The organism is Microcystis sp. LEGE 00066, from assembly GCF_015207925.1.
Lineage (GTDB): Bacteria > Cyanobacteriota > Cyanobacteriia > Cyanobacteriales > Microcystaceae > Microcystis > Microcystis ichthyoblabe_A.
In genome coordinates this window covers 1-50982 of record NZ_JADEVX010000009.1, presented here as the reverse complement: position 1 = coordinate 50982, position 50982 = coordinate 1, and the positions used below count along the sequence as shown (strand labels likewise).

The 50982-nt window shown below is 41.0% G+C and carries 24 protein-coding genes and 2 pseudogenes; 17 read left to right on the top strand and 9 right to left on the bottom strand.

The genetic code is table 11. The features are described from left to right. Positions 1-205 precede the first annotated feature (205 nt). From rpsO to IQ224_RS02615, 6 genes are all read left to right on the top strand, one after another. Positions 206-475, top strand: coding sequence for a 30S ribosomal protein S15 (gene rpsO, locus IQ224_RS02640; protein ID WP_002741886.1), 270 nt, complete (start codon positions 206-208; stop codon positions 473-475). A 24-nt stretch (positions 476-499) separates the two neighbouring features. Next, positions 500-964, top strand: a complete 465-nt coding sequence (locus IQ224_RS02635; protein ID WP_194032495.1) for a PAM68 family protein — start codon at positions 500-502, stop codon at positions 962-964. A gap of 58 nt (positions 965-1022) precedes the next feature. Continuing rightward, the gene (gene aroF / locus IQ224_RS02630) at positions 1023-2078 is read left to right on the top strand and encodes a 3-deoxy-7-phosphoheptulonate synthase (protein ID WP_194032494.1); all 1056 of its coding nucleotides are present in this window, start codon (positions 1023-1025) and stop codon (positions 2076-2078) included. Between the two features lie 65 nt (positions 2079-2143). Beyond that, entirely contained in the window at positions 2144-2797 is a 654-nt protein-coding gene (locus IQ224_RS02625; RefSeq protein ID WP_002741882.1) for a Uma2 family endonuclease, read from the top strand. Between the two features lie 7 nt (positions 2798-2804). Continuing rightward, on the top strand, positions 2805-3488 hold the full coding sequence (locus IQ224_RS02620) for a Uma2 family endonuclease (protein ID WP_194032493.1): 684 nt from the start codon (positions 2805-2807) through the stop codon (positions 3486-3488). A 322-nt stretch (positions 3489-3810) separates the two neighbouring features. Further along, positions 3811-5169 (top strand): SUMF1/EgtB/PvdO family nonheme iron enzyme, encoded by a 1359-nt coding sequence (locus IQ224_RS02615; RefSeq protein WP_194032492.1) that lies wholly within the window; start codon positions 3811-3813, stop codon positions 5167-5169. 66 nt (positions 5170-5235) lie between these two features. Here the strand turns inward: IQ224_RS02615 and aspS are convergent, their stop codons facing one another. Then, complete coding sequence (gene aspS, locus IQ224_RS02610; protein ID WP_194032491.1) at positions 5236-7023, bottom strand: aspartate--tRNA ligase; 1788 nt, start codon at positions 7021-7023, stop codon at positions 5236-5238. Positions 7024-7243: 220 nt separating this feature from the next. On the opposite strand from aspS, the gene IQ224_RS02605 reads away from it, so the two are divergent. Continuing rightward, positions 7244-8026 (top strand): aldolase/citrate lyase family protein, encoded by a 783-nt coding sequence (locus IQ224_RS02605; protein ID WP_002741862.1) that lies wholly within the window; start codon positions 7244-7246, stop codon positions 8024-8026. Positions 8027-8502: 476 nt separating this feature from the next. Here IQ224_RS02605 and IQ224_RS02600 read toward each other — a convergent pair whose 3' ends face one another. Beyond that, positions 8503-9237 (bottom strand): SDR family oxidoreductase, encoded by a 735-nt coding sequence (locus IQ224_RS02600; protein ID WP_002741853.1) that lies wholly within the window; start codon positions 9235-9237, stop codon positions 8503-8505. A gap of 38 nt (positions 9238-9275) precedes the next feature. Then, on the bottom strand, positions 9276-10064 hold the full coding sequence (locus IQ224_RS02595) for a class I SAM-dependent methyltransferase (RefSeq protein ID WP_036399846.1): 789 nt from the start codon (positions 10062-10064) through the stop codon (positions 9276-9278). A gap of 562 nt (positions 10065-10626) precedes the next feature. Between IQ224_RS02595 and IQ224_RS02590 the strand changes: the two genes are divergently transcribed. Both IQ224_RS02590 and IQ224_RS02585 read left to right on the top strand, forming a co-directional pair. Then, a complete protein-coding gene (locus IQ224_RS02590; RefSeq protein ID WP_036399836.1) occupies positions 10627-10953 on the top strand; it encodes a CVNH domain-containing protein in 327 nt (108 codons plus the stop codon). 185 nt (positions 10954-11138) lie between these two features. After that, positions 11139-11297, top strand: a complete 159-nt coding sequence (locus tag IQ224_RS02585; RefSeq protein ID WP_002750786.1) for a microviridin/marinostatin family tricyclic proteinase inhibitor — start codon at positions 11139-11141, stop codon at positions 11295-11297. A gap of 154 nt (positions 11298-11451) precedes the next feature. On the opposite strand, the gene IQ224_RS02580 is transcribed toward IQ224_RS02585, so the two are convergent. The 5 genes from IQ224_RS02580 to IQ224_RS02550 all read right to left on the bottom strand — a co-directional run bounded on the left by IQ224_RS02580 (position 11452) and on the right by IQ224_RS02550 (position 37944). After that, on the bottom strand, positions 11452-11931 hold the full coding sequence (locus IQ224_RS02580; RefSeq protein ID WP_002791698.1) for a hypothetical protein: 480 nt from the start codon (positions 11929-11931) through the stop codon (positions 11452-11454). Positions 11932-12208: 277 nt separating this feature from the next. Then, positions 12209-16465, bottom strand: a complete 4257-nt coding sequence (locus tag IQ224_RS24840; protein WP_194032490.1) for a non-ribosomal peptide synthetase — start codon at positions 16463-16465, stop codon at positions 12209-12211. A gap of 165 nt (positions 16466-16630) precedes the next feature. Beyond that, a complete protein-coding gene (locus IQ224_RS02570; RefSeq protein ID WP_194032489.1) occupies positions 16631-30808 on the bottom strand; it encodes a non-ribosomal peptide synthase/polyketide synthase in 14178 nt (4725 codons plus the stop codon). Beyond that, the gene (locus tag IQ224_RS23760; protein ID WP_228036065.1) at positions 30805-37212 is read right to left on the bottom strand and encodes a non-ribosomal peptide synthetase; all 6408 of its coding nucleotides are present in this window, start codon (positions 37210-37212) and stop codon (positions 30805-30807) included. Before IQ224_RS23760 ends, IQ224_RS02570 begins: the two co-directional genes overlap by 4 nt. Before the next feature lie 78 nt (positions 37213-37290). Further along, positions 37291-37944: a sulfotransferase family 2 domain-containing protein gene (locus IQ224_RS02550; RefSeq protein WP_194032488.1), complete on the bottom strand. Its 654-nt coding sequence runs from the start codon at positions 37942-37944 to the stop codon at positions 37291-37293. 520 nt (positions 37945-38464) lie between these two features. Between IQ224_RS02550 and IQ224_RS02545 the strand changes: the two are divergent. The 7 genes and pseudogenes from IQ224_RS02545 to IQ224_RS02515 form a co-directional block, all read left to right on the top strand. After that, positions 38465-39438, top strand: a pseudogene (locus IQ224_RS02545) (RNA-guided endonuclease InsQ/TnpB family protein); the annotation flags it as partial. Between the two features lie 148 nt (positions 39439-39586). Further along, positions 39587-39847 (top strand): annotated as a pseudogene (locus IQ224_RS02540) (zinc ribbon domain-containing protein); the annotation flags it as partial. Positions 39848-39926: 79 nt separating this feature from the next. Then, positions 39927-41996 (top strand): ABC transporter ATP-binding protein/permease, encoded by a 2070-nt coding sequence (locus tag IQ224_RS02535; RefSeq protein ID WP_036399829.1) that lies wholly within the window; start codon positions 39927-39929, stop codon positions 41994-41996. Between the two features lie 61 nt (positions 41997-42057). Then, positions 42058-43227: a DUF6014 family protein gene (locus IQ224_RS02530; protein ID WP_194032487.1), complete on the top strand. Its 1170-nt coding sequence runs from the start codon at positions 42058-42060 to the stop codon at positions 43225-43227. Positions 43228-43537: 310 nt separating this feature from the next. Continuing rightward, complete coding sequence (locus IQ224_RS02525; protein WP_002741829.1) at positions 43538-45547, top strand: phospholipase effector Tle1 domain-containing protein; 2010 nt, start codon at positions 43538-43540, stop codon at positions 45545-45547. A gap of 51 nt (positions 45548-45598) precedes the next feature. After that, complete coding sequence (locus tag IQ224_RS02520; protein WP_002741828.1) at positions 45599-46030, top strand: hypothetical protein; 432 nt, start codon at positions 45599-45601, stop codon at positions 46028-46030. Positions 46031-46141: 111 nt separating this feature from the next. Next, positions 46142-47803 carry a GUN4 domain-containing protein gene (locus IQ224_RS02515; RefSeq protein ID WP_051048452.1) on the top strand — a complete coding sequence of 554 codons (1662 nt, stop codon included), beginning with the start codon at positions 46142-46144 and terminating at the stop codon, positions 47801-47803. A 137-nt stretch (positions 47804-47940) separates the two neighbouring features. On the opposite strand, the gene gnd is transcribed toward IQ224_RS02515, so the two are convergent. Continuing rightward, positions 47941-49368 carry a decarboxylating NADP(+)-dependent phosphogluconate dehydrogenase gene (gene gnd, locus IQ224_RS02510; RefSeq protein ID WP_002741826.1) on the bottom strand — a complete coding sequence of 476 codons (1428 nt, stop codon included), beginning with the start codon at positions 49366-49368 and terminating at the stop codon, positions 47941-47943. A gap of 526 nt (positions 49369-49894) precedes the next feature. Here gnd and IQ224_RS02505 point away from each other — a divergent pair. Then, positions 49895-50677, top strand: coding sequence for an MBL fold metallo-hydrolase (locus tag IQ224_RS02505; RefSeq protein WP_194032486.1), 783 nt, complete (start codon positions 49895-49897; stop codon positions 50675-50677). The last annotated feature ends 305 nt before the right edge of the window (positions 50678-50982 follow it).

The window sequence follows — 50982 nt, the reverse complement described above, 5'->3', positions numbered from 1 at the left end:
GGGTGTGGGGTGTTGGAATTATGGATTATGAAGTGGGGTAGATGGGGAAGTGGGGAAGCTGTCTCATCTCACCCTATCACCCCAAAACCCTATCACCCCAAAACCCTATCACCCCAAAACCCTATCACCCGAACAATGTTTACGGATCGACCAGAAACGTGATACTATAATAGATTGCAGTATTTAAGCAGAGATCACGAGTCCTATGGCCTTAACCCAGACCAAAAAACAAGAACTAATCAGCCAATATCAGTCCCACGAAACCGATACAGGATCATCGGAGTTACAGGTAGCTTTCTTAACCGAGAGAATCAACCAACTGACCGAACACCTGAAAGCTAACCCAAAAGACCACGCTTCCCGCCGGGGATTACTCCAGATGATCGGTCGTCGTCGGGGACTGTTAACCTATATTCAGAAGAAAGATCAACAACGTTATCAAACCCTGATCGGTCGTCTCGGAATTCGCCGTTAAGCTTACCCCCCTTGCATCCCTACCATGGACTCTGAATCGAAATCGACGGAGAAAAAAGAGCGTCTTCCCTTTGAGCCGCGCCAAAATAAGCGAAAAACCCCGAAAATTGCCCCTAGTCCCGTGCCACCGCCGATAAAGAATCGCTCCGAGGAAACCAGCTTAAAGGCAATTCCGCAAGCGGTCAGTCAACGGATGGCCAAACGGATGGCGGTATTTTGTGGCATTCCGACAGTATTGGGGATAACTTCCTTTTTTGGCTTCTACTGGATTATTAGCCACAATCTTCTCGAAATCCCTTCCTACGTCGCCATGCTCGTCAGTTTAAGCCTGTTTGGTCTAGGTTTTATCGGTCTGAGTTATGGCATCTTCTCCGCTTCTTGGGATGAGGATCGGGTGGGGGATTGGCTAGGATGGCAAGAATTTCAAGCTAATTTTGGTAAAACGATCGCCGCTTGGCGGTCCGGCAAAAAAGAAGTGGAAGAAAAATAGATAACCTCTAGAAATCGTCAACAATAGAGATTAAAGGAAACAATAAAAGGTTAATGCCATGATTGTTGTCATGAAAGTTGGTTCCCCGGAAATTGAAATCGAGCGCATCGGTGCCGAATTCGAGGCATGGGGATTAAGTCCCGAGAAAATCGTCGGTAAGCATAAAGTTGTCATCGGTTTAGTCGGAGAAACCAGGGAATTAGACCCCCTACAAATCCAAGAATTAAGCCCTTGGATCGAAACCGTCCTACGAGTCGAACAACCCTTCAAACGCGCCTGTTTAGAATACCGTCACGGGGAATACAGCGAGGTTTTAGTCCCCACTCCTAACGGTGTTATCCCCATCGGCAGAAATCATCCCGTTAGCATTGTCGCCGGCCCCTGTTCGGTGGAAAATGAGGCCATGATCGTGGAAACTGCCAAACGAGTGGCGGCAGCCGGAGCGCAATTCCTCCGGGGGGGTGCCTACAAACCCCGCACTTCTCCCTATGCTTTCCAAGGTCACGGGGAAAGCGCTTTAGAATTACTAGCGGCGGCTAGAGATGCCAGTGGTTTGGGTATTATCACGGAAGTAATGGACGCGGCGGATCTCGATAAGATTGTCGAAATAGCCGATGTGGTGCAAGTGGGAGCCCGCAATATGCAGAATTTTTCCCTCTTGAAAAAAGTTGGGGCGCAACCGAAACCGGTCCTACTCAAGCGCGGCATGGCGGCCACTATTGAAGATTGGTTGATGGCGGCAGAATATATCCTCGCGGCAGGAAATAGCAATGTTATTCTCTGCGAACGCGGTATCCGCACCTTTGACAGTAAATATACTCGCAATACCCTAGATTTATCCTGTATTCCCGTTTTAAGAACTTTAACTCACCTGCCGATCATGATCGATCCTAGCCACGGTACGGGTAAATGGGAATATGTACCGACCATGGCCATGGCTTCCCTGGCAGCTGGGGCCGATTCCTTGATGATCGAGGTGCATCCTAACCCAGCCAAGGCCCTATCCGATGGGCCGCAATCCTTGACTCCCGACCGGTTCGACCAGTTAACGCGGGAGTTAGCGGTCATTGGTAATACGATTGGGCGTTGGCCCCAGGTTCCGGCACTGGTTTAATTAAGATGATCAGGGGGTGAATCAACCCCCTTTTTTGGGCATAAATTTCGCTTTTCGGGGCAGTTATGGTGACGATTCCTCTAGAGTTAAATACTGAGCAAATTAGGGGCGAAAAACGGGTAGTTTTTAATCATCTCAGTTGGTTATCCTATCAGCAAATTTTACAGGCAATAGGCGAAAATAATCGCGCCCATTTATTTTATGATCGTGGCACGTTAGAGATTACTATGCCCCTAGAAGAACACGAGTTTTACCGAGAATTAATCGGACGTTTTATCTATTTTTTGGTGTCCGAATTGGGTTTAAAAATTAAAAGTATGGGTTCCACAACTCTAGCTAGGGAAGATTTAGAACGAGGGGCAGAACCGGATAATGCTTACTATATTCAAAATCAAGCTAAAGTGCTAGGAAAAAGGATTAATTTAACTGAAGATCCGCCCCCGGATTTAGTGGTGGAATTGGATATAACCCACACGGATATTAATAAATTAGCACTTTATGCCCGTTTGGGAGTGCCAGAATTATGGCGTTTTAATGGACAAATCTGGCGCATTTATCGGTTAGAAAATGGGGTTTATCAGGAAGAAGAATTTAGTGCGACTTTTCCCCTAGTTCCGAAAACTAAACTCTATGAATTTTTAGCCACTGCTAAAGAGGATGAAGTGAGGGCAGAAAAGAATTTAAGAGCATGGGTTGTTAGTCAACTAGCTGAGAGTTGAGGTAATTATGGTGACAGTTCCTCTAGAGTTAAATACTGAGCAAATTAGGGGCGAAAAACGGGTAGTTTTTAATCATCTCAGTTGGTTATCCTATCAGCAAATTTTACAAGCCCTAGGGGAAAATAATCGCGCCCATTTATTTTATGATCGTGGTACTTTAGAGATTACTATGCCCCTAGAAGAACACGAGTTTTACCGAGAATTAATCGGATTATTTATTCGGATTTTGGTGGTAGAATTGGGTTTAAAAATTAAAAGTCTGGGTTCCACAACTCTAGCTAGGGAAGATTTAGAACGAGGAGCAGAACCGGATAATGCTTACTATATTCAAAATCAAGCTAAAGTGCTAGGAAAAAGGATTAATTTAACTGAAGATCCGCCCCCAGATTTAGTGGTGGAAGTGGATATTACCCACACGGATATTAATAAATTAGCACTTTATGCCCGTTTGGGAGTGCCGGAATTATGGCGTTTTAATGGACAAATCTGGCGCATTTATCGGTTAGAAAAGGGGGTTTATCAGGAAGAAGAATTTAGTGCGACTTTTCCCCTAGTTCCGAAAATTAAACTCTATGAATTTTTAGCCACTGCTAAAGAGGATGAAGTGAGGGCAGAAAAGAATTTAAGAGCATGGGTTGTTAGTCAACTAGCTAAAAATAATGGCTCTTCGTTACTTGGTATGGTTCGATAGGGGGGCATAAATCGACTAAATCCTTATCTGGCAAGGGATTTAATTGATTAGTTCGCTCTAGACGAAAATAATTGACAAAAATCGCTAAATGCCTTTCTATATAAGGGTTCCATCCCTTATAACCCCCGTTCATTGCATAACACAAACCGAAGAGCCAAAATAATTAACTAGGGTTTGCTGAAAAAGTTTTTTGGTGGGGTTAGGATCCGGTCGTCAGGAGACAGGAGAATTAAGAATGAGTAATAATCAATTAAATGGTTTATTTAGAGATTTTCTGCCAGTTAATCTGGCTCTCCCCTACTTGTGGTCATAAGAAAAAGTTATGAAAAAGTCAGAGATTCAAATTTTCCTAGCTCACGCTAGTGAGGACAAACCAGCAGTTTTGGCACTGCATGAGCGCCTTAAGCAAGCGGGATATAAACCTTGGTTGGATAAAAAAGACCTGATTCCGGGGCAAATTTGGCGAGATGAAATTCCGAAAGCGATTAAAGCTAGTCAGATTTTTCTGGCCTGTCTGTCAGCGAAATCAGCTAATAAGCAGGGATACATCCAACGGGAGTTGAGGATTGCACTTGATACCTTGGGACAGATGCTACTGGGGACAATTTTTTTTATTCCCATGAGGTTAGAAGAATGCGAAATTCCTGATCTGCGACTTGCAGAAGTTGGCTTGAATCTGCGAGACCTCCACTGGCTTGATTATTGGGAAGAAGACGGATTTGAGCAACTAGAAAGAGCAATTACCTATCAATTCAAGCTTGAACCGGAAGAGCCAAAACAACTGTTATCAGTATTTAACTTTGAGGTGGTGGGAGTAAATGCGAAGGGTGAGCAAATTAGAAAAGAGTCGAAACAGTCCCAATATTTCAGGCAAGATCTGGGCAAAGGCATCACCTTAGAAATGGTCGCCATTCCGGGGGGAACTTTCCTGATGGGAACAGAAGATGAGGAAATCGAAAGACTGGTTAAAAAATTTAATTGGGAAGGATTTAGAAGGGAAAGACCACAACATGAAGTAACTGTCCCACCCTTCTTTATGGGTAAATACCCCATCACCCAGGCCCAGTGGAAAGCGATCGCCTCTCGCACGGATTTAAAAGTTAAACAAGACCTTGATTTCAAGCCAGCCTATTTTAAAGACCGTCCCGATAGCGATCGCCGTCCCGTGGAACAAGTCAACTGGTACGATGCGATCGAGTTCTGTGCGAGATTATCAAAACTAACGGTTCGGGAATACCGACTACCGAGTGAAGCGGAATGGGAATACGCTTGTCGTGCTGGAACCACCACCCCGTTTTACTTTGGGGAAACCATTACGGGGGAATTGGCTAACTACAATGCCAGTAATACCTACGCCGATGAACCGAACGGAGAATATCGAAACGAAACAACTCGCGTGGGACAATTTCCCCCAAACGCCTTTGGACTGTACGATATGCACGGCAATGTCCGGGAGTGGTGCGCCGATACTTGGCACGATAACTATGACGGTGCGCCGACGGATGGCAGTGTCTGGATAGAAAATGGTAATGATAATCGTTCTCCTCTGCGGGGCGGTTCCTGGGGCTACAATCCTACTTACTGCCGTTCCGCGATTCGCTACGACTACTACTTCCGCCGCGTCAACCGCATCAACAATTACGGTTTTCGGGTGGTGTGCGGTGCTGGGAGGACTTTGTAGCAGAAAAGAATTTAACTTAGTGTCAACAGACTTTTAAAAATTAGGTGGGCAATGCCCACCCTAATCTTAGGATGGCGGTTTGTAGGTAGAAGCAACGGATAATTCCTTTAATTGCTTGGCTGCCACTGTTGAAGGTGCAGAAGTGAGTAAACAACTAGCTTGCTGGGTTTTCGGGAAAGCAATCACATCGCGAATCGATTCTTCTCCTGCTAACAACATCACCAAGCGATCTAAACCGTAGGCGATGCCACCGTGGGGAGGGGTTCCGTATTCAAAAGCTTCTAACAAAAAGCCGAATTTATTATAGGCTTCCTCTGGGGATAGACCGATGGTAGCGAAGACTTTTTCCTGTACTTCCCGTTGATAGATCCGCAAACTGCCGCCACCGATTTCAATACCATTAAGAATCATATCGTAGGCTAGGGCGCGAGCGTGGGCTAGATCGTCTAAATCTTCGGGATTAGGGGCAGTAAAAGGGTGATGCAATGCTTCTAGGCGTTTTTCCTCGGCGTTGTATTCAAACATCGGGAAATCCGTCACCCAGAGGAGGTTGATTTTCTCCGGATCAATTAATCCCAATTGTTCCCCTAAAACTAAGCGTAGGCGGGATAGGGATTTATTGACTGTATCGGTATCTCCTGCCCCAAATAAAAGCAGATGCCCCGGTTTTGCGCCAGTCTTCTCGATTAAAGCCTGTTTTTGTGCCTCTGTCAGGTTATCTTTAATCGCACCGATGGTATCAAAATCGTAGTCCTCGCGCACGCGGATGTAGGCGATTCCCTTCGCCCCCGCGTCGGTGGCTTCTTTGAATAAATCCCCACCCGGCTTGATTCTGACGTTAGAAATCGCCTCGTTACCGTTGGGAATCGGTAAAACTTTCACCGTCCCCCCACTAGCGATCGCACCTGAAAACACCTTAAATCCCGAATCGGCAAAAATCTCCGCCACATTGACCAATTCCAATCCAAAACGAGTATCGGGGCGATCGACCCCATAGCGATCCATAGCCTCAGCATAGGTTAAACGGGGCAGGGGCAGGCTTATATCGATATTTTTGACTTTTTTGAAGATATGAGCGATTAAAGCCTCATTGAGGGCTAAAATCTCGCTTAAGGAGAGAAAACTCATCTCCATGTCTAACTGAGTAAATTCCGGTTGACGATCAGCGCGCAGATCTTCATCCCGGAAACAGCGAGCGATTTGATAGTAGCGATCCATTCCCGACACCATTAATAATTGCTTAAATAGTTGCGGTGATTGGGGTAAAGCGTACCATTGGCCGGGGTTGACACGGGAAGGAACCAGATAATCCCGCGCTCCTTCGGGGGTCGATCGAGTTAAAATTGGCGTTTCCACTTCGATAAAATGCTGTTCATCTTCGAGAAAACGGCGCATTTCCTTGACAACTTGGTGACGTAGTTGTAAATTCTGACTCATACGCTCCCGGCGTAGGTCTAGATAGCGGTATCGCAAGCGCACATCTTCCCGTACCGATTCGCTTTCGGAACTAGAGACGACAAAAGGCAGTTGTTTAGTAACCCCGTTGAGAATCTCGATGCTAGTGGCGTAAATTTCGATTTCTCCGGTGGCAATGCGCGGGTTAAGGGATTCGGGAGGCCGTTGACTGACTGTTCCCGTCACCTTGAGGACATACTCGTTTCTCACGGTTTCAGCGATCGGGTAGGAAGCGGGGGTTCGTTGGGGATCGCTGACGATCTGGACAATACCACTGCGATCCCGCAGATCAATAAAAATAACGCCACCGTGATCGCGACGGCGATCGACCCAACCGAAGAGGGTGACACTTTTTTCAATTTCGATCGCGCTAAGGTCGCCACAGTAGTGAGTTCGCATAGTCTAACTAGAGAATTACTTATATTACGAATGTAGTATAGAAAGGATGGGGCCAGAAAAAAATCAGACGGCCTTGCTCATTATGCCAGTATTTTGTCGCTCTTGTCCCCTTGTTTAGGGTATTTTTATGGTCTCTTAGTCCTCAGCTATCGGCTTTTCGCGGATCGGCTATAATTAACAAGGATCCTCTAGCAGTTACCGATTGTGAACGATTAAAATCATGAATTCCTTAGAAAAAAAAATGGTGGAACTGTTAAGAGAACTCAGGGAAGATCACCATGTTTCAGGGGTAAAAGCGGAATTCGAGACGGAAGGAACCCGACTGACGGAAGCGATGCGGTTGAAAGAAATTAGTCTGCAAGCGGGGGTGGATTTTAATCTGAAAATCGCTGGTTGCGAAGCGATCAGAGATATATTTGATGCGGTTAATTTAGGAGTCGATCGCTTAATTGCTCCCATGGTAGAAACAGCCTACGCTTTACAAAAATATCTGCGGGGAGCTAGGAGGGTTTTAGCTGATCAAGGGGTGGAAGATGTGGAGTTATTAGTTAATATTGAAACGATTACTGCCTGTGAGAATTTTCAGGAAATGTTGGCGATTCCAGAGATAAAATCTCTTCATGGTATCGTCATCGGACGGATGGATTTAGCCTGTTCTTTGGGATTAACTCGCCGGGATGTGAATAGCGAGCAAGTTTTCGATCTGGCTTTACCTTTGGCAAAAAAAGCTAAGGCTGCCGGTTTGACTGTTGCCATTGGGGGTGGAGTGTCACTAGATTCTTTACCGTTTTTCAAAATGTTCTGCCAAGGACATTTTGACCGATTCGAGACGCGCAAAGTTATCTTTGATTGTCCCCAAGCTTTGGATAATTTCAGTTTAGCTTTGCCAAAAGCGATCGAGTTTGAATTACTCTGGCTAGAGAATAAAAAAAATTATTATGGTGCTATTGTTCGTGAAGATGACCGGCGTTTAGAAATCCTCCATAATTTACTTTTTGGTTAAAGATATTGATCCTTCGATCGACCGCTCAAAACCTAGGCAGCAAAGTTATACGGATGTGGATTCATTGGCTCTTCTCGACTTTGTGTAATAATTTTTGCTTATGGAATTGTGAAATGCTTATCGGGCAAGACTTTTATGGCTGTTTTGCCGAAGAAACTATCAGTATAGACCTCGTTTCCACACAGAAACTAGAAGAGCCAACATTTTAACCCTTTGTAGCACAGGGCTTTCAAAACTCGATTAACAATCTATAATATTCCTGGTTGACACCCTTACTGACAAAGAAAAAACTGAAATCAAGTCAGGATCAGGCTTGGATTGCTTAGTGACAAAATTGTTAAGAAAGATCCCTATAAGGGATAGGGTACTTATTAATTTTCCTGCATTTTTCTGCTCACTTTGTTATTTTCGCTTTTCTGCTCTGACACCAGATTTTTTGTTCTCGAGGATTTCTCGGTCTTTTTTCACCATTTCTTTTAAAGAGTAACTCCACCGTCCACAGGTAAAACCACACCTGTCATATAGGGGTTGATAATCAAACTCAATACTGCTAGGGCGACTTCTTCGGGTTGCCCTAAATGTTCGACAGGTAGGGCAGAAACCGCCCATTTGCTCAAGTCCGAGCGTTCTGAATCACCTTGACTGCTCCAGATACTTGTATCTTCTATTAATCCGGGGGCAACAACGTTAACGCGAATAGGAGCGATTTCTAGGGCGAGGGCGCGTCCAAATACGGCTACGGCACTATTAGCGGCGGCTATGACGGAAATTCCGCCCATTTTGGAATATTTGAAGATAGTAACGCTGGATGTCAGGGTAATAGAACCGTCCTTGGCCAAAGTTTTCAGGGAGCCACGCACTGCTAAAAAGGTTGCCCAGAATTTCTCCATACCTCCCCGGGCCGTTTCTGTGGTCATTTCAGTTAATAAAGCTCGCGGCATATTTCTGTCTCCGAGAGAGGTTACTACTAAATGGTCAAAGTTGCCAATTTCTGCAAAAAAGGCATTAACAGAATCTTCTTCTAAAAAATTAACAGTTTTGGCTTCAATCTCCCCGGAAATTAGGGCAACAGCGGCAGCTAATTTCTCTTGAGAAGCATGGGAAAGCACCACTTTTGCCCCCAGGGAGAGCAATTTTTCGGCAATCGCTAGGTCAATCCCGGAGCTTGCACCAATAATAACGACTTTTTTACCCGATAAGGAATCAAACATTTTTTTGTCTCCAAAAATTAAAGAAAACCTGACAACTATTACAGTATATTAACTGGCTTTTGGCCAGCAACTAACCAATAAGTTATGGCTGAGGAACTTAGCAAATTATCCAGAGGCTTAATGTTTAAATTATAGGTTTCTTCGTCTAATTTTCCTGATTGCAATTCCTCGGTTAACCAAGACTTAAGATGGCGAAAATGTCTGAACCAGCACTCCTCCGTCACCTCGACAAATTTAACATCTTTAAACCCTGCCTGTTGATAAAGATTTTGATACTCTGCCCTATCTTTGACCGTGTTTGCTTGGGGAACTGTCCAATCCCCTAAAAGTTCCGTTGTGGCAAAACTCAGATCTGAGAGAATTAAGGTTCCCCCCGGCTTTAATACTCGCCAAGCTTCTTGCAAGAATTGCTGTCTAGTATTAAAATAAAAAGCCGCTTCTACACAAATAATTTGCTCAAAAGAATGATCAGCAAAATCCATCTCTACCGCGTCCATTAACAGAAATTTACCCTCGGGAAAATTCAAGAGACTTCTGGCAATTTGTGTCGGAGAAATGTTAATCCCCACAATTGCTGTCAATGGATAATATTTGAGAAGATAATGGGTAGTTGCTCCCAAACCACAGCCAACGTCAAGAATTGTTCCCTGTTTGTTGGGAATAAATTCTAAAAGTTTCTCCATCAGAGTAGAGGATGCTTCCTGTTGATCTTGGGTATGGGAGAGCCAATAACCGACATTAAAAAACTCTCTTTCACCATAAAACTCTCGAATCGAAGGACTACAAATTAAATCATCGAATTTACTAATCCATTCATTTTTATCCATTGTTAAACTCACTTAACTCTTTCGGCAAAAACTACATTAGTTTAACACGATTGGGCTTAGTAGAACCCACTTTCCGCACTTCTTAACATTCAATTGATAATTTTTACTAATATATTGCTTACAATCCTGGTTCTTCGGTTTGTCTTATGCAATAGACGGGAGTTATAAGGGATGGAACCCTTATAGAGAAAGACATTGGGCGATTTTTGTCAATTGTTTTTTATCTAAAGCGAACTAATCAATTAAATCCCTTACCAGATAAAGATTTTGTTGATTTATGCCCCCCTATCGAACCATAACAAGTAACGAAGAGCCACAATCCTTTGCCAGTAAAGATTATAGCTACAATCATGGATTTTTATCCAGGTGAAGAATTGCAAATTTTTTTCTCAGAAAAAATCAATTCTTGAAAATGTTCTTAATAGTAGTTTCTACAATCAAGGTTTTTCGTCAAAAAATCTTGGGGAATGTAAAAATATATAAAAGTATATGAAGCGGTGCGGAATGTCGGCTGTTAAGGCACTATGCTGAATCATACTGTTTTTTAAAACGCAGAGTTGTCATGCCTAATTTTTCGCACACTTGTAGCAGTATCAACTACGACCCTGACAGCACAATCCTGAGTGCTGAGTGCCAAGCTCGCGATGGAGAATGGCTCCCTACCGAACTGAGGCTTAGTGACCATATCGGTAATATAGATGGGGAATTGCAGTTCGGGGATCAAAACTTCCAAGAAACCTGCCAAGATTGTCACCTTGAGTTCGGGGATGGAGAGCAATCCGTATGGTTGGTGTGTACTTGTCAAACAATGGATGGGGAATGGAAATCTACCCAAATACTGTTAGACAGTCAGATCGATAATAACGACAGCCAACTGGAAATTGGATAGGGTAGGGGAGAACGCAAGAAATCCACGATTCCGCTATCTGTTGGGGAGGAAACCTACACTTACCCGCAAGAGAAGTGTAGGTAGTTCACCAAGTATTTGACTTGAGTAAGACGGCAATATATGTTACTATCACAGGGTAATCGCAGCTATCTTGAAAAAGCTGCCACTCAAAACTAGGAATGACCATGAATTATCCTAATAGCGAACAAAGTAAAGCAATCCCCTTCTTTGCTCGTTTTTTATCTGCGGACCAAGACGAGGCTCCGACTCCCGATTCCCCCCCTGATTCTGAACCCGCTCCCGTTTGGACTTGGAAATGGCCTTCTGACTGGGAAGATAGTTAATTAATTTCAAGATTGCTTTCAGTAATTCACACAGAAAACAACCACCGCCATAAGTCAAGCAGGAGTAAGATTTATGGCGGTTTTTTGTTGTATTTAGGGTTTGCTAAACAAGTCAATTGGCCGGTGAGGGCAGCAGTGCTTAGTTAAGTTACAACTACTCTTCAGCAATTTCTACTTCTTTGGGAGCAACAGGTTCTTCGGCAGCAATTTCTACTTCAATAGCCTTTTTCAGGTTAAGTTTTAGAACTTGAGAAATTGGCAAACCTTCCACCTCATTGATGAGATATTCTTGAGTTTCTGTTTCACGACGTTTGAGATAGACCGTTTTAAGCAGTGCCTCAATGCCATAACCCGTAACAATGTCACCAATAATGGTAGAGATGCCTAAGACCCCAAGTCCACCAATTAGTCCCAGCGGACCGCCTAACCCAAAAAGTGCGTAAATCGCAGGATAGGCAGTACCACCGGATGCGGCAACAGCAATAATGAAAATAGTGCCGGGGAGTCCCAGAGATGCAAGTTTTTGAACAACTTCATCCAGAGAAATTCCCCAGGAGACAAGTTTTTTGTTGATTTCTGTGGGATTAATTCCGAGAAAATCATTGGGAATGGCCGTTTCAGTAGTTTCCGTCATTGATGAGACTCCTAAAATCACTAAGTTGGATTGGTTGGTCGGGATTTCAGTCATATAAAATCCATCGTAAGGCAAAAGAATACAAAGCGGCTGTCTAGCAATCAGATGCCTTGCAGCATTCTACATTAGTCTTACCGTTCACACAACTTGTAGAAAATCGTCAATTCTTAGATTAAATTCTGTTTAAAAGATACAGGAGATTGGGGAGAAACAATTGATAACTGAGTTTTTCAATTTGAATTGGCAGTTAACCATAGTCTTAAAAACGGGTTTGGTATCAAATCTCAAGGCAAACTTTTAACTCTTCGGCTAAAATCTGGACATGGGGTTCCACCATAATCGAGACATGATTTCCTAGTACGAAATGAATCTCAACCGGCTCTGTAGAAAATTCACTCCAGCCTAAAGAGGAATCCTCGCAATCTCCAGCTATTAAATCTTTATTTGGATCATCAGCTAATTCCTCCCCGGCCCGTATAACCGTAATTTTACCAGGATAAGTCTGTTTAGGGAGATAATCAATCAGACATAAACAGCTAGTTTTATAGGCTTGGACAATTTTTTCAAGCTGCCTAGTTTCCGCATTGGGAGGAAGCATATTAGCCAGTTTAAAAAAGTTTAAGGCGTATTTTAATTGTTCCTCCACTGTTAAGAGTTGAAGAGTTTCATAGGAAATATCGATGGTTTTATCTAAATAAACTTCGATACCTTTGCTGACTTCAGCTAACCACCGCGCATGATCCCAATCAATATAATCTAGCAAAATTTGCTTATCTTTATAAGTTGGTGCTGAAGAATCAATTATTGCTAGTAATGCCACTTGTTGACCCTGATTAACCAACTGTTGAGCCATTTCAAAAGCCACATTACCACCGTAGGAATGTCCCCCCAAAAAGTAGGGTCCTTGGGGTTGTAAATCCTGCATGGCTTGAAGATAAATACTGGCTATATCCTCAATGCGACTGATTTCTCCAAACTGTTGATAGAGATCATTTTCAAAACTGTAGAAAGGTTGATTTTTTCCTAAACAACGTCCTAAATGGTAAAAATAAAATGGTCTTCCTCCAGCGCCTGGAACACAGAAGAAAGGCGGCTTTGAACCCTGGGGTTGAATGGGAACTAAACAAGACTGGTTAGAGGAATCTGCCTCGGTTTGGATAATGGTCGCTAACTGTTCAATAGTTGGGTTTTGAAATATTGTAGTTACGGCAATTTCTTTGCCTAACTGTTCTTTAATTTGGGTGATTAAATAAGGAGCTAAAAGGGAATGGCCACCGAGATCAAAAAAGTTATCCTGCACGCTAATTTTGTCAATCTTTAGCACTTTTGACCAGATTTGCACGAGGTTTAATTCTAACTGATTACGCGCTTCAATAAATCTGTCTGAATCACTGGTGTTACTGGGAGCTTTTAACGCACGGCGATCAATTTTTCCGTTAGCTGTTAAAGGGAAAAACTCCAGCAGCACAAACGCACCCGGAACCATATAACCAGGCAATTTATCGCTAAGAAATTGACGCAAATCGCCACTTGTTAGCTTTACTCCTAGCTTAGGCACAATATAAGCAACTAACTGTTTTTCTCCGGGATTGTCTTCACGAACAATCACACATGAAGACTGTACCGCCTGATTTTGACTAAGTACAGCCTCAATTTCTCCCAATTCAATGCGGAAGCCGCGAATTTTTACTTGATTATCAATCCGTCCTACATATTCAATATTACCATCGGGTAAATAACGCGCTAAGTCTCCCGTTTTATATAATTTTGACGGCTCATTGCCCCTCTTATTAAGGGGGGTTGGGGGGATCACTTCATCCTTCTCAAAAGGATTAGAGATAAATTTTTCTTGGGTTAATTCGGGACGGTTGAGATAACCTTTGGCTAATCCTGCACCAGCAATATGTAATTCTCCGACTACACCAATCGGGACAGGTTGCAGATTTTTATCCAGCAAATAGATTTGGGTATTAGCAATCGCTTTACCAATGGGAATAGTTGTCACTGTAGAAGCTACGTTTTCCACTAAATACCAAGAAGAAAACGTTGTATTTTCCGTTGGCCCATAGACATGAAGCAACCGTTGTGGCGCACCTTTTTCTAGTACCTCTTGTACCCATTTTGGTTCAACTGCTTCACCCCCAAATAGTAAGCAGCGTAAGTTACTAAAAGCTTGGGGAACTAAATTAGCTAACTGATTAAAAAGTGCTGTGGTTAAAAATAAGACACTAATCTGATTTTCCTTTAAGCTTAGTGCCAATTCTTGGGGTGAGAGCAGAACTGATTTAGCGATAATAATAATCTTAGCACCGTTAAGTAAAGCCCCCCAAATTTCAAAAGTAGCGGCATCAAAAGCAATATTAGACGCTTGCACAACGCGGTCATCAGGAGTAAACTGGATGTAATTGGTATTTAATACCAGTCGATTAACTGCTTGATGAGTGACGATAACACCTTTGGGTATTCCTGTAGAACCAGAAGTATAAATAACGTAGGCTAAATTATCCGCAGAAACTGCGCTGTTAAGATTCTCCTGACTTGCCTGATTAATTTGTTGCCAATCTTTATCTAAACAGATAACAATAGCCTGATGATTTGGCAGGAAAGTCTGTAAAGATTCGCAGGTTAATATTATTTTAACCTGAGTATCTTGGAGCATAAAGCTAATGCGTTCTTGGGGATAATCTGGGTCAATCGGAACATAAGCACCACCAGCTTTTAAGATTCCTAGTAACCCCACAATCATGTCTAAAGAACGTTCTAGACAAATCCCCACTAATTCCTCTGGTTTTACTCCTAATTTTTGCAGGTAATGGGCTAATTGATTAGCTCGATTATTTAATTCATTGTAGGTTAATTGTTGCTCTGAATATACAACTGCTACTGCGTCGGGGGTGCGTTCTACCTGTTCTTCAAATAACTGATGAATACATTTATCAGAGGGATAATCTGTGTGAGTTTCGTTCCACGATGATAACAATTGATTACGTTCTGCATCACTTAACATCGATAACTCAAAAATTCCCATATTGGGATTAGCTGCAATCGCAGTTAAGAGATTCTGAAAATGTTGCCCCATTTGGTTAATAGTACCAGTGGCAAACAAATCGGTACTATAACACCAAACCGCTTCTAAACGATCAGAAACTTCCCAAAAATTAACCTCTAAATCAAATCGCGCTTTAAGCTCCACAGATAAAGGCAAATTCTCCATCTTTAAGCCAGATAACCTAGCCTCAGATTGGGGAGTATTTTGCAGTGAGAACATTACCTGTATCAAAGGATTATGACTTAAATCTCGGTTTAATTGTAATTTTTCTACTAACATTTCAAAAGGCAAATCTTGATGAGCATAAGCTGATAAAGTCGTTTGCTTTACTCGTTCTAATAACTCCAGAAAACTGGGATTTCCCCCTAAATCACCCCTTAAAGCTAAAGTGTTGGCAAAAAATCCCATCAATTTCTCAATTGCCGAACTATTACGATTAGCGATGGGAGAACCCACCAAAACATCTAATTGACCACTATAACGAGAAATTAGGACAAAAAAGGCCGCCAGTAAAGTCATAAATAGCGTTGCTCCTGACTCTTGACTCAACCGTTTGAGGCGTTGGGTTAAGTCTTGATTCAGTCGAAAAACCTGTCCATCACCCCGGAAACTAGGAATTGGAGGACGGGGATAATCCGTCGGCAATTCTAAAATATTAGGCGCATCTTGTAACTGTTTTTGCCAGTAATTAAGTTGACGGTCCAAGACTTTACCGGTGAGCCATTGACGTTGCCATACAGCAAAATCGGCGTATTGAATCGATAATTCAGGGAGAGGGGAAGGCAACCCCCGGACAAAGGCCGCATAAAGTTGAGATAATTCACCAAAGAAGATGCTCAAAGACCAACCATCGTAAATAATATGGTGCATCTTCAACAGCAATACATACTCTTGAGAACCCAGTTTAAGTAACTTAAATTGGACTAAGGATTCCTTGGCTAAATCAAAGGGTTTTAAGGAGAAAGCAATCGCTATTTCTTGCAGATGTTCTGTTTGTTCATTCTTTGATAAATTTTGTAAATCTTGAAGGGGTAAACTGACGGGTGAAGGGGGAGCAATGCGCTGAATTGGTTGCCCTTCCACCATAGGAAAAGTGGTTCTTAAAATTTCGTGACGGCGAATTAGTTCACTGAGACTTTGTTCTAAAGCCAACAGATTGAGGTTTCCTTCTAACCGTAAAGCGTCTAACAGATTATAGGAATGACTATCGGGAGAAAGTTGCTGTAGAAACCAGAGTCGTTGTTGAGCAAAAGAGAGGGGTAAATCCTGATCCCGTGACACGGGAATAATCTCTAAATCAACAGCATTAGTCGGGATTTTAGCCGCTTTTAAAAAGGCCAAAATTTCAGGTTTTTTGGCGGCGATTTCTTCTTTGATTTCTGTGGTCATAACCCCTTTGGGAGCCTGAAAACGAAGTTTTTCGCCTTCCAGCCACAGTTTAATGTCTAAACCCTTTAAATAGGCTAAAAATTCTCCTACTTTCACTTACCAATTGCCTCCAAAGTTGTTGTTAAATTAGCTCTAAATTACGAAGTTTGCTCTGAGGATGAAAAAGTTGATCAGATTGCTATTGACTAGGATCAATATTTGTCCTTTGCCGTTTTAGCTGTCTTGCTAAACTATTAAGAGCAGCTAAAACTTTAACTGTTTTTATAATTCACCATCCTCATAATCTTCCAAGCTTTCAGTCATAGCTGATTGTCCCTCCTGTACAACCGCAAGTACCTCAATAATTTGGGATAAATTAGCGATAGTTGGGTATTCCAGCAAATTTTGTAAAGACAATTCCACCGAGAAAAGATCGCGGGAACGGGAAATAACCTGAGTTGCTAACAAAGAATGTCCTCCCAATTCAAAGAAATTATCCTTAATCCCAATACGTTCGACTCCCAAAACTTCACTCCAAATTTGGCACATTTGGGTTTCAATCGGGGTGCGAGGTGCGAGAAATCCCGTAGCTAAATTGCGTGTAGCTGTATCGGGGGTAGGCAAAGCCTGTCGATCTACTTTACCATTAGGAGTCAAAGGTAGGGTATTAAGCAAAACAAAAGCCTGGGGAACCATATAACTAGGTAGCTTTTGTTGGACAAATTCCCGCACCTGTGGCACTAACTTCTGGACTAATTTACCATATAGGGGATTATTCGTATAATCAGTCCAGGATTTGGGGATAATCGTCTCATCATCCCAAAAATTGGGGTATGGTTTTTCATCAATTTTATTTATTATCGGTTCTAGGATGGCATTCTGGCGACAGAAAACCACATCAAAAGAACCATCTTGACTACCTTCCCACCAACTGAGATGAACAGTATAACCTAACTGTTCTCCCAGTTGCCACATTTGCTCAGGATTAATCCCTATACCGCTATTTTTTCCTAACAATTGCCGCAATTCTCCCACGGTTTTTACCCCCGGAGGATTTTCTAAACAGTCTAAAATTTGTAGTGCCTTTTGTAATCGTTGATTGGGTACATCTCTGATACCTAAATATTCTGGTTGTTCCAGTTTCAGTTTATCTTGTAGTTGCCCTAAAGAAAACCGATCCCGCTGCCAATTTAGCCAAGGAATTGTCGTTTTTTGCCCATCAGTATCCAGATGTAAAGTAACATCATAGCGGAATTGGGTTAACTCATTGTCAGCCTGACCCCGTTTCGGTGCAATCTCTACCCAAGAAATTCGCGGAAAGCGTTGTTTAAGTGCGATAAAGAACTGAGGTTCAATTAACAATTCTTCTTCGGTAGCTACACTTTGATTTACTTGTTTTTGCCATTGTTCAAGGGTTTTATTAGCTTCGGCACGAGCTAACTGTACCGCCGCGTGGTAAGGCTCTAGTAAGGACAAACTACGAATATCACCTAAGAAAATCTTACCCCGATCCGCAATCGCCTTGACTGCTCCTGCGATAACTTGTAATAGATAATCCACACTAGGAAAATACTGAACCACAGAGTTAATCACTATTCGATCAAAATTAGCTTGGGGAATACCGGTAAAATCATCGGCTGTTCGGTGTAATAATTTTACTTTGCCCTCTAAACCTTCAATGGTGCTACATAAATGTTCGAGGTTATTAATGGTAGCAGCGGAATAATCTGCTCCCCAATATTCCTGACAATGTTTCGCCACACGGAATAGCAATAATCCACTTCCGCAACCAATTTCTAACACTCGTTGTGGTGGTTGATTTCCTAAAATTCGGCTCACCGTCTGATCAACCCATTCCCGCATTTCTGCTGGCGGAATAGCTTGTCCTGTATAACTACTATTCCAACCACTAATATTAAAAGTGGGGTCTTCAATTTGAGGTTGGGGTTTACTGTAGGATTCTTCGTAAATCTTTTGCCAATCACTAACATATTCACTCTGCCATTGAGCAAGCTGTTCAGGCAATACTTGATCCTTGAGAGCCGGAACTAAGTAGGCTACCAAATTAGTATTAAGCTGGTCATGATCATGATCACTTTTCTGATCAGCGCGAGCTATCACAACCGCTTCTTGTACTAAGGGATGTTGGCTCAAAACTGCTTCAATTTCCCCTAATTCGAGGCGGAAACCCCTTACTTTAACCAGATTGTCAATTCGTCCCAGATATTCAATTCTTCCATCAGGTAAATAACGAGCTAAATCTCCCGTTTTGTATAATTTTGACGGCTGCTCTCCCCCCTTATCAAGGGGGGTTAGGGGGGGATCAAGGGAGACAAACGGGTTAGGGATAAATTTCTCTGCTGTCAATTCTGGGCGATTCAAATAACCTCTGGCTACCCCTGCTCCTCCGATATATAATTCCCCGGGTACACCGATAGGAACCGGTTGTAAATGGGAGTCTAAAATATAAACCTGCACATGAGGAATTGGCCGACCGATAGTTATTTTTTCATCAACCAGCGTACATTTAGCTACCGTTGCAGCAACACTTCCTTCGGTGGGTCCATAACCATTAAAGAAATTTCGTCCCTGGGACCATTTTTTCACCAATTCAGGAGAACAAGCTTCTCCGACGACAGTAATAGTTTGCAGAGAGGAAAGATTTTCCCAAGGTAGCACTGCTAAAGCTGATGGCGGTAGAGTAATATGAGTAATCTTATTCTCCCGTAATCGTTTAATTAAGGGTAAACCGGGCATTAAATTGTCTTTACTTGCCAAATAAAGTGTCGCTCCTGCTCCCAAAGCCGTCAAAACTTCCGCAATACAACCATCAAAACTAAAAGAAGCAAATTGAAGCACTCGACTCTGAGAAGACACAGCAAAAGTCTGAATTAAAGCCAAAGCTAAGTTACATAACCCTTGATGTTCAACCATCACCCCTTTAGGTTTACCCGTAGAACCAGAAGTATAAATTACATTAGCTAAATTAGAAGCTGTTACCTTCCCCGTCAGATTATCCCGGTTCATTGGTTTAATTTCTTGCCAAATTTCAGCTAAAAATACAGTTTTAGCTTGATGATTTGGGAGTTTATCAATCAGTAAACTTTGGGTTAGTAATAAGGAGACTTGACTATCCTCTAACATAAATTGTAGGCGTTCTTGAGGATATTCTGGGTCAAGAGGTAGATAGGCAGCACCGGCTTTAAGGATGCCTATTAATGCCACAATCATATCTAAAGAGCGCTCTACACATAAACCGACTATTACCTCGGTTTCTACACCTAAAGATCGTAAATAGTCAGCTAATTGATTGGCCTGACTATTTAATTCTGCATAGGTCAACTGTTGATTTTCAAAGACTACTGCTACCGCGTCAGGGGTACGCGCTGCTTGTTCCTCAATCAATTGATGAATACACTTGTTATAGGAGTAATCAGATTTTGTCTCATTCCACCCCTCTAATAGTTGATACTCTTCCTCTGGATTTAATAAGGGTAGTGAAGCTACTGATTGACGGGGATTTTCCACAATTGCCGCCAACAAAGTCTTAAAATGAGTCATCATACGGACAATAGTTTCAGCATCAAATAAATCCCTGTTATAAGAGCAAAAACCGCCTAATCCTTCCGGTGCATCCCAGAGGTAAACTTCTAAGTCAACCCTGACTGAATCAAGTCCCGATGGTATCTCCTCAATGTTTAGTCCGGGTAAATCCCAGGGAGAACTAGGAGCATTCTGAAGAGCAAAAACTATCTGTGTTAAAGGATTACGATCTAAATGACGCTCAATTTGTAATTTTTCGACTAACATCTCAAAGGGTAAATCTTGATGGTCGTAAGCATCTTGAGTAGTTTGTCTGACCTGCGCGAGAAAATCTTCAAAGGTCGGGTCTTGAGATAAATCAAATCTTAACACTAAAGTATTGACAAAAAAGCCGATTAACCCTTCAATTTCGGTGCGGTTACGGTTAGCAATTGGTGAACCAATTACCACATCTGTTTGTTGACTATAACGAGATAGTAACACAGCAAAACCCGCCAGTAATGTCATAAAAAGAGTGCTACCGGACTCTTGACTGAGTTTTTTCAGTTGTTGCGTTAGTTGACTATCTAGTTGCAGTCGCTCCGTCCCACCGCGAAAACTTTGAATTGCTGGCCGGGGACGGTCTGTGGGAAGTTGGTGTAGTAGGGGAATCCGGGTTAATTGTTGCTTCCAGTAGCTTAATTGACGGTCTAATACTTCATTAGTTAACCATTGACGCTGCCACACGGCAAAGTCAGCATACTGTATTGATAAATCAGGTAAATCTGCTTTTGTCCCGGTGCAGAAACTTCGATAATAGACCGATAATTCGTCCACTAAAACACCTATTGACCAACCATCCGCCGCAATATGGTGAATGGCTAATAATAGGACATATTCCTCTGTCTGCAATTGCCATAATTTGACTCGTAATACTGACCCTGATTCGAGATCAAAGCGTTCGGATGCTGCTGCTAATAACAGGTTTTTTACCTGTTGCTCAGAATGACTGAGGTTTTGCAGATTGACAACTGGTAAGGTGAAAGTTACATTAGGATCGATCGCTTGTATTGGTTGGTTATCTTTGAGTTTAAATTGAGTCCGTAGGGGTTCATGGCGTTGAATAATTGCTTGGAAAGCTTTTTCTAAGGCTTTAATATTGAGATTTCCGCGCAAACCCATGGTTAAATCAATAGTATAAGCCCCACTTTCCCCTTCTAATTGATTCACAAACCAGAGACGTTCCTGGGCCCAGGATAGGGGAATATCAGCCTCTCGATTAACGGGGACAATTGATGGTAGCTTTAACCCTAAACCTGTTTGCAGTTCTTTTAAAATTACCCCACTTAACTGAGCAATGGTTGGCGATTCAAACAGATAACGCAAGGGTAAAACAATCTCAAAGGTTTCCTGTAATCGAGAAATAACTTGAGTCGCCAACAGAGAATGACCCCCTAATTCAAAGAAATTATCCTCAATACTGACTCGTTGTAATTTCAGTATCTCACCCCAGATCTGCGCCATTTTTTCTTCAATGGCATTACGGGGAGCGATATATTCACCTTGGCTCTGTAAATTGGGAACAGGTAAAGCACGGCGGTCGATTTTGCCATTAGGAGTTAAGGGGAAAGCATCAAGAAGAATAAACGCAGTAGGAACCATATAATCGGGTAATTTTGCTCGCAAAAATTGCCGTATTTCGTTAATTGTCAGGTTGATTTCGGGTTGCGGTACGACGTAAGCAACTAAGCGTTTATCCCCCGGATTATCTTCACGAACAATCACACAAGAAGACTGTACCGCCTGATTTTGGTTGAGTAAGGCCTCAATTTCTCCCAATTCAATGCGGAAACCGCGAAGTTTTACTTGATTGTCAATCCGTCCTAAATACTCAATATTACCATCGGGTAAATAACGCGCTAAGTCTCCCGTTTTATATAATTTTGACGGCTCATTGCCCCCCTTATTAAGGGGGGTTGGGGGGATTACTTCATCCTTCTCAAAAGGATTAGGAATAAATTTTTCTTGGGTTAATTCGGGACGATTGAGATAACCCCGCGCTAATCCCAGACCCCCAATATGTAATTCTCCGACTACACCAATCGGAACAGGTTGTAAATGGGAGTCTAAGATATAAACTTGGGTGTTAGCAATGGGGCGACCAATAGTTACTTTCACAGTTTCATCTGTCCATTTTTCTACCGTGGCACAAACGCTGGTTTCTGTCGGTCCATAAGCATTAAAGAAATTTCTCCCTCTGGCCCATTGTTTGCTCAATTCTTCTGAACAAGCTTCTCCTGCCACAATAATTGTTTGTAACTCTGGTATTTCTTCTAGGGGCAAAGCTGCTAAGGCTGAGGGGGGTAAAGTAATATGGGTAATACCATAATCTTTTAATATTCCCATTAATGGCAACCCGGGCATTAAAGCATCTTTGCTGTCTAAATAAAGGGTTGCACCTGCTCCCATGGCCATGATAATTTCCCAGATAGAAGCATCAAAATTGAGGGAAGCAAACTGGAGAAGGCGAGAGTTTGACTGTACGTTAAAGGTTTTAATTTGCGCTTGAGCTAGGTTAAATAGTCCCCGATGTTCCACCATTACCCCTTTGGGTTTTCCTGTAGAACCAGAGGTATAAATGAGATTAGCTAAATTATTGGCTGTTACTACTCCTGTGAGGTTATCTTGGCTATTTTGATTGATTTCTTTCCCAATCTGCTCTAACAAGATTAGCCGCGCTTGATGTTCGGGTAGTTTATTGATTAATCCCTCTTGAGTGAGCAAGAATGACAGTTGAGCATCAGCGATGGCAAATTGTAGCCGTTCACTGGGATAATCTGGGTCGAGGGGGACATAAGCACCACCCGCTTTTAAGATTCCTAATAACCCCACTATCATGTCTAAGGAACGCTCAAGGGAAATGCCGACTAAAGTATCAGCTTTTACGCCTAATTTCCGCAAATAATGGGCTAATTGATTAGCTCGATTATTTAATTCATTGTAGGTTAATTGTTGACCTTTAAAAACCACTGCTACTGCGTCGGGTGTGCGTTCTACCTGTTCTTCAAATAGTTGATGAATACACTTATACTCAGGATAGTCAACTTGAGTATTATTCCACTCAATTAATAACTGATGAGTCTCGCTTTCTGTCAGTAAGGGTAATTGGGAAATCTGCGCTTGAGGATTGGCCACAATTCCCCCTAATAAGTTGAGAAAATGCCCTGATAATCGCTCAATAGTGCTACTCTCAAACAAATCAGTATTATATTCCCAGACACCTTTTAAGCCATCATCTGTGCTAACCATAGCTAAGGTTAAATCAAACTTAGCTGTGGTATTTTCTGGAGGCAAATCTGTCACCGTTAATCCCGTCATTGCAATTTCAGACTTAGGTGTATTTTGCAGGACAAAAGCGACTTGAAATAGGGGAGTATGGCTCAAATCCCGTTCCGGTTGCAACGCTTCGACTAACATTTCAAAGGGTAAGTCTTGGTGCGCATAAGCATCCATTGTCACTTCCCGAACCCGGGTTAATAACTGACTAAAATTCGGATTATCTGATACATCCGTCCGCATCACTAAAGTATTAACAAAGAAGCCGATTAACCCCTCAATTTCGCTGCGATTACGGTTAGCAATGGGAGTTCCTACCAAAATATCACTTGACCCTGTATAACGATACAATAAAGCATCAAAAGCAGCCAACAGCGTCATAAATAATGTCACCCCTTGTTGGCGACTTAATTCAGTCAAAGCTTGGCTAATTTTGGGGGAAAGGGAAAATTCTTGCTGAGTACCGACAAAGCTTTGTACCGCAGGTCGAGGGTGGTCTGTGGGAAGAGATAATAATGGGGGTGCAGCTGTTAGTTGATTTTGCCAGTAATTTAATTGACTTTGTAGGATATCCCCTTGTAACCATTGTTTTTGCCAGAGTGCAAAATCTCCATACTGAATCGGTAAAGGAGCTAAATTTGCGGGTTGATTCTGCACATAAGCATTATATAAGCTGGTCAATTCGTGAATCAACACTTCGATTGACCAACCATCACTAATAATGTGGTGCATACACACTAACAAGAGATGTTCCGTCTCCGATAGCACCACTAAAGTGATTCTGATTAAAGATTCTTTGGCTAAATCAAAGGGTTGAGTGGCTTGTTTTTGCTTTAATTGCTGTGTTTTTTCTGCTTGCTCTTGGATGGGTAAATCTTGTAAATCAACGACCGATATTGTCTCCCTTGTTGTTTGAATAATCTGAGTCGGTTGTCCATCAATCGTGACAAAATTAGTCCGTAATATCTCATGGCGATCGCAAATTTCTTGCAAACTTTGTTCTAAGGCCTTTTGATTGAGGTTGCCTCGGAAATGCAACACCATCGGTATATTATATAAAGCGCTATTTGGTTGCAATTGATCTAAAAACCATAAACGCTGTTGAGCAAAGGATAGAGGTAGTTCTGTATCCTTAGTTCTCGGTAAAATGGGGGGTACTGTTAGCGTCAGATTTTGCTGCTGTAATTGTCCAATAAGATGCGCTAATTCGGCCACCGTCGCTGCACCAAATAAACTCCGCAAAGGTAGTTCTATTTTAAATAAACTCCGAATCCGGGAGACTAATTGAGTTGCGAGGAGAGAATGGCCGCCAATTTCAAAGAAATTATCATAAATTCCCACTTGCTCTACTTTGAGTATTTCTGTCCAAATTTGCACCAACATCTCTTCAATTCCATTGCGTGGTGCTACATATTGATCCCGGCGATTCCCTATCGTATCTGGTGCGGGTAAAGCGCGACGATCTACTTTACGATTAGTAGTAAGGGGTAAAGATTCCAGAAAAACAAAAGCTTGAGGAACCATATACAAAGGCAATTTACTGGACAGAAACTGACGCAGTTCACTAATCATCGGTATGCGTTCATAATGAGCTACTATGTAAGCGACTAAATATTTATACCCCGGAGTATCTTCCCGAATAATTACACAAGATGTTTGTACATCAATATTTTGGTTAAGTACCGCTTCAATTTCTCCCAACTCAATACGGAATCCGCGAATTTTAACCTGATTGTCAATCCGGCCAAAACATTCAATATTACCATCGGGTAAATAACGCGCTAAATCTCCCGTTTTATACAACCGATTGAAAGCCGCATTAGCAAAGGGATTATCAATAAATTTTTCAGCAGTTAATTCGGGACGATTCAGATAACCCCGCGCTAAACGAACACCGCATAAATGCAATTCTCCCTTAACTCCAATGGGTACGGGTTGCAGATTTTGATCCAAGATGTATGCTTTTGTGTTAGCAATGGGACGACCAATCAGCACTGAATTGATTTTTTCTGACTGATAATCTAGCAAGTCATGAACTATGGCGGTTACAGATGCTTCTGTGGGTCCATAGACGTTGATACATTGAACCCGTTTTCCGACCATTTGTCGCCAAATATTGACGGTTTCTGGTAACACTGCATCCCCTCCCACGGCCACAACTCGCAGACTGGATGGTACAGTAGCTAATGATTGGGAAACGGCGATTGCCCATTCATGCCAATAGGCGGGGGTAATATTTAAAACGGTGAGGCTTTCTTGTTCGATAAAATCAGCAAAATCAGTCAAAGTTGGGAACATTTGCCCCGGTCTTAAAACCACTGTACCACCTTTTAACCAGGTGGGAAAAATTTCTTCGGCAGCGACATCAAAGCCAAAGGAAGCAAACTGTAAAACGCGATCAGATTCTGTTAAACCGAATACTTCACTAATGCCCCAACTATGATTAACTAAAGCTGCGTGAGTTAACATCACTCCTTTAGGTTTACCTGTGGAACCAGATGTATATAATAGGCATAGTAGATTTTCTGGTGCTACTTCACTGAGGGTATTTTCTGACCTTTGAACTGTCAAGATATCGGCTAATTTATCTAAGACAATTACCCCCACATCTTCTGCTGGTAAAGAATCGAGTAAACTTTCTTGAGTTAGCAGTAGAGAAATTTGGGCATCTTCTGCCATATAAGTCAACCGTTGCTGGGGATAATCTGGGTCTAAAGGTATATAGGCTCCCCCAGCTTTGAGAACTGCTAATAATCCGACAATAACTAACAGTGACCGCTCTAGATAAATGCCGACTAAAACTTCTGAATTTACCCCCAAAGATTGTAAATAATGGGCTAATTGATTCGCCTGAATATTTAATTCTTGATAGGTTAATTCTTGACCCTCAAAGACCACTGCTACTGCATCTGGTGTTCGTGCTGCTTGTTCTTCAAATAAGTGATGAATACATTGATGGAAAGGATATGCTTTTTCGGTAGCATTCCAGTCTTCTAATAATTTTTTTGCCTCGACTCCAGTTAATAATGGTAGTTGGAAAATTGGCTGTTGCGGGTTAACAACCAATGCTTCTAGTAGGGTGATGAAATTTCCTGTTAATAGCTCAATGGTGCTGCGATCAAATAAATCGGTATTATATTCCCATACCCCTTTTAATTCTGCACCGGTATTCTCCATCGCCAGGGTTAGATCAAATTTGGCGGTGTCATTTTCTGTGGTGAGGGGAGTGGCGGTTAATCCTGTTAGTTCTAAGGGAGACGGGGGACTATTTTGCAGCAGAAAATCCACTTGAAATAAAGGCGCGTGACTTAAATCTCGTTCAGGTTGTAGGGCCTCTACCAACATTTCAAAGGGCAAATCTTGATGAGCATAGGCATCCATTGCCATTTCTCGTACTCGACCTAATAACTGATTAAAATTGGGTTTACCTGACAAGTCAATTCGCAAAACCAAAGTATTGACAAAAAAGCCGATTAACCCTTCAATTTCCCTGCGATTACGGTTAGCAATGGGAGTACCAATTAAGATGTCTTCCTGTTCTGTATAACGGTAAAGTAAGACAGCATAAGCTGTTAACAGGGTCATAAATAAAGTGACACCCTGTTCCTGGGTTAATTGGGTCAGTTTTTCGGTTAATTCTAGGGAAAGGCTAAAGGGTAAATGTCCCCCAGCAAAACTTTGTTGATTGGGTCGAGGTCTATCTGTTGGTAAAGATAGAAGGGCCGGTGCGCCAGCTAACTGTTTTTGCCAGTAGTCTAGTTGCTGTTGCAATACCTCTCCCTGCAGCCATTGTCTTTGCCAAAGGGTAAAATCTCCATACTGGATAGATAAGGGATTTAGAGGCGAAGATAAACCCTGAATATAGGCATTATAGAGGGCGGTTAGTTCCTGAAGAAATACCCCCATTGACCAGCCATCACTGACAATGTGGTGCATACAGACTAATAAGAGATGTTCCGTTTCAGATAACACCACTAAAGTGATTCTGATTAAGGGTTCACCAGCTAAATCAAAGGGTTGAACCGCTTGATTTTGTGCTAACTCTTGAGACGTAATTGCTTGTTCACTACCAGATAAATGCTGTAAATCAACAACCGTAACTGTCCAGGTTCGTGCTTGTACAACCTGAGTAGGGATACCATCAACGGTAATGAAGTTGGTGCGTAAAGCCTCATGGTGATCGCAAATTTCTTCTAAACTCTGGATTAAGATTTCTGAGTTTAAAGTTCCCTCTAAACGCAAGGCTAGGGGGATATTATAAAAAGAACTATGCGACTCAAATTCAGCCAAAAACCAGAGACGAGTCTGGGCAAAAGATAGGGGTAATTCTGCTGTTTTTTCCCTGGGTAAAATCGGCAGTTCAGTTAGTTGTTCTCCTTCGGAAAGCCGTTTTATTTCTTGGGACAATTCGGCGATTGTCGGTGCAACAAATAACTCGCGTAAGGGCATTTCTACCCGAAAATCCTCACGGATGCGCGAAATTAGTTGAGTTGCTAATAATGAATGTCCGCCTAACTCAAAGAAGTTGTCGTGAATCCCCACCTGTGCAACTTTTAACACTTTTCCCCAAATCGAGGATAATATCTCCTCAATGGGGTTACGCGGCGCAATGTATTGCGCTTGGCTTTGGAATTCGGGGGACGGTAAAGCACGATGATCGATCTTACCATTAGGCGTTAAGGGTAGGGATTCCAAAATGACAAAGGCACTAGGAATCATATACTCTAGTAACTTGGCTTTCAGGAATTGCCGCAGTTGAGTAACATTAAGCGAATTTTTCTCTTTTGGGGCGGAAATAATCTCTACTTGGGGAATAATATAGGCGACTAAACGTTTCTGATTTGTCTCATCTTCCCGAGCAATCACAACAGCCGTTTTTACTGCATTGTGCTGACTAAGAACGGTTTCAATTTCTCCCAATTCAATGCGAAAACCCCGAATTTTTACTTGATTGTCAATCCGTCCTAAATACTCAATATTGCCATCGGTTAAATACCGACATAAATCTCCCGTTTTATATAATTTTGACGGCTCATTGCCCCCCTTATTAAGGGGGGTTGGGGGGATCACTTCATCCTTCTCAAAAGAATTAGGAATAAATTTTTCTTGGGTTAATTCTGGACGATTAAAATAACCCCGCGCTAATCCCATACCACCAATATGTAATTCTCCAGCTACCCCCACAGGAACAGGTTGTAAGCAAGCATCAAGAATATAAACCTGAGTATTACTGATGGGTCGCCCAATGGGAATATTGGTTATAGTTGGTGAAGTAAATTCGGAGAAAGTCGCCGCAATGGTTGCTTCTGTTGGTCCGTAAGCATTTAATAGTCGAGGAAGAGGGGAATATTGGCCTGTAACTGTTTGCCATTGCTGTACTTTTGCCGGTTGAATGGCTTCCCCACCAATAACAATTAGTTTAATCTTTGAGAGAATTGGCAGGGTATCAGGGGTTAATTCAGAGGCTAATTGATGCCAATAAGCAGTAGGAATACCCAAAACTGTTAATTGCCATTTTTGACAACATTGCCAAAAATACTCACTAGAGCGCAACATCTCTTCTGTTCGCAATACCAAGGTCGCACCCGATAACAAACTAACAAAGATTTCTTCAACAGAAGCATCAAAGCAGATAGAGGAAAATTGCAGAATTTGATCCTCTGAGGTAATACCATACTCTCGAATAGTAGTCAGTATATAGTTGACTACTGAGCGATGTTCAATCATTACCCCTTTGGGTTGACCTGTGGAGCCGGAGGTGTAGATAATATAGGCTAAATTGTGCTGATCAACTTCTACCAGAGGGCTAACTGTACTCTGTTTGGCGATTATTGACCAGTCTTGATCTAAACAGATGGTTGTTCCTTGAAATTGGGGAAGTTGCTCAATAAATTTAGATTGCGTCAACACAATACTAAGTTGAGTATCTTCAATAAGATAGGTAATTCGCTCTTTTGGATAATTAATATCTAAAGGAACGTAAGCTCCCCCTGCTTTAAGTATTCCCAGGATTCCGATAATCATGTCTAGGGAACGTTCAACAAAAATCCCGACTAAACTCTCGGATTTTACCCCTAAAGATTGTAGGTAATGGGCTAACTGATTAGCCTTACAGTTTAACTCCTCGTAGGTTAAAAATTCATCTTCTAGTCTAACAGCGATCGCCTGTGGATTCTGTTTTACTTGTTGTTCAAACAACTGATGCAGACACAAATCATTTTTGTAATCAATTTCATTCTGATTCCAGTTAAATAATAGCTGATTAGTCTCACTTTCTGTTAGTAAGGGTAGTTGACTAATTGCTTGTTCTGGATTAGCAATAATCCCAGTTAATAGGTTAACAAAATGCCCTGATAGTCGCTCAATTGTGCTTTTGTCAAACAGATCTGTATTATATTCCCAAATCGCAGTTAATCCAGCTTCTTTTACCTGTATAGATAAACTTAAGTCAAACTTAGCTGTCTTAAATTCTAAAGGCTGACGAGTGGCTTTTATTCCTTCTAAATTTATGCTATCTACAATTTCATTATCTAAACCAAACATCACCTGAAATAAAGGAGTATAACTCATGTTTCTTTCAGGTTGTAGGGCCTCTACTAACATCTCAAAAGGTAAATCTTGATGGTCGTAAGCATCCGTTGCTGTTTCTCGTACCTGTTTTAATAACTCGCTAAAACTGGGATTTCCAGCTAAATCTGTTCTTAAGACTAAGGTATTGACAAAAAAGCCGATTAACCCAGCTAATTCACTACGAGTACGGTTAGCGATGGGAGTACCGACTAAAATGTCTGTTTGTCCCGTATAGCGATAGAGTAGGATTCCAAATGCGGTCAAGAGGGTCATAAATAAGGTGACACCTTTTTCCCGACTCAGCTTATTTAAGCCTTGACTGAGTTCTGGAGAAAGGATACATTTTATCCGATCTCCCTGAAAACTTTGTTGCAGAGGACGGGGATAATCCGTAGGTAGATGTAATAAAGCGGGTGCTGCTGCTAACTGTTTTTGCCAGTAATTTAACTGATTTTGTCGGATTTCTCCCTGTAAATACTCCCTTTGCCAAATTGCAAAATCTGCGTACTGGATTGGTAACTCTTGTAAAAGAGGTTCTAAACCTTTAGTATAGGCATTATAAAGGGTTGTCAATTCCTCAATAAATACCCCCATTGACCAACCATCAGAGACAATATGGTGCAGACAAATCAGCAAAAAATGTTCTGTGTCTGATAACTTAAGTAGGGTGGCTCTAATTAGGGAGTCATTGGCTAAATCAAAAGGTTGATGGCTGTGAATTTCTAGCCATTTTTTTATTTCCTGCTCTTCTCGATATTTTGGGCTGTCTTTCCCATTGACAAGCGTTAATTGCCAATTACTTTCTGGTTTGATTATTTGTACAGGATTTCCCTCAATAGTGGCGAAATTTGTGCGGAGGGACTCATGGCGCTGAATAATTTCTTGTAGGCTTTTTTCGAGGACATCTACTTGGAGATTTCCTGCTAAATGCAAGGCCAGGGAAATATTATAAAAGGGACTGTTTGGTTCTAATTGATCTAAGAACCATAAACGCTGTTGAGCATAAGATAGGGGTAATTCTTCAAAATTCATTTTCTTTTTCTTGGTAAAATTACTGGAACGATGGGAGCGGATTTTTCCTGTTTTAACTGTTCAATCCCTTGGGCTAATTCTGCTGGTGTGGCCGAGTTGAATAACTGACGTAAGGGAAGTTCAACTTTCAAGCGATCGCGTATCTGTGCTACTAATTTAGTGGCTAGTAGGGAATGGCCTCCCAGTTCAAAGAAGTTATCATTTATGCCCACTTTCTCGACTTTTAGCACTTCTGACCAAACAGTTACTAATATATCCTCGATCGGGTTACGCGGAGCAACATATTTTTCTGATGGTTCACTACTAGATTCTGGTGGTGGTAAAGCTCGACGATCTATTTTTCCATTAGCAGTAAGGGGTAAGGCATCTAAAATAACGAAAGCATTAGGTATCATATAACCGGGTAATTTAGCTTTCAGAAATTGCCGTATTTCGTTAATGGTAATTATTTTTTCCGATTGTGGCACAATGTAGGCCACAAGACGCTTATCTCCTGTTGCATCATCCCTCACTATTACTACTGTTTCCCAAATCTGGGGATGAGATGCTAATAATGCTTCGATTTCCCCTAACTCAATCCGAAAACCCCGAATCTTAACCTGATTGTCAATGCGCCCTAAATATTCTAATTCTCCCTTAGGTAAATAACGGGCTAAATCTCCCGTTTTATATAATTTTGATGGCTCATTGCCCCCCTTATTAAGGGGGGTTGGGGGGATCACTTCATCCTTCTCAAAAGGACTAGGAATAAACCTTTCTGTTGTTAATTCAGGACGATTGAGATAACCTTTTGTTACTCCGGCACCCCCCACATACATCTCCCCGGGTACACCAACCGGTACAAGTTGTAAATATTGGTCTAGTAAATATACCTGTAAGTCGGGAATGGGACGACCAATCACACTAGCTGTACTATCCAAGTCGGTCATACTTAATGGTCGATAGGTGACATGAACGGTAGTTTCTGTAATTCCGTACATATTAACTAATTGGGGGCATTGGTCGCCATGGCGCTGAAACCAAGGTTGTAAGCTGTTAATTTCTAAAGCTTCTCCTCCAAAAATAACTAAACGTAAGCTTAAATCGTTATCTGTTGTCGATGAACGATCCCCCCTAACCCCCCTTGATAAGGGGGGAAAACTTCCTTTTAAGGATTCTTCAGCTTGAATTAACTGACGGAAAGCGGTAGGAGTTTGATTAAGAATTGTTACTTTTTCTTGACATAATAGCTGATAAAATGCTTCGGGAGAACGGGTCACTAAGTAGGGAACAACTACCAAGCGTCCACCATATAACAAAGCTCCCCACATTTCCCACACCGAAAAGTCAAAAGCGTAGGAATGAAATAGAGTCCAGACATCTTGACTACTAAAATTATACCAAGCATCTGTAGCGGCAAATAATCGCACGACATTGGAGTGATTGACTAACACCCCTTTCGGTTTACCTGTGGAACCGGAAGTGTAAATAACATAAGCTAAGTTATCTGGAGTGACGGTGTTTTCTGGATTTGAATGGCTGTTTTCGGCAATTTTTTCCCAGTCGGTATCTAAATAAATAATCTGCGCTTGATGTTGAGGTAGAGTTTCTCCTAGCTTTTGTTGCGTTAACAGCACTGATAATTGAGCATCTTCTAACATGAAGCTTAACCGTTCAATCGGATATTCTGGGTCAAGAGGAACATAAGCACCACCCGCTTTTAATATCCCCAATAACCCCACAATGATCTCTAAAGAACGCTCAAGACAAATCCCCACTAATTGATCAGGTTTTACTCCCAAAGATTGCAAATAATGGGCTAACTGATTCGCTCGATGATTTAACTCATTATAGGTTAATTTTTCACATTTAAATACTACAGCTACAGCATCAGGAGTCCGTTTTACCTGCTCTTCAAATAACTGATGAATACACTGAGTATAACTGTATGTTGTATCAGTATTATTCCATTCTACTAACAGTTGATGACGCTCTTTTTCTGTTAGTAATGGCAAGGTTCCTACCGACTCTTGCGGATTCGTAACAATTGCATCTAATAATGTCTGAAAATGACCAGTCATGCGAGCAATTGTATTTTGATCGAATAAATCTGTATTATACTGCCAAAATCCTTGGAGAGAGTTGCCTTCTTCTGTATTTGTTTCCCACATTTGTAAGGTGAGATCAAACTTGGCGTTAACATTATCTAGAGGTAGATGCGATATTTTTAACTCAGGATTTTCTAATTCCTCCATGGCCACATTTTGTAAAACAAACATCACCTGAAACAAAGGACTGTGACTAAGACTGCGCTCTATTTGCAAAGTTTCGATAATCTGCTCAAAAGGAACGTCTTGGTTAGCATAAGCATTCGTACAAACAGAACGCACTTGTCTTAATAATTCTTCAAAACTGGGATTACCTTCTAAGCGAGTTCGCATCACTAGGGTATTCACAAAAAAGCCAATTAATTCTTCTAATTCTTGATAGTTGCGATTGGCAATCGGTGTTCCTACCAGAATATCATCTTGACCACTATAGCGGAATAATAGAGTAACATAAGCCGCCATCAACGTCATAAATAGGGTAGTTGCTGATTTGTGGCTGAGTTCTTTTAGAGATGCTGTCAGTTTGGCATCTAACTGGAAGGAAAAACATCCACCTCGGAAAGTTTGCACAGAGGGACGGGGTCTGTCCGTAGGTAATTCTAGCAAAGGAGGAGCTGCGGCTAACTGTTGTTTCCAGTAATTAATTTGGTTTTGGATGGTGATAAAACCTTGAGTTTCTCCTTGTAACCATTGCCGTTGCCAAATTGTAAAATCGGCATATTGAATCGGCAATTCCGGGAGAACAGAACCATCATCAAGCAAAAATCCTTGATATAAACTTGACAATTCTTTGAGCAATACTCCCATTGACCAACCATCACTAATAATGTGGTGCATGGTCAATAACAAAGCTGATGATTCTGATTTAAGTTGCACTAAGGTGACTCTTAGCAATATTCCCGTAGTCAGGTTAAAAGGTTGTAATTGATCCTCAATTGCTAAAAGTTGTAATTGTTCTGACTGTTCTTGTCCTGATAATCCTTGTAAGTCCACAACCGAAATTTTCAGAGTTGCGTGGGGAGCAATTACCTGTACTGGAGTTTCTGCTACTTCCTTAAAATTAGTGCGTAGAATTTCGTGACGATGGACAATTTCGTTGAGACTGCGTTCTAAAATTTCTATATTTATACGTCCCTGAAGATGAACCGCTTTAAACATATTGTAAAAAGGGCTGTCCGGTTCTAATTGCGCTAAAATCCATAGTCGCTGTTGAGCAAAAGAAACTGGGAAAGTCTGAGGTTCGGCGGGATTTTTTCGACTAATTTGGGGGATATTATTGTTATTTTTTGGATAGCCAAAAGATTCTGCTAGTTGCCAAGTTACATTACCTAAAAAGTCAATGTTGTAGTAATCTTTCCATTGCTCAATGGTGTTAGGATTAATGCTTTGATGTTGATGAAATTTTACATCTCCTAGCATTCTAGATTCGGCATAAATACCGTCAGTCATGCGCTGCTTTTTCTCTTGGTAGGGTTGCAGCATATCAGGATTAAATTCTACTCCTAAAAACTGACATAAACTCTCTAGGGTTTTCTGTGGCTGCCTAACGATGTCTTCAAATTTAACTTGATACTGACGTTGGGGAGAAACTTGTTGTAAAAATTCGCAGATATTTTGATGGCTAATTAGCCAAACGAGTTCGGCAAGTTCTCGATTATTGAAAGGATTTTGATAGGTAAATATTTGCTCAATTTTAGCTTCTTCATAAGAGTGAATCATTCCTAAAGGATGACGCACCAGATGAATATATAGAGGGTTATCAAAATTTATTTCTGCTCGTTTTAGAGTTTCTAAATCTAGAGAATAGGATGGAGTTTTATCCACTAAGATTTTATCTCCCAACCATCCCTGTAGAAGACGGTAAAACTGTTTGCTAGTCAGATTTTTCTCTTCTAATTCTTCCATAATTGCGATCGCTTTTTCAGCATTACACCCCTTAATTTCCATGATGGTGCGAATTGTTCCTTCCATCCAGAAGTTGTAACGGCCAGAAAATTTCGCCTTTCTTTCCACAAGGGTATTAAACCCTAGTAGTTCCAATTCTGGAGGTGCAAAAAGCTGTGGATTTCCTCCTAAGATAACGCGGAGTAAGGTGGAACCGCTACGATAAGGAGAAAGAATAAAGATAGCCGGTGGATTTTTGCTATTGTCATCATCTATTGGGCTGCTAAGAGCAGGAATTAGGGAGCGCATTTGTAACACTTTAGCTTCAGCAATGCGCTCCTGTGGTAGGTTGTTAATTTCGGTTCTTTCTTTACCTAGTATTTTGGTAACTGCTTTTGGATAATGTTCCTCTATATATCCGGCTAATTCCTTAACAGTTTTTCTGTCAAATAAAACAATAAAGTGAATAATTTCGTTTAGTTGTGCTTGCAGTTTATTAATTAGAATTGCTCCCCGAATTGAATCACCACCAAGCTCAAAAAAATCGTCATCTATCCCCACTCTGTCAAGTTTAAGGACTTCTGCGAATAGAGAAGCAATCACTTTTTCTAGAGGAGTACGAGGAGCAATAAATTCTGCGTCTAACTGAGTCCGTTGACGCTGGTTTTGAGAATTAATTTTTCGCAGAATTAGTTGAGCATCATATAAGTTATTTCCAATCTCTTCAAAAAACTCTGATCGGATAATTCTCTTAACTGTTTTAGATGACTTTTTAGTAGCTATTTTCTGTTCATCACCGAGAGAAATAAAATTAATTTTAGACGCAATATAACTAGGAAAATCAAATAAATATTCCTCCTCTTTTTCCTGCTGAAATTCTTGACCAACAGTCCTTAAAAAATCCCAAATTGGTTGATTTTTGGCAGTAGGTTTATAAATAAGTTTGAGTTTTTCTAACCCTTTTTGTTGAGCAATTGTACCCAAATAAGCTAACATTTTATGTTCTACACCGCGACCCAATACTCGACAACTAAGCAAAAATGTATCGACAATTAGAGAATTTTCTTGAACATTAAATAATAGCAAACCAACTAAACCATAATCCCCAAAACGATCTTTTACTTTAACCACTCGACAGTCTAATTCCCCTGAATTACAAAGTTGTTGAATTTGGGATTCTGACCGTCGGATAGTTGTTAAGTTAAATTGGTTAGTACGTTGAGTAAGTTGGGCAACTCGCGTCAATTCCTCCGTTTGCATCGGGGAAATCTCTATTTCTAAGTTGAGTTGGCCGAGAAAATTCTCAAAAGAAAGGGAATATTTTTGTAAATTCTGACGCTGAATATTCTGTTGATAAAGATTAGTTCTTTGTCGGTCTTCTTGAGTGGTTTTGAGTTGATCAAAAGCCCAAATATGTTCTAAAAATTTTGGAATATGATCGCAATTTTCAGGAAGTTGTAATGTCAAAACTTCTGGACAGTTTGCTCTAACTTCCGCACACTCAACCGGATTATCATCAATAAAAATAAAGCTATCTAATCCTAGTTGTAATTCCTCCGCTAAGGACTGCAAATTCTGAGATTTTTCTTGCCAGTTAATGCGCCAATTTACTAAATGATTTTCCTTAAGCAACATATCGGGATGTTGCTCAAAAACTGCAAAGACATCCTCGGGTTGATTCTTACTACATAAACAGATTAACTTTCCTGCTGCTTGCTCTGCGATGATAAATTCTTGTAAAGCTCGAAATGGAGCATCAATTTTCACTCCCTTAACTCCATCTTCTCCACAAACCCCATGCCATAATGTATTGTCGCAGTCAAGGACAATCACTTTGTAAGGAGAGTTTATCAAGGCTAAGATTTTTCGCGCTAATATTGTCCCCAAAGCCGCAAAAAAAGCCAAGGTATAGGGAATATTTCCTAGTTCTTCTCCATAAGGATCATAATACTCTTGTACAGGATAAGTCTTGAGTAATGCTTGACTTTTAATTAGATATATGCTAGGGATATTCTGGAGATCACGGTCTAATTGTTCTTGTAATTTCTCATGTAAACTATTGAACGTTGTATCATGGGTTGGAGAGGGGGGACAGACACAGACTAAATAGGGAATTGGTGAGCGCATTGTCGCCGTTTTCAAGGCATTACCAAAGTCTCTAAGGGTTTGCTCTAATGTCAATTCGGCCTTGTTTTTACTCCCTTGCCAGTCTTCAAACCTAACCAGAACTACATTAACCCCATTTTGATTAGTCGCTAAAAGACTAGCAGGATTGAGTAATTCTTGAAAGACTTGATTGTACTGAGCAAATTCTATTGAATAAGGAAATCCTATTTTTTTGAGCCAATATGACAGAGAATCCTCCACTGGTTCACTGGTAAATGTAGCTGTAATAACGATTTTCTGATTAGCAAGTGCTTTCATTCTTGGCATGGGTTACCCTGTAGGCAGCGACAATACGAAGTCTATCTGATTTTATCTTCAAACGGTTTTACTAGTTAATCCAATATATCAAAATTTATAGCCAAATTTCTCTATATCTCTGCTAAAGGATTTTGCGATAATCTCAATAGTATCATCATCGTAATATTCACGGTAGTTGCCATGTTTTGAGGAATTAATATGAGGTAAAGTCGCATTTCTACCAAGTTTTTCACATAGGACACTGAAGTCGTTATTAAGATTTTCAAAACGGCAGATAAAATCTACTAAAATTTTCCCTTCATGATCTGTAATCCAATCCAACTGAGGCATAAACATTTTAGGGATGTCATAATAGAAAGAATCTTTATTCCCGTAGGTCAACTTAACCCACTCTTTAAATTTTATTGGTTTTGTCCTTAAATTTGTCTGATTGGTCTCAACACGATAATGAAAGTGAGAAATAACTTTGTCCCAAGGATTTCTAACACTTGTAAATTTATATACTCGCTCCCACCTTTGTTTGCCCATTTCGTCAATTTTTTCTAAAGCAGTTTTATGCTCAAAAGGTAAATTTAGAGATTTCTCAATACTTCTGCCACCTGTCTTATTAATATGAATAAAGACAACGTTGCCAAAATAGCGTTGGCGCAAAAGTTTAACTTGTTCACCGACATAATAGGGAATATATAGTATATCTGTAAACTCTATTTTCTGATTAGCAAAGGCTGGTATTACTGGCATGGGTTAGTCTGTTAAAGGCGACAGAAAGACAAAGTTGAGAAAAGCAAAACAAGAAGCTAAGGGTAGCAAGCAGCACGGGCGGATCATCTCCGTCCCTCCTACCCTGACATCATATCACAGAGAAAAAAACTTGTCATGGAAAAGAAAAAAAATTTTTGTCATAGTCAACGAAATTCGCTAATATGTGGTAGTCTGAGAAGCGCTTACTAGCTTTTGCTATCAAAACAACGGTCACTTGTAGTAAGATAACGAGGGTTAAAGAAGCACGGGATTATGTTAGCACAACTCAAGCACAATAACCTTAAAATTGTCGGGGAGCCTTAGATTTTCGCCAATGGGCTTCTACACAGGGGAGGGTTTCTCATGAAACTAGAACCCAACAGACAACCTCAGGATTAACTCCGCCAATCCAAGCAAAATCTAAAATCATCGAAAATTTGGGTCTAAAACCCCGTCGTTCTACGACGGCTTTCCTGTTAAATATTAGCGCATTTACACGATATATGCTAGAATGCGAGATATGGAAAAAGCCTATTCTTACCGATTTTACCCAACACCAGAACAAGAGTCGCTATTGCGGCGCACATTGGGCTGTGTAAGATTGGTTTACAATAAAGCTCTCCACGAACGAACACAAGCTTGGTATGAAAAGCAAGAAAGAGTAGGATATGTTCAAACTTCTTCAATGCTAACCGATTGGAAAAAACAAGAAGAATTAAACTTTCTCAATGAAGTAAGCTGTGTACCTTTACAACAAGGGTTAAGACATTTACAAACAGCTTTCACTAACTTCTTTGCTGGTCGTACTAAGTATCCTAACTTTAAGAAAAAACATCAAGGAGGAAGTGCCGAATTTACCAAGTCTGCTTTTAAATTTAAAGACAAACAAATCTATTTAGCTAAATGCACAGAACCTTTACCTATTCGATGGTCAAGACAAATCCCAGAAAGCTGTGAACCAAGCACAGTAACAGTCAGATTACATCCGTCTGGACGTTGGCATATTTCAATAAGATTTGATGACCCAACAATTAAGCCATTACCAGTAACAGATAAAGCCATCGGAATTGACTTAGGAATTAGTAGCCTCGTGATTACCAGCGATGGCGATAAAGTATCTAATCCTAAGCATTTTAAAAAGCATTATCGGAGACTGCGAAAGGCACAAAAAAGCCTTTCTAGAAAACAGAAAGGCTCAAAGAATCGAGAAAAGGCAAGAATCAGAGTAGCCAGAATTCACGCTCAAATCACCGATAACAGAAAAGACCATTTACATAAGCTAACCACTCAATTAGTTCGTGAAAACCAAACGATTGTGGTTGAGAATTTAGCTGTCAAGAATATGGTCAAAAACCCGAAATTATCTCAGGCAATATCTGATGTAAGCTGGGGAGAAATCACCCGACAATTAGCCTATAAATGCCGTTGGTATGGGAGAAATTACATCGAAATAGAGGTTCTTCGGTTTGTCTTATGCAATAGACGGGAGTTATAAGGGATGGAACCCTTATAGAGAAAGACATTGGGCGATTTTTATCAATTGTTTTTTATCTAAAACGAACTAATCAATTAAATCCCTTACCAGATAAAGATTTTGTTGATTTATGCCCCCCTATCGAACCATAACAAGTAACGAAGAGCCGAAATAGATAGATGGTTTCCTAGTTCTAAGCGGTGTAGTAATTGTGGGTATATTGTTAAAGATCTGCCGTTAAATGTTCGAGAGTGGGACTGTCCAGACTGTGGGACTCACCATGACCGAGATGTTAACGCTAGTAAAAACATTTTGGCCGTAGGGCTTGCGGTGTCAGTCTGTAGAGCGACTATAAGACCAGAACAGAGTAAATCTGTTAAGGCAGGTGCGGAACCCCGCAAGGGAAAGAAGCAGAAACCCAAATCGTGAGGTTTGGGAATCACCGTCCGTTTACGGCGGTGAGGATGTCAATCCGGCAAAATGTCCACAACTCAAATATAAGTGCTATATGTCCGCCAAAGTCCCTCAAGATCGATCGACGACTAATATTATCTCCGATGTCAGCAAATTTTGGCACAGTGTCAAGCTGATCGCTGCTCCCTATTGGTATCCTACCGAGTCGGGGGGAAGGGCTTTTTCTGATGTGATGAAAGCTTGGGCAATGCTCATCCTACTAATCGGGGCAATCCTAGGAGTTGTAGGATTAAATGCCTTCAATAGCTTTGTTAGTAATTACTTAGTTGATGTCATTCTTGAAAAAAGTGATTTTGATAAATTTGTCAAAACTTTGGTAGTTTTTGCGGTTGGACTGCTTTTTGTCACCATTTTAGTTGGCTTGCTTAAATTTCTCAGGAAAAGAATCGCCCTCGATTGGTATGCTTGGCTCAATGACTGGATTCTCACAAAATATTTGCATAATCGCGCCTATTACAGAATTAATTTTAAATCCGATATCGATAACCCAGATCAGCGTTTATCCCAGGAAATTGAGCCGATTACCAGTAAAGCACTCTCCTTTTTTGCAGTTTCCCTAGAAAATGTCCTAGATATGATCACTTTTTTAGTGATTCTCTGGTCAATTTCTTCCTCTGTCGCCATTATTTTAGTCGTTTGGACAATTCTCGGTAACGTCATTGCTATCTATTTTAATCAAGCCTTAAATAAAATTACTCAAGAAGAATTAGAACTTAAAGCTAACTATAATTATGCTCTAACCCACATTCGTAATCATGCGGAGTCTATCGCTTTCTTTGAGGGAGAAAATCAGGAATTAAATATTATTCAGCGGCGATTTAATAAACTCTTAGACAGTGCTAAACGTAAAATTGATTGGGAGAGAGGTACAGAAATTTTTCGTCGGGGCTATCAGGCGGCAATTCAAGTATTTACTTTTGTCATTTTGGGTCCTTTGTATATCAATAGTGAGGGCATTAGTTTCGGACAGGTCGGACAAGCCTGTTTAGCGGCTAATTTGTTTGCTACGGCACTGGCGGAATTAATTAATGAATTTGGCACTTCGGCACAATTTAGCAGTTATGTTGAACGTCTATCGCAATTTTCCCAAGCCTTAGAAGAAGTCATTAAACAACCGGAAAATTTAAGCACGATTACAACTATCGAAGAAACCCAATTTTCCTTTGAAGATGTCACCTTGCAAACTCCTGATTATGAACAGGTAATTGTCGAAAACCTCTCCCTTTCTGTTCAGCCTGGACAAGGTTTATTAATTGTCGGTCCGAGTGGTCGGGGTAAAAGTTCTTTGCTACGCGCAATTGCTGGTTTATGGAATGCCGGAACCGGCCGATTAGTTCGTCCCCCCCTAGAAGAAGTATTGTTTCTGCCCCAACGTCCCTATATAATATTAGGAACCTTGCGAGAACAGTTACTTTATCCCAATCGCAATCAAGAAACCAATGAGATAAAATTGAGGGAAGTTTTGCAAGAAGTCAATCTCCAAAACTTACTAAATCGAGTCGATAGCTTTGATACAGAAGAGCCTTGGGAAAACATTTTGTCCCTGGGAGAACAACAACGTTTGGCTTTTGCTAGGGTATTGATTACCCGTCCCAGTTTTACTATCCTCGATGAAGCCACAAGTGCTTTGGACTTAAACAATGAAGAAAATTTATATCGGCAATTGCAGAAAACTCACACAACTTTTATTAGTGTCGGACATCGGGAAAGTCTCTTTAACTATCATCAATGGGTTTTAGAACTCTCTAGTAATTCCCATTGGCAACTGCTGACAGTGGAGGAATATCGCCGACAAAAAGCAAAAGAAATTATTAATATTTCTGTGGATAATTCTCAAGCTAGACTCGAAGATTTACCGAATCAGGAAACCGAGGTCAATCCTAAAATCAATTCTGCCGGGGAACCACCCCCCGAATCGCCAATGACAACAATCTTAACAGAACCCCTAGAAGGACTTTCCCATGCACAAATGAAGGAATTAAGCGACTATTCTCTTAGTAGCATTAGAAGCAAAGCCAGTCAGGGAAAATCAATTACGGGTAAAGATGGACTGACCTATCGCTATGACAAAGACCCTAAAATCTTAAAATGGCTAAGAGTTTAGCCGATGAGAAACGGGTCAAAAAACAACTTTAAACCATTACACCAACTTAGCTCCCAAAAAAATGAATCAAACCCTAGTCAATCAACAACAGTTCTTTCAAGAAATCGTCCAAGATATCGAGCAAAATAAAATTGCAATTGCGGCGAAAAAACTGCGTCAACAGGAAGCAGATAGCTGTGAAATTCCGGCTCAATGGCTCTGGAAAACAGCAGCAGCTTTGGAAACCAACGACTGGAGCATTCTATCAGAAGATTTCATTAATTTGAATTTTATCGGGAAAAATGGTTATTTTCTGATGATTGCTCCCTATCGCATCAATCGTCAGGGAGAACGACAACTCACTTTGAGTGCGATTTACGGAAAAATTCACCAAAATAGTCAACCTTCTATCGAACAACTAGAAAGCTTGACTCGTGAAAAATTTGGCAGTCTAAGACAACCGATTCCCAGAAATTTATCCTTTACTGAAATTGCTAGTTGTGGCACGATTAAAGGTGAAAAGGGGGAGGCTTTTATCGTTCCCCATAGGTGGACTTTTCCCGATAGTGTTCAGGGGCCAGCTTTAAATAATGCCAGTGAGCAAAAAAGACGCTTTTCTGGTTCTAGCTACGAATGTATCCGAAAAATTTTTGAGCCAGAAACGGCCGATTTACTATTAGGACCCCTAGAGGATCAAATTAATGGTGAACGCTATCGCCATCTCGATACCCAATTCCATGAAGCGGGTCATGCTAGTGGGTTAGGATTTGACTTGAAACTCAAAAATAAACTGTTTCAAAACTATACCTATGCTGGAGTCGAGGAGTGGCGCTCAGATAGTTTAGGCTTTGAATTTGCCGATTGTGCTTTACCTGCCGAAGAAGCGGGAAAATTAGTCGCTGTTAATTTCTGCATTCGCTTCGGTTTAGATGCTCACCGTTTAGGGGGTTTAGAAAAAGATGTGGATGTCCACGCTAGTTTGATCAGTTTGGAATATCTCTTGCAAAATGATGCTATTTATCTCACAAAAAATGGTCAATTGTCCCTGCGTAATGTTAGTTATCCAGGCTTACTAAAAGCGGTGGAAATGCACCGAACAAAAGCATTATCTCTAACGCGAAGGGAGTTAAATCTAAATAGTCCAACAGGTCTTTTTGCTCTGTATAAAGTAGAGATTCATCCCGCAACCCAATTAATTTTCCAGGGACTAATTGTAGAGCGCTGCCGCGGAATTTGGTCAGAGTTACAATAAGTACCTAGGGTTTGCTGTTAACCGGCCCGGGGAGGGATGTCAGTCAGCCATCTGCATCCCACCAAAGCCTATTGATGGCGATAGGGATTGGGGTCAACTCCTCTGAGTTTCTGTCCACAGCAAGTGCCGGCCTGGGAATATTAGTCGTTGACTCCTACACATTTATTTATATATATATCGTTAGATAACTAAAATGTGTTAAACTAGGGGGTAGCATTCTGGGGAATCACGACAAATAGATCAGTCTCTTATTAGTCAGAATCCCTGAAACCCTGATTACCTCTTTCTCCCCCGGTCGGTGACAAAACCAATGGCTGAACAACGCTCTGTACTAAAATTTAATGGCATCGATGATCATATTGATCTATCCCACGGATTTCTTGACATCGATCAGAGTATTACCATTACATTTTGGGCAAAAGGGGAAAATAATTTAGCTACAGAAACGACTCTTTTAGAAGCTGTTAATCGGGAAAATAACCGCGTTCTACATATTACCCTGCCTTGGGGTGATCCCGTGAAACCTGCAATTTTTTGGGATGCGGGAAATGAAGAAGGTTTCGATCGAATTGAAAAAAAGGTCAAGCTTAAGGATTATAGTGATTGGACTCATTGGGCCTTTGTCAAAAATGCGACCACAGGCCGAATGTTGATCTATCGTAATGGGATCATTTGGCATCGTGGGAACGGTCATAACCGTGCCTTAACGGGGATTGAAAAAATCATCTTGGGAGCCTCTGTTAATCTCTCCCATTATTGGCAAGGTTGTCTCGCCGAATTTTCTCTTTGGAATCAAGCGCGTAGCCAAGAAGAAATCCAAAAAACGATGTATCAATCTCCCTTAGTTGATGACCTTGGCCTAGTCACTTATTTATCACTCAACGGCAGTGCCGAGGATCAAACAAGTTATAGCAATCATGGTATTCTTTATGGGACAACCTGGCAACTAGATAGTATTCCCTCTAAACCGACCTCGATCCCTAAATCAAAAACTCAGACTAGCAGTAAAGCTAGAAGGAGTGCGAAAAGGATAACAATGGTCAACGAAATTTTTAACTCCCTTGAAGAAGAAGTGGTTGAACAGGATGCTCCAGCAGAAAATCAAGAACCTTCCCCGGAATATAATTCAGAATCAATTATAATTGCCGCAGAAGCTGCTCTTGCCAGTAATGAAATTGAGGAGATTACTAAAACGGCAATTTCTCAACCGGATATACTGACTTATTCAAACCAGAAAAAACGGTTAATTATTTGTTGTGATGGTTCTTGGGAAAACTCTGGCAGTGCTTACCCCACCAACGTGGTTAAATTCGCCGAATCTATTAAGTATATTGCCGAGGATCAAACCCCTCAAATCGTCTTTTTGTCAGGTTCTGGCAGCGCCGAAGATAACGAATTTATTAAAAGTTTAGGGAATGAAACTTTTGGCTGGGGACTCGATCGGATGATTCAAGATGCCTATCGTTTTCTTGTCCTTAACTACAATCCCAAAAGCGAGGATGAAATTTATTTGTTAGGTTTTAGTCGCGGAGCATATATCGTTCGTTGTTTGGCTAGTTTTATCGATAAATGTGGAATCCTAAAACGCTCTAAGATTAAAGAAATTCCCCTAGCTTATCAACTCTATCGAGACCACAACGTTAGTTTCGATAGTGCCAAAGCTCAACAATTTCGTGCCGCTAATGCTAAAAAAATTGAGACAGAAAAGGAAGATTTTCAAGATCGTATTCCAATCAAGATGTTAGGTTGTTGGGATACAGTTGGTCATTTTGGTATTCCTGATTTAACTCCTTGGTTTCCCCTAGCTAAGTTTTATCATAAAAAATATGAATTTAGTAACACAAAATTAAGTCCGATTATCCAAAATGCTTTTCATGCTGTTGCCATTGATGAAAAACGGAAAAACTTCCCTTCCACTCCGATCAAAGCCAACCCCGAAAATCCTGAACAAGTTGTCAAAGAAGTTTTATTTGTCGGTGAACATACCTGTCTAGGTGGTGGCAAAAAAGAATATCAAGGACTTTCCGACTACCCCTTACAATGGATGATTAATCAAGCCAAAAAATTGGGATTAGAGTTTGACTCAACCACCTCTGAATTTGAGGAATTCCCAATTAAACTAGACCCCACCATCAAGTTCGATAATACGCTTAAGGGATTGTCGTCCTTGGGAGGTGAGCAATGGCGATATTTCAATACAAAAGTTGTCACTGTTCATCACAGTGTGGTAAAACGATTAAAGGCTTTTTCCGATTATCGTCCCAAAAGTCTTGAACCTTTTCTTCAAGCTTTACTTGACGGCGATCAACACATAGATTAACCTTGCTTTAGAATTAAACTAATCCTTCGCTAGAAATTTGAGGTGATTTTTATGGAACTCGATAACATTATCAAAAAAGTGGCAGGTGCTTATTTAGCTTCGGCTGTTATTGCTGTCATCGTGCTAATTCTAACCCTCGGACAACCCTTTGTAGTTTTTATGGGTATTGGAGCGATGGGGTTGGTTACTGTCCTAGGAGATGCGATCGCTCAGTACGGAATTGAAGCGGTTCTGAATGCTTTTTACACTGAGCGAAGTAAAAAAGAATCCCTGGAAACACTTTTGGCTGAAATTGATGCTTTACCTCTGACTGATGACCTGAAATTAAAAACCAAAAAACACTTGACTGACCATCAAGAACAGACAGTAAAGCAGCAAGAAACGGTAACTGAGCAAACTCCTGAAAGTCCTCAAACAGTTGTTATTGAAAAGGAACCAGTTGTTGAAAATGAACCAGTTGTTGTTGAAGTTGAAAATGTTTAATTAGGTATTGCTCCCTCTTGTAATAGCTGGGAGCAGCGGGTGATTATTGCTAAGTACTGAGGAATTTTTGGGTCTAAGATAGCTATGCTAAATAGGAACTCTCCACATCTGATGACCTATAAAAAAATTGCCATTTATGAGCAAAGCTATCAACTTCCTGTTTTTAAAAATAGATACTTAAAGAATTTTCAGAAAATCATCAAGGAACGTCGGAAATTAATTCAAGAAGGAGTTCGCTACCATTACTATTTTGGTAAGATTATTAAACGAAAAGAAAAAATTACTCAACAAGAAATCTTGATTGAGACTCAGTTATTAATTAAAGACTATAATTTATTAATTAACGGGCTAGAAATCTATCAAGACGGATATTATCGTTTTTTACTCCAACTCAGTGACAATCTCAAAATTTTATTTTCCCAAAAATATCAAGAATTAAAAATCTTAGACTACGAGAGAATAAAGTTAGAGATTAAAAATAATAATAATCAAAATATTCTCAATCAACTCAAGCTAGAAAAACAGGAAAATTTTCGGGCAATTTTGCTACTGGGAAAAACATCTTTTTTGATGTTGAGAAAAACTAAATTACTAGGGGAAGGAGTTCAGAAATTAGCCGAGGATACTCAAAAGCAGAAAAAAATTGTGCAAGCAATTATTCAAGAACTCAAAATTTATGAGGAATTAAATCATTATCAACTCAAATCTCAACGAGTTCGCCAAGAAATTGCTGATCTTGCCCAAAATGCGATTAATTTTGAAAACTACCTACAGGACTATTTTGCTCCTTTTCAATTATTAATAGAAGAAGTCATTAAGGTGGACGAAGAATTTTATTCAACGGTTGGAGAAATTAAGTATTTGGTAGACAATATTTTTCAACCTCAGCCTGATCTCTTAGAAACGTCAGATTCCAGCATAAGTTCTGAGTTTTTGCTAAATTTTCTAGCGACTGGTTACGAGAAAGAAGCAAGGTTAAAAGAGGCTTTTTCCTCTGATCAATTTAATGATTACTTATTCAATGAAAGTGAATGGTCAGCACAATTCATTTCCCTAGAAAAAACCATCAATAAATTATCTGATCATTTAGCAGAACAAGAGGCTTGTCAAAAAGACGCTATCCCAAAAACTCCCCTAGCAATAGTTGTCTCTCAATTCACTCAAAACAATCTTGACAAATCTTCTAGTTCTAAAAATCCCCCGACTTCCCCAAATATCTTAACTCAAGAATCGGGCGATCTTGATTATAATCAATTACAAGATTTGCTAAGAAAGCAACAGTGGCAAGCGGCTGATCGCCAAACAACCAAACTACTATTAAAAATTTTGGGTAGAACCTACTGGAATGAGGTTTATCCTCAAGATATTGCTCAATTACCTTGTTCGGAACTGAAAAAAATTGATCAACTTTGGCTGCATTATAGTAATGGTCATTTCGGGTTTAGTATTCAGCAGGCTATTTTCTCTAGTCTCGGTGGTTTAGTGGATTATGAAACCCAAAAGAAACTTGGCGATCGCCTAGGTTGGCGGAAGGAAGGTAAATGGCTCAATTATGAGCAACTAAACTTTCAATTAGAGCCGAATTCTCCCCTCGGTCATTTACCGGTTCATTGGTTGATTTTTGAGGAAAATCTTGGTGATCCATCTGCGGAGGTTTCTGATCATCAAAACTCCGTGGCTTTCTGGAGAGTTGGCAATTGGTTATTGTGGCAACTTCACCTCGTTTTCAGCAAAATTCAAGCCTGTGGAATTATTCCTCTGTCTGACTTTTAAAGCCATTATCCCATTAAAAACTGATTTGGTATCCCTACCAATTTCTTGACCTATAGTTAACTCTTAATCAGAAAAATATCGCAAAAAAATCTCCCCTTTTTACTGGAAATAAAAAGAGGAGAAAATATTAGATAGCTTTAGGATTCAGTCATCCATTCCGTATGGAAAAACTCACCTCTGGGTTTATCGGTACGTTCATAGGTATGAGCGCCAAAATAATCCCGTTGTGCTTGGGTGAGATTTTGCGGTAAATTGGCCCGACGATAACTATCAAAATAGTCCAAAGAAGAACTAAAAGCCGGAACGGGAATTCCCAACTTATTAGCTAAGACTAACACCTCACGCCAAGCTTCTTGGCGATCGAGGATACTTTGCTTAAATTCCGGTGCTAACAACAAATTCGGCAGCCCCGGATTTTCCGCAAAAGCTTTGCGAATTTTATCCAAGAAACTAGCCCGAATAATACAGCCGCCCTTCCAAATCCGGGCCGATTCCGGCAGACTGATATTATAGTTAAACTCCTGAGAAGCTTTAGCGATTAAAGCCATACCCTGGGCATAGGAACACATTTTCGAGCAGTAAAGAGCATCACGCACCTTATCCACAAATAGTGCCGCATCCCCCGGATAGGTTTCCCCAGGTCCGGGTAACTCTTTTGCGGCTGCCACCCGTTCATCCTTATAAGCGGACATCACGCGAGCATTAACCGCAGCATAAATGGTCGGAATTGGCACCCCCAACTCCAAGGAACTTAACACTGTCCAGCGTCCTGTTCCCTTTTGTCCCGCCGAATCCAAGATTAAATCTACCAGATGATGACCGGTTTCCGGGTCAACACACTTAAAGATATCGGCGGTAATTTCAATTAAATAAGAATTAAGCTCATCGGTGCGGTTCCACTCGGCGAAAGTTTCCTGTAACTGCTGATTGCTTAGTCCTAGACCATTTTTCAGTACATCGTAGGCTTCCGCAATTAACTGCATATCGCCGTACTCGATGCCATTGTGAACCATTTTCACATAATGGCCCGCCCCCCCGGACCCCACATAGGTGACACAGGGACCATCATCGACTTGGGCGGCAATTTTGGTTAAAATCGGCTCTAATTCCCGATAGGCGAACTCTGTACCCCCCGGCATCAGGGAAGGACCGTGCAGAGCGCCTTCTTCGCCACCACTGACTCCCATGCCGACAAAACCCAGTTTAGTGGTCGATTCTAAGTCCCGGGTGCGTCTTTCCGTGTCCTCATAGAGGGAGTTACCGCCATCGATAATCATATCTCCTTCTTCGAGAAGGGGTTTTAATTGTTCGATCACGGCATCCACCGGCGGGCCAGCTTTTACCATGACCAGAATTTTGCGGGGACGCTCTAAAATTTGGACGAATTCTTCTAAACTATAGGCCGCCTTGACATCTTTGCCGACGGCGCGAGTTTCCATAAATTCTTTAGTTTTGCTGGCGGTGCGATTGTAAACAGCGATGGGAAAACCCCGACTCTCCACATTGAGAGCGAGATTTTCTCCCATGACAGCTAGTCCGATAACACCGAAGGTACGTTTAGTCATAGAAATTCAGTCTCGGCTGATGCGTTCTTCTTCCCCTTTTAGCGCCTACTTTCCCTAAGATAGCTAAACTTTCCCTATTTCTTAAGCCTTGACTAATCAGTGATCAGTGATCAGTAATCAGTAATCAGTGATCAGATTTGGGTTTTCAGTGAACAGCATTAAGTGAGGAGTGTTACAGCGTTTCTCCTCAAGATGAAGTGTAATCCAAGTAGATAGGTATTAAAAACTTTCAGATTCCCCCGCCTATCGGCACCCCCCTTATCAAGGGGGGCAGGGGGGATCGAACCTAAAATCCATTTTTAATTTAATTATAACCAGCTACTTAATTTGGTATCATCCCCAGACGACTGGCTACTGTTGCCCGTTCCCTAAAACCAGAGACTTCCTACCTCACCATTAAGATAACTGCTATAAATGGCATTAACAGTGCTGTGTTTTCACTGATGACTGAAAAACCCCCAAGCGCAGAAAAGTTAATGCTAATGTTAAATTAAATTAAGAAAATCCCCATTATTCCTCGGCTTATATGCAGTTAACTTGGCTTGATAGTAATTCTTGGTTAATCGAAATCGGGGCAAAACGCCTGCTTCTCGATCCCTGGTTGGTAGGTTCCCTGACTTTTGGTAATTTAACTTGGCTATTTGAGGGTAAAAAAACCGCTAATCATGCCATTCCCGAAAATATCGATCTGATTCTTCTTTCCCAAGGTTTAGAAGATCACGCTCATCCTCCTACTTTACAGGTACTCGATCGCCAAATTCCCGTGGTAGCTTCTCCCAATGCCGAAAAAGTGGTTCGAGCGCTCAATTATACCCATCGCATTTCTTTAACCCACGGCTCTAGTTATATCTTTGACAATGCGATCGAAATTACTGCTGTCCCCGGTTCTCCAGTCGGGCCGACTCTGGTGGAAAATGGTTATGTTATCAAGGAATTAGCGACAAATCAGAGTATCTACTACGAACCCCACGGTTATCATTCTCCTAGCCTCGATTCTCTTGGTAAAATCTCCGTGATTATCACCCCTTTGATTGACTTAAAAATACCTTTCCTCGGACCGGTAATCAAAGGACAAGAAAGCGCCTTAGCAGTCTGTCAACGCTTGCAGCCCGAATATATTATTTCCACCGCTGCCGGTGGTGATATCGAGTTTAAAGGATTATTGATGGCGGTGTTAAGTGCTGGGGGTAGTCCCGAATCTTTTCAAGAATTATTAACATCCCATGACTTGCCGACAAAGGTAATTGATCCTCGTCCTTGGCAACCTTTTACAGTGGAATTGGGCGAGTGCGTCCCTGGTTTGAGCTAATCTAAGTTAAGGGAAGAATAGAAAAAAGTTAAAACTTTCTTCCCGATTTTTATCTAAAAAAGTAGAATTTTTGTTATAAGTAGATAGGTATTAAAAACTTTCAGATCCCCCCGCCCCCCTTATCAAGGGGGGACTAAGGGGGGATCGGCACCCCCCTTATCAAGGGGGGCAGGGGGGATCGAACCTAAAATCCATTTTTAATTTAATTATAACCAGCTACTTATCTTTGCTGACTACAGATGACATTAATTGTTTGAAAAAACTGGCTCTCTTGAATATTGGATGTAAAATGGGTAAAACCCCAC

Excerpts from the sequence above, each read along its gene's own strand:
- rpsO (WP_002741886.1), top strand. The coding sequence starts at position 206 with ATGGCCTTAACCCAGACCAAAAAACAAGAACTAATCAGCCAATATCAG.
- IQ224_RS02635 (WP_194032495.1), top strand. The coding sequence starts at position 500 with ATGGACTCTGAATCGAAATCGACGGAGAAAAAAGAGCGTCTTCCCTTT.
- aroF (WP_194032494.1), top strand. The coding sequence starts at position 1,023 with ATGATTGTTGTCATGAAAGTTGGTTCCCCGGAAATTGAAATCGAGCGC.
- IQ224_RS02625 (WP_002741882.1), top strand. The coding sequence starts at position 2,144 with ATGGTGACGATTCCTCTAGAGTTAAATACTGAGCAAATTAGGGGCGAA.
- IQ224_RS02620 (WP_194032493.1), top strand. The coding sequence starts at position 2,805 with ATGGTGACAGTTCCTCTAGAGTTAAATACTGAGCAAATTAGGGGCGAA.
- IQ224_RS02615 (WP_194032492.1), top strand. The coding sequence starts at position 3,811 with ATGAAAAAGTCAGAGATTCAAATTTTCCTAGCTCACGCTAGTGAGGAC.
- aspS (WP_194032491.1), bottom strand. The coding sequence starts at position 7,023 with ATGCGAACTCACTACTGTGGCGACCTTAGCGCGATCGAAATTGAAAAA.
- IQ224_RS02605 (WP_002741862.1), top strand. The coding sequence starts at position 7,244 with ATGAATTCCTTAGAAAAAAAAATGGTGGAACTGTTAAGAGAACTCAGG.
- IQ224_RS02600 (WP_002741853.1), bottom strand. The coding sequence starts at position 9,237 with ATGTTTGATTCCTTATCGGGTAAAAAAGTCGTTATTATTGGTGCAAGC.
- IQ224_RS02595 (WP_036399846.1), bottom strand. The coding sequence starts at position 10,064 with ATGGATAAAAATGAATGGATTAGTAAATTCGATGATTTAATTTGTAGT.
- IQ224_RS02590 (WP_036399836.1), top strand. The coding sequence starts at position 10,627 with ATGCCTAATTTTTCGCACACTTGTAGCAGTATCAACTACGACCCTGAC.
- IQ224_RS02585 (WP_002750786.1), top strand. The coding sequence starts at position 11,139 with ATGAATTATCCTAATAGCGAACAAAGTAAAGCAATCCCCTTCTTTGCT.
- IQ224_RS02580 (WP_002791698.1), bottom strand. The coding sequence starts at position 11,931 with ATGACGGAAACTACTGAAACGGCCATTCCCAATGATTTTCTCGGAATT.
- IQ224_RS02570 (WP_194032489.1), bottom strand. The coding sequence starts at position 30,808 with ATGAATTTTGAAGAATTACCCCTATCTTATGCTCAACAGCGTTTATGG.
- IQ224_RS23760 (WP_228036065.1), bottom strand. The coding sequence starts at position 37,212 with ATGCCAAGAATGAAAGCACTTGCTAATCAGAAAATCGTTATTACAGCT.
- IQ224_RS02550 (WP_194032488.1), bottom strand. The coding sequence starts at position 37,944 with ATGCCAGTAATACCAGCCTTTGCTAATCAGAAAATAGAGTTTACAGAT.
- IQ224_RS02535 (WP_036399829.1), top strand. The coding sequence starts at position 39,927 with ATGTCCGCCAAAGTCCCTCAAGATCGATCGACGACTAATATTATCTCC.
- IQ224_RS02530 (WP_194032487.1), top strand. The coding sequence starts at position 42,058 with ATGAATCAAACCCTAGTCAATCAACAACAGTTCTTTCAAGAAATCGTC.
- IQ224_RS02525 (WP_002741829.1), top strand. The coding sequence starts at position 43,538 with ATGGCTGAACAACGCTCTGTACTAAAATTTAATGGCATCGATGATCAT.
- IQ224_RS02520 (WP_002741828.1), top strand. The coding sequence starts at position 45,599 with ATGGAACTCGATAACATTATCAAAAAAGTGGCAGGTGCTTATTTAGCT.
- IQ224_RS02515 (WP_051048452.1), top strand. The coding sequence starts at position 46,142 with ATGACCTATAAAAAAATTGCCATTTATGAGCAAAGCTATCAACTTCCT.
- gnd (WP_002741826.1), bottom strand. The coding sequence starts at position 49,368 with ATGACTAAACGTACCTTCGGTGTTATCGGACTAGCTGTCATGGGAGAA.
- IQ224_RS02505 (WP_194032486.1), top strand. The coding sequence starts at position 49,895 with ATGCAGTTAACTTGGCTTGATAGTAATTCTTGGTTAATCGAAATCGGG.